Origin of the sequence: Coleofasciculus sp. E1-EBD-02 (assembly GCF_040218245.1) — a bacterium.
GTDB lineage: Bacteria > Cyanobacteriota > Cyanobacteriia > Cyanobacteriales > Coleofasciculaceae > Coleofasciculus.
In genome coordinates, this window is the sequence record NZ_JAVJQN010000109.1 from 57672 (window position 1) to 114391 (window position 56720).

General features: G+C 44.7%; 58 protein-coding genes and 1 pseudogene (1 of these 59 only partly in view). 21 read left to right on the top strand and 38 right to left on the bottom strand.

Going from position 1 to position 56720, the window contains the following annotated elements:
• Nucleotides 1-815 carry the 5' portion of a uroporphyrinogen-III C-methyltransferase gene (gene cobA, locus RIC07_RS17725; RefSeq protein WP_446395732.1) on the bottom strand. 715 nt of this gene lie to the left of the window's left edge, so 815 of the gene's 1530 nt are visible here — the first part of the coding sequence; the start codon lies at nucleotides 813-815; its stop codon lies beyond the left edge, outside the window.
• 294 nt (nucleotides 816-1109) lie between these two features.
• On the opposite strand from cobA, the gene RIC07_RS17730 reads away from it, so the two are divergent.
• A complete protein-coding gene (locus RIC07_RS17730) occupies nucleotides 1110-1463 on the top strand; it encodes a hypothetical protein (RefSeq protein WP_446395686.1) in 354 nt (117 codons plus the stop codon).
• A 331-nt stretch (nucleotides 1464-1794) separates the two neighbouring features.
• On the opposite strand, the gene thiL is transcribed toward RIC07_RS17730, so the two are convergent.
• The 3 genes from thiL to RIC07_RS17745 all read right to left on the bottom strand — a co-directional run bounded on the left by thiL (nucleotide 1795) and on the right by RIC07_RS17745 (nucleotide 4636).
• Entirely contained in the window at nucleotides 1795-2958 is a 1164-nt protein-coding gene (gene thiL / locus RIC07_RS17735) for a thiamine-phosphate kinase (protein WP_446395687.1), read from the bottom strand.
• Between the two features lie 79 nt (nucleotides 2959-3037).
• On the bottom strand, nucleotides 3038-3337 hold the full coding sequence (locus RIC07_RS17740; protein ID WP_446395688.1) for a hypothetical protein: 300 nt from the start codon (nucleotides 3335-3337) through the stop codon (nucleotides 3038-3040).
• Between the two features lie 150 nt (nucleotides 3338-3487).
• Complete coding sequence (locus tag RIC07_RS17745; protein ID WP_446395689.1) at nucleotides 3488-4636, bottom strand: peptidylprolyl isomerase; 1149 nt, start codon at nucleotides 4634-4636, stop codon at nucleotides 3488-3490.
• Between the two features lie 396 nt (nucleotides 4637-5032).
• Here RIC07_RS17745 and efp point away from each other — a divergent pair, with 396 nt between their 5' ends.
• From efp to RIC07_RS17760, 3 genes are all read left to right on the top strand, one after another.
• Nucleotides 5033-5590: an elongation factor P gene (gene efp / locus RIC07_RS17750; RefSeq protein WP_446384246.1), complete on the top strand. Its 558-nt coding sequence runs from the start codon at nucleotides 5033-5035 to the stop codon at nucleotides 5588-5590.
• Nucleotides 5591-5736: 146 nt separating this feature from the next.
• Nucleotides 5737-6276, top strand: a complete 540-nt coding sequence (accB, locus tag RIC07_RS17755) for an acetyl-CoA carboxylase biotin carboxyl carrier protein (RefSeq protein WP_446395690.1) — start codon at nucleotides 5737-5739, stop codon at nucleotides 6274-6276.
• 94 nt (nucleotides 6277-6370) lie between these two features.
• Nucleotides 6371-6724, top strand: a complete 354-nt coding sequence (locus RIC07_RS17760) for an ArsR/SmtB family transcription factor (protein ID WP_446384242.1) — start codon at nucleotides 6371-6373, stop codon at nucleotides 6722-6724.
• A 173-nt stretch (nucleotides 6725-6897) separates the two neighbouring features.
• Here RIC07_RS17760 and RIC07_RS17765 read toward each other — a convergent pair whose 3' ends face one another.
• Together RIC07_RS17765 and RIC07_RS17770 are read right to left on the bottom strand one after the other, a co-directional pair.
• Entirely contained in the window at nucleotides 6898-7506 is a 609-nt protein-coding gene (locus RIC07_RS17765) for a GerMN domain-containing protein (protein WP_446395691.1), read from the bottom strand.
• A 179-nt stretch (nucleotides 7507-7685) separates the two neighbouring features.
• Nucleotides 7686-8474, bottom strand: coding sequence for an LmeA family phospholipid-binding protein (locus RIC07_RS17770; protein ID WP_446395692.1), 789 nt, complete (start codon nucleotides 8472-8474; stop codon nucleotides 7686-7688).
• Nucleotides 8475-8627: 153 nt separating this feature from the next.
• Between RIC07_RS17770 and RIC07_RS17775 the strand changes: the two genes are divergently transcribed.
• Entirely contained in the window at nucleotides 8628-8828 is a 201-nt protein-coding gene (locus RIC07_RS17775) for a hypothetical protein (RefSeq protein ID WP_446395733.1), read from the top strand.
• Between the two features lie 53 nt (nucleotides 8829-8881).
• Here RIC07_RS17775 and RIC07_RS17780 read toward each other — a convergent pair whose 3' ends face one another.
• Together RIC07_RS17780 and RIC07_RS17785 are read right to left on the bottom strand one after the other, a co-directional pair.
• Nucleotides 8882-9895: a GDSL-type esterase/lipase family protein gene (locus RIC07_RS17780; RefSeq protein WP_446395693.1), complete on the bottom strand. Its 1014-nt coding sequence runs from the start codon at nucleotides 9893-9895 to the stop codon at nucleotides 8882-8884.
• A 252-nt stretch (nucleotides 9896-10147) separates the two neighbouring features.
• Nucleotides 10148-10471, bottom strand: coding sequence for a hypothetical protein (locus RIC07_RS17785; protein ID WP_446384230.1), 324 nt, complete (start codon nucleotides 10469-10471; stop codon nucleotides 10148-10150).
• 426 nt (nucleotides 10472-10897) lie between these two features.
• On the opposite strand from RIC07_RS17785, the gene RIC07_RS17790 reads away from it, so the two are divergent.
• Entirely contained in the window at nucleotides 10898-11086 is a 189-nt protein-coding gene (locus RIC07_RS17790; RefSeq protein WP_446395734.1) for a heavy-metal-associated domain-containing protein, read from the top strand.
• Between the two features lie 87 nt (nucleotides 11087-11173).
• On the opposite strand, the gene mnmG is transcribed toward RIC07_RS17790, so the two are convergent.
• Both mnmG and RIC07_RS17800 read right to left on the bottom strand, forming a co-directional pair.
• A complete protein-coding gene (mnmG, locus tag RIC07_RS17795) occupies nucleotides 11174-13120 on the bottom strand; it encodes a tRNA uridine-5-carboxymethylaminomethyl(34) synthesis enzyme MnmG (RefSeq protein ID WP_446395694.1) in 1947 nt (648 codons plus the stop codon).
• A 120-nt stretch (nucleotides 13121-13240) separates the two neighbouring features.
• Nucleotides 13241-14065: a hypothetical protein gene (locus RIC07_RS17800; protein WP_446395695.1), complete on the bottom strand. Its 825-nt coding sequence runs from the start codon at nucleotides 14063-14065 to the stop codon at nucleotides 13241-13243.
• A gap of 416 nt (nucleotides 14066-14481) precedes the next feature.
• On the opposite strand from RIC07_RS17800, the gene RIC07_RS17805 reads away from it, so the two are divergent.
• The 3 genes from RIC07_RS17805 to RIC07_RS17815 all read left to right on the top strand — a co-directional run bounded on the left by RIC07_RS17805 (nucleotide 14482) and on the right by RIC07_RS17815 (nucleotide 17232).
• Nucleotides 14482-15195 carry a DUF3800 domain-containing protein gene (locus RIC07_RS17805; protein ID WP_446395696.1) on the top strand — a complete coding sequence of 238 codons (714 nt, stop codon included), beginning with the start codon at nucleotides 14482-14484 and terminating at the stop codon, nucleotides 15193-15195.
• A 579-nt stretch (nucleotides 15196-15774) separates the two neighbouring features.
• A complete protein-coding gene (locus tag RIC07_RS17810; RefSeq protein ID WP_446395697.1) occupies nucleotides 15775-16788 on the top strand; it encodes a transposase in 1014 nt (337 codons plus the stop codon).
• Nucleotides 16789-16806: 18 nt separating this feature from the next.
• Complete coding sequence (locus tag RIC07_RS17815) at nucleotides 16807-17232, top strand: hypothetical protein (RefSeq protein WP_446395698.1); 426 nt, start codon at nucleotides 16807-16809, stop codon at nucleotides 17230-17232.
• 1 nt (nucleotide 17233) lies between these two features.
• On the opposite strand, the gene RIC07_RS17820 is transcribed toward RIC07_RS17815, so the two are convergent.
• Entirely contained in the window at nucleotides 17234-21442 is a 4209-nt protein-coding gene (locus tag RIC07_RS17820) for an AAA family ATPase (RefSeq protein WP_446395699.1), read from the bottom strand.
• Nucleotides 21443-21725: 283 nt separating this feature from the next.
• A complete protein-coding gene (locus RIC07_RS17825) occupies nucleotides 21726-22205 on the bottom strand; it encodes a hypothetical protein (RefSeq protein WP_446395700.1) in 480 nt (159 codons plus the stop codon).
• A gap of 334 nt (nucleotides 22206-22539) precedes the next feature.
• Here RIC07_RS17825 and RIC07_RS17830 point away from each other — a divergent pair, with 334 nt between their 5' ends.
• Nucleotides 22540-22782, top strand: a complete 243-nt coding sequence (locus RIC07_RS17830) for a helix-turn-helix domain-containing protein (RefSeq protein ID WP_446395701.1) — start codon at nucleotides 22540-22542, stop codon at nucleotides 22780-22782.
• Nucleotides 22783-22801: 19 nt separating this feature from the next.
• On the opposite strand, the pseudogene RIC07_RS17835 reads toward RIC07_RS17830, so the two are convergent.
• Nucleotides 22802-22948, bottom strand: a pseudogene (locus RIC07_RS17835) (RNA-guided endonuclease TnpB family protein); the annotation flags it as partial.
• Between the two features lie 166 nt (nucleotides 22949-23114).
• Between RIC07_RS17835 and RIC07_RS17840 the strand changes: the two are divergent.
• Complete coding sequence (locus tag RIC07_RS17840) at nucleotides 23115-23558, top strand: retroviral-like aspartic protease family protein (RefSeq protein ID WP_446395702.1); 444 nt, start codon at nucleotides 23115-23117, stop codon at nucleotides 23556-23558.
• Nucleotides 23559-23759: 201 nt separating this feature from the next.
• On the opposite strand, the gene psb34 is transcribed toward RIC07_RS17840, so the two are convergent.
• On the bottom strand, nucleotides 23760-23930 hold the full coding sequence (gene psb34, locus RIC07_RS17845; RefSeq protein WP_006103939.1) for a photosystem II assembly protein Psb34: 171 nt from the start codon (nucleotides 23928-23930) through the stop codon (nucleotides 23760-23762).
• Nucleotides 23931-24209: 279 nt separating this feature from the next.
• On the opposite strand from psb34, the gene RIC07_RS17850 reads away from it, so the two are divergent.
• Entirely contained in the window at nucleotides 24210-25070 is an 861-nt protein-coding gene (locus RIC07_RS17850) for a hypothetical protein (RefSeq protein WP_446395703.1), read from the top strand.
• 635 nt (nucleotides 25071-25705) lie between these two features.
• On the opposite strand, the gene RIC07_RS17855 is transcribed toward RIC07_RS17850, so the two are convergent.
• The 3 genes from RIC07_RS17855 to psbU form a co-directional block, all read right to left on the bottom strand.
• Nucleotides 25706-26572, bottom strand: coding sequence for an NAD(P)-dependent oxidoreductase (locus RIC07_RS17855; protein WP_446395704.1), 867 nt, complete (start codon nucleotides 26570-26572; stop codon nucleotides 25706-25708).
• A 251-nt stretch (nucleotides 26573-26823) separates the two neighbouring features.
• Nucleotides 26824-28500, bottom strand: coding sequence for an L-aspartate oxidase (gene nadB, locus RIC07_RS17860; protein WP_446395705.1), 1677 nt, complete (start codon nucleotides 28498-28500; stop codon nucleotides 26824-26826).
• Nucleotides 28501-28703: 203 nt separating this feature from the next.
• A complete protein-coding gene (psbU, locus tag RIC07_RS17865) occupies nucleotides 28704-29159 on the bottom strand; it encodes a photosystem II complex extrinsic protein PsbU (protein WP_446395706.1) in 456 nt (151 codons plus the stop codon).
• A gap of 236 nt (nucleotides 29160-29395) precedes the next feature.
• Here psbU and RIC07_RS17870 point away from each other — a divergent pair, with 236 nt between their 5' ends.
• Both RIC07_RS17870 and RIC07_RS17875 read left to right on the top strand, forming a co-directional pair.
• Nucleotides 29396-30034: a peroxiredoxin gene (locus RIC07_RS17870; protein ID WP_446395707.1), complete on the top strand. Its 639-nt coding sequence runs from the start codon at nucleotides 29396-29398 to the stop codon at nucleotides 30032-30034.
• Between the two features lie 206 nt (nucleotides 30035-30240).
• Nucleotides 30241-31218 carry a cysteine synthase A gene (locus tag RIC07_RS17875; protein WP_446395708.1) on the top strand — a complete coding sequence of 326 codons (978 nt, stop codon included), beginning with the start codon at nucleotides 30241-30243 and terminating at the stop codon, nucleotides 31216-31218.
• 101 nt (nucleotides 31219-31319) lie between these two features.
• On the opposite strand, the gene RIC07_RS17880 is transcribed toward RIC07_RS17875, so the two are convergent.
• The 3 genes from RIC07_RS17880 to RIC07_RS17890 form a co-directional block, all read right to left on the bottom strand.
• Nucleotides 31320-31637, bottom strand: coding sequence for a DUF3082 domain-containing protein (locus RIC07_RS17880; RefSeq protein WP_446384204.1), 318 nt, complete (start codon nucleotides 31635-31637; stop codon nucleotides 31320-31322).
• Nucleotides 31638-31879: 242 nt separating this feature from the next.
• Nucleotides 31880-32113 carry a hypothetical protein gene (locus RIC07_RS17885; protein WP_446395709.1) on the bottom strand — a complete coding sequence of 78 codons (234 nt, stop codon included), beginning with the start codon at nucleotides 32111-32113 and terminating at the stop codon, nucleotides 31880-31882.
• Nucleotides 32114-32115: 2 nt separating this feature from the next.
• On the bottom strand, nucleotides 32116-32352 hold the full coding sequence (locus RIC07_RS17890) for a hypothetical protein (protein WP_446395710.1): 237 nt from the start codon (nucleotides 32350-32352) through the stop codon (nucleotides 32116-32118).
• Nucleotides 32353-32411: 59 nt separating this feature from the next.
• Here RIC07_RS17890 and RIC07_RS17895 point away from each other — a divergent pair, with 59 nt between their 5' ends.
• Together RIC07_RS17895 and RIC07_RS17900 are read left to right on the top strand one after the other, a co-directional pair.
• Nucleotides 32412-33185 (top strand): N-acetyltransferase family protein, encoded by a 774-nt coding sequence (locus tag RIC07_RS17895; RefSeq protein ID WP_446395711.1) that lies wholly within the window; start codon nucleotides 32412-32414, stop codon nucleotides 33183-33185.
• 463 nt (nucleotides 33186-33648) lie between these two features.
• On the top strand, nucleotides 33649-34593 hold the full coding sequence (locus RIC07_RS17900) for an NAD(+) kinase (protein ID WP_446395735.1): 945 nt from the start codon (nucleotides 33649-33651) through the stop codon (nucleotides 34591-34593).
• A gap of 372 nt (nucleotides 34594-34965) precedes the next feature.
• Here RIC07_RS17900 and RIC07_RS17905 read toward each other — a convergent pair whose 3' ends face one another.
• On the bottom strand, nucleotides 34966-36309 hold the full coding sequence (locus RIC07_RS17905; RefSeq protein WP_446395712.1) for an adenylate/guanylate cyclase domain-containing protein: 1344 nt from the start codon (nucleotides 36307-36309) through the stop codon (nucleotides 34966-34968).
• 167 nt (nucleotides 36310-36476) lie between these two features.
• Nucleotides 36477-37019, bottom strand: coding sequence for a carboxymuconolactone decarboxylase family protein (locus RIC07_RS17910; RefSeq protein WP_446395713.1), 543 nt, complete (start codon nucleotides 37017-37019; stop codon nucleotides 36477-36479).
• 314 nt (nucleotides 37020-37333) lie between these two features.
• On the opposite strand from RIC07_RS17910, the gene RIC07_RS17915 reads away from it, so the two are divergent.
• Nucleotides 37334-38650 (top strand): aminopeptidase P N-terminal domain-containing protein, encoded by a 1317-nt coding sequence (locus tag RIC07_RS17915; RefSeq protein ID WP_446395736.1) that lies wholly within the window; start codon nucleotides 37334-37336, stop codon nucleotides 38648-38650.
• A 284-nt stretch (nucleotides 38651-38934) separates the two neighbouring features.
• On the opposite strand, the gene RIC07_RS17920 is transcribed toward RIC07_RS17915, so the two are convergent.
• The 15 genes from RIC07_RS17920 to crn3 all read right to left on the bottom strand — a co-directional run bounded on the left by RIC07_RS17920 (nucleotide 38935) and on the right by crn3 (nucleotide 52321).
• Nucleotides 38935-39105: a hypothetical protein gene (locus tag RIC07_RS17920; RefSeq protein WP_446395714.1), complete on the bottom strand. Its 171-nt coding sequence runs from the start codon at nucleotides 39103-39105 to the stop codon at nucleotides 38935-38937.
• A 449-nt stretch (nucleotides 39106-39554) separates the two neighbouring features.
• A complete protein-coding gene (locus tag RIC07_RS17925) occupies nucleotides 39555-39875 on the bottom strand; it encodes a hypothetical protein (RefSeq protein ID WP_446395715.1) in 321 nt (106 codons plus the stop codon).
• Between the two features lie 210 nt (nucleotides 39876-40085).
• Complete coding sequence (locus tag RIC07_RS17930; protein ID WP_446395716.1) at nucleotides 40086-40682, bottom strand: hypothetical protein; 597 nt, start codon at nucleotides 40680-40682, stop codon at nucleotides 40086-40088.
• A 131-nt stretch (nucleotides 40683-40813) separates the two neighbouring features.
• Nucleotides 40814-41839 carry an RAMP superfamily CRISPR-associated protein gene (locus RIC07_RS17935; protein WP_446395717.1) on the bottom strand — a complete coding sequence of 342 codons (1026 nt, stop codon included), beginning with the start codon at nucleotides 41837-41839 and terminating at the stop codon, nucleotides 40814-40816.
• 121 nt (nucleotides 41840-41960) lie between these two features.
• Nucleotides 41961-42509, bottom strand: a complete 549-nt coding sequence (locus RIC07_RS17940; RefSeq protein ID WP_446395718.1) for a hypothetical protein — start codon at nucleotides 42507-42509, stop codon at nucleotides 41961-41963.
• A complete protein-coding gene (locus tag RIC07_RS17945; protein WP_446395719.1) occupies nucleotides 42506-43456 on the bottom strand; it encodes an RAMP superfamily CRISPR-associated protein in 951 nt (316 codons plus the stop codon). Before RIC07_RS17945 ends, RIC07_RS17940 begins: the two co-directional genes overlap by 4 nt.
• Nucleotides 43457-43486: 30 nt before the next feature.
• Nucleotides 43487-44107: a hypothetical protein gene (locus RIC07_RS17950; RefSeq protein WP_446395720.1), complete on the bottom strand. Its 621-nt coding sequence runs from the start codon at nucleotides 44105-44107 to the stop codon at nucleotides 43487-43489.
• 76 nt (nucleotides 44108-44183) lie between these two features.
• Nucleotides 44184-44378 (bottom strand): hypothetical protein, encoded by a 195-nt coding sequence (locus RIC07_RS17955; protein WP_446395721.1) that lies wholly within the window; start codon nucleotides 44376-44378, stop codon nucleotides 44184-44186.
• Complete coding sequence (gene csx7 / locus RIC07_RS17960; protein ID WP_446395737.1) at nucleotides 44378-45253, bottom strand: type III CRISPR-associated RAMP protein Csx7; 876 nt, start codon at nucleotides 45251-45253, stop codon at nucleotides 44378-44380. Before csx7 ends, RIC07_RS17955 begins: the two co-directional genes overlap by 1 nt.
• A 346-nt stretch (nucleotides 45254-45599) precedes the next feature.
• Nucleotides 45600-46721: a putative CRISPR-associated protein gene (locus tag RIC07_RS17965; RefSeq protein WP_446395722.1), complete on the bottom strand. Its 1122-nt coding sequence runs from the start codon at nucleotides 46719-46721 to the stop codon at nucleotides 45600-45602.
• A gap of 153 nt (nucleotides 46722-46874) precedes the next feature.
• Nucleotides 46875-47282, bottom strand: coding sequence for a hypothetical protein (locus RIC07_RS17970; protein ID WP_446395723.1), 408 nt, complete (start codon nucleotides 47280-47282; stop codon nucleotides 46875-46877).
• Nucleotides 47279-48496, bottom strand: a complete 1218-nt coding sequence (gene csx10 / locus RIC07_RS17975) for a type III-D CRISPR-associated RAMP protein Csx10 (protein WP_446395724.1) — start codon at nucleotides 48494-48496, stop codon at nucleotides 47279-47281. Before csx10 ends, RIC07_RS17970 begins: the two co-directional genes overlap by 4 nt.
• A complete protein-coding gene (locus RIC07_RS17980) occupies nucleotides 48493-49224 on the bottom strand; it encodes an RAMP superfamily CRISPR-associated protein (RefSeq protein ID WP_446395725.1) in 732 nt (243 codons plus the stop codon). Before RIC07_RS17980 ends, csx10 begins: the two co-directional genes overlap by 4 nt.
• Nucleotides 49221-51680, bottom strand: coding sequence for a type III-B CRISPR-associated protein Cas10/Cmr2 (gene cas10 / locus RIC07_RS17985; protein WP_446395726.1), 2460 nt, complete (start codon nucleotides 51678-51680; stop codon nucleotides 49221-49223). The genes RIC07_RS17980 and cas10 overlap by 4 nt, the downstream gene beginning before the upstream one ends.
• Before the next feature lie 302 nt (nucleotides 51681-51982).
• Nucleotides 51983-52321, bottom strand: a complete 339-nt coding sequence (gene crn3, locus RIC07_RS17990; protein ID WP_446395727.1) for a CRISPR-associated ring nuclease Crn3/Csx3 — start codon at nucleotides 52319-52321, stop codon at nucleotides 51983-51985.
• Between the two features lie 684 nt (nucleotides 52322-53005).
• On the opposite strand from crn3, the gene RIC07_RS17995 reads away from it, so the two are divergent.
• From RIC07_RS17995 to cas6, 3 genes are all read left to right on the top strand, one after another.
• A complete protein-coding gene (locus tag RIC07_RS17995) occupies nucleotides 53006-53413 on the top strand; it encodes a hypothetical protein (RefSeq protein ID WP_446357464.1) in 408 nt (135 codons plus the stop codon).
• Entirely contained in the window at nucleotides 53413-53862 is a 450-nt protein-coding gene (locus tag RIC07_RS18000; protein WP_446395728.1) for an Imm30 family immunity protein, read from the top strand. The genes RIC07_RS17995 and RIC07_RS18000 overlap by 1 nt, the downstream gene beginning before the upstream one ends.
• A gap of 192 nt (nucleotides 53863-54054) precedes the next feature.
• Nucleotides 54055-55179 (top strand): CRISPR-associated endoribonuclease Cas6, encoded by a 1125-nt coding sequence (gene cas6 / locus RIC07_RS18005; protein ID WP_446395729.1) that lies wholly within the window; start codon nucleotides 54055-54057, stop codon nucleotides 55177-55179.
• Nucleotides 55180-55287: 108 nt separating this feature from the next.
• On the opposite strand, the gene RIC07_RS18010 is transcribed toward cas6, so the two are convergent.
• Nucleotides 55288-55497, bottom strand: coding sequence for a hypothetical protein (locus tag RIC07_RS18010; RefSeq protein WP_446395730.1), 210 nt, complete (start codon nucleotides 55495-55497; stop codon nucleotides 55288-55290).
• A 126-nt stretch (nucleotides 55498-55623) separates the two neighbouring features.
• On the opposite strand from RIC07_RS18010, the gene RIC07_RS18015 reads away from it, so the two are divergent.
• Nucleotides 55624-56085, top strand: coding sequence for a hypothetical protein (locus RIC07_RS18015; RefSeq protein WP_446395731.1), 462 nt, complete (start codon nucleotides 55624-55626; stop codon nucleotides 56083-56085).
• Nucleotides 56086-56720 lie beyond the last annotated feature (635 nt).

The window sequence follows — 56720 nt, forward strand, 5'->3', positions numbered from 1 at the left end:
AAGTCTCGAAATGTACTCGACTGTTGAGCCGAACGAGTGACTAAGATTGTTTGACCCTGAAGCATCTGCGGCAAACCACTTCTTTTGATGTCCTCGCCTATTGTCTCTTGTTTTGGGGTAAACTCAACGGGTAACTGTTGGTGCGATCGCAGATAGTCTCGTAATCCTACCACTTCTCCCACGACAATCACCACCGGAGACAGGGAGACACCCGCTGTTTGCTTAACAATACTAGACAGGGTTCCCACCCAAACCTGTTGCTGAGTCTGTCCACAAGCCCGAATCACCGCTACAGGGGTTTGATAGGATTTGCCATAACGCTGTAACTGCTGAACGATTGTGGCTAAATGACGCCCACCCATTAAAATAGCCAGAGTATCGATTCGCGCCAATGCTTCCCAGTCTAAGGCTTCGGGTTGATGCGCCGTCAGGACAGTAAAACAGCGACTCAAAACTGCATCAGTCAGGGGAATATTTGCCAGTAACGGTGCAGCTAGGGCAGAGGAAATCCCCGGTACGACTTCAAAGGCACAATCGGCATCGGTTAACGCTTGAATTTCAGATGTAGCCCGACCAAAGATAAAGGGATCACCACTTTTTAAACGGGCGACTTGCTTCCCTTGTTGGCATTGTTCAACCAACAATTGATTAATCTTTGCTTGCGGAGTTGAGGGGCGCCCCCCTCGCTTTCCCACATCAAACTGGCGGCAATTTGCGGGGACTAATTGTAAAAGTTGGGCGTCTACTAAAGCGTCATAGACTAATACCTCCGCTTGACAGAGAATCTGTTGCCCCCGTAGGGTGAGGTATGCCATACTTCCGGGTCCAGCACCGACGAGATACACTTTACCCAAAGGGCGTCGAGAACGCCCACGTCTAGAAGAATCAGGATAAAAGCTGTCCGCTGCCTGTTGATTGTTGATTCGGGATTCTTGATTGGGGTGAACCATTCTCCAATTTTAAACTGTTTTCGTAAACACATCCTTCTGAGGATATATTCTATTTTTAAGCTAGGTGATAAAAAATTAAAATAATTCTATATGAGCAGAGTGTCTTCCGGTGAATCTGAGTGGTAAAATAGACTGTCGAACGAAAAGGAAACCAATTTTATGCAATTTATTCGAGAAAAACTCTTTTCTGCACGTCCAGTGCGTTTTCTCATTGCCGCTTCGCTGTGTACAGTTTTGTTGTTGTCCAATGCTTTGCCAGCGGCGGCTGTAGGTGGCTCTGATAAAGGTGGCACCACCCTAGACGAAATTGTTGAGAAAGCTGAGCAAGTCGTGAAACAAGAACCGCGTTCGATGCAACAGGTGCAAGCGGAGGCGAATAACAGTACGAATACGGTTCAAGGCTCAGCGAATAAAGAAAAGATGGAGCAATCTCAAGATTCTAAGTCAGGACCTGCTATGGCAGAAGATGTTAACAAAGCGGTCAAAGACATGGAAGATGCTGATTACGATTAGAGCCTTTTGAGGAGGCGATTGAAATCGCTGCTACACAAATGTATGCGAAGCCTTCCCGAAGGGTAGTCCGCCTGCGCGGACTCGTGGACTGTCCATTTATAGCAATCCTATTTGAGTCGTGTCCAAAAATCTGATAATTTTCGGGAATGGGCAATGGGCAATGGGAAAGAGCACCATTGTAGAGACGTTGCATGCAACGTCTCTATTCGTCATTCGTCATTCGTCATTCGTCATTTGTAAGGGTTTGAGGCTTGTTAACATAACTTAACATGGTTGAGTTTATTTCCACCAACCTACTTATCAAAAACTAATCGAATTGTCTAGATTTTTTTCAAAAATGCTGAAATCCTCGACTTAGGGTTAATAATTCATCCGCATACCTTCCTGTACTATCCCGGAGACAAACCTCCGTACCGGATGTAATGGAACCAATAATTGCTGATCCGGCTGCAAATTTTTCGACAAATACCTGAGCCAATGGTTCAGACAAACATAACACCAGTTCAAAGTCTTCACCCCCATACAAAACCCAATCCCAAACTTGTTCTGGAGAAGCAAGCTGAGGTAATACGGAGGGGATAGGAATCGCATCCCATTCCACCACAGCCCCCATCCCACTCGCTCGACAGATTTGGGCGATCGCATCGGCAAGTCCATCGCTGCTATCCATTGCGGTTAGGGGGATTGGAGACGTGTTGAGTATTGAGCCAACGCTAGGCTGATCAGGAACCGGGTTTGTAGGGGCGGGTAATGGGACTTTTTTTTGGCTATCAATAGTAGCGTTTGTACAAAACCCGCCCTGATTATTAGGTTGATCAGGAACCGGGTTGTTATTAAGGATTGGAGATTGGGAGGCTAAACTTTCCCAGAGTTGAGGTAAGATATCTAGTCTTGGTTTAGGGCGTTGGTGAGCTTGGATGAGACGCGATCGCTCTTTTTCATTCAAGTCTTTGCCAAATTCTGGATTCAGCAACAATTCCAACCCAACTCGTGATGCACCATGAACTCCTGTCACCACGATCGCATCGCCAACTTTAGCATTAGAACGACGCATGACGCGCTGGGGTAAGACTTGACCAAATGCAGTAATCGATACCGTAATCACCGGAGACTGACAAACATCACCCCCGACAATGGGCGTATTATACGGCTGTAAACACTCAGACATACCTTGGTAGAGTCGTTCAACCCAACTCACCGCCACATCACCCGGAAGACTCAAGCCAACCGTAATCCCCAGAGGCGATGAACCCATTGCAGCTAAATCCGATAAATTTGCCGCCACCGCACGCCAACCCACATCTTCAGCCGACGTCGTGCGATCGCTAAAATGAATTCCATCCACCAAGACATCGGTTGTCACCACTAATAATTGCCCCGGTTCTGGATTTGGCATAATCGCCGCATCATCACCCACAATATCTGAGGGACAAAAGCGCTGTAATCGTTTTAAAACACCCTGTTCTCCAATATCTCTAATTACATCATTAGTCATTTGTCAATTAATCGCTTTTATCATTCATTCTTTATTTGCTGTTTGTCCAGCAATCCCTAACAGAGGAGCGATAGCTAGGTTAGGGTTGTTGAATGCGTCGATGTAATTTCGGAAAGCGATAATAGGTATCTCCATCCGCATCAACTTCTGGGATAGCGTTAAACACCTGAACTTGGTGTTCCAAATACTGCTGTGCGATTTCGGGTTCAACCCTAGCGGCTGCAGCCAACTGAATCAGAGAAATACAGCTATTCTCCGTTTCTAATAACTGATAAAACGTTTCCTCTAACTGCTTTTGTTGACTTCGGGTGGCTCTTTGCAAGAACAAGATGCCTAAAACACCTAAAGTGATGACCAATAGCAAGTCAATAATTGGCATATTCAGGGAACAGAGAATAGGGAACAGGAAACAAACATCCTTACCTTAACCTGAATGGCACGCTCAGATGAGGCTGGTGGGCATTGCCCACCCTAAGGGATATCAAGGGTTTTGGCAATTCCAAACGGCTTATTGAGCGTGCCATTGTACTTAAGCGGCAACGTCGGGTTCAACCAAATTATCAGCGCCCTGAACAACTGTAGCTGACTCAATGATATCGCCGAGTTCTAGCTTGTCCAATACGTCTTTCCCCTCAACAACATAACCAAAGACCGCATAACGCCCATCCATAACATTAAAACCAGGAGGGGTTAACTCACTATCAAACTTGAAGAAAAAGAACTGAGACGAACCCCCATTGGGATCATCTCCTGGACGCGCCATGGCGACAGCACCGTAAGCGGAGAAAGGAAGCACGGGTTCATCTAAATAAATCCCCGCCTGTTCTAAGGTCATACCATAGATGGGTTCCTCATCTCCCCTGACTAACACTTCAAAGGGAATCGCCCGATATTCACCTGTTTTGGGATCGATAAATCCTTCTTCAGGTCCAGGTGGATCACCAGTTTGCACGTAGAAGTCTTCAGTACGGGTAATTGCCAGATCATCATAAAAACCCCGTTGCACCAAATCAACAAAGTTACCCGCCGTAACCGGGGCGCTATAGCCATCAACGACTAAGGTCATATCCCCTTTATTCGTGGCTATCTCTATCGTGGCGCGACCTTTGAGTTGAGGTAAATTACTATACTCTGAGGGGACTTCAAAAGGAAATCCCTTGACCATCATTCGTTCTAGTTCGCCCACCTTGTCAAGGATTTTGCCTCGCTCAATCCAGACGGCTTCTTTATCCTTGGCTTCAACTGCTTCTCGGAGTGAAACGATATCATCTCTCATGGTGGTAATGATCGCTTCAGCTTGCGGTTTTTGCTCCTCTGGGATGTCAGCCAGCACTTTTTCCGGGCGATTGCTCAAAATTACATCCGCTTTGGTGATATCCCGGTTAATCGGACTCCAGCGCTTTCCCCGTAACTGAGTGGCAATATCTTCGAGACTTGCTTGCACGTTCCGCACCGCTTGATTCTCAATGGGCAGAGCATACCGCAGTAGGGCTTTGCCATCAGTAATCGCATTCCCCTGCGCCAAGCGACTTTCTCGGGCAGGTGGTTGTTGATCATTACCAAAATTCCACCAGGCACCGCTTAAACTTACGGAGAGTGTCACCAGTAGCAGCGCCACAAAACTGGTTTTGAGCAGACGTTGGCACCAATCGAGCTTGAGAATTTTTAAAGGTCGCATAAACATATCGCCTAAGGCTGAATACCATTAGGTTGAGGCTAACTTACAGCATTGAAACAGATATTCTTCATCTTGCCATACAGGGTGTCCGTGCCAAAACGTCCTCCGTGAATACCTCCCTTGCCCCCCGATCTATGGGATGTTCCTCAACAAGGGTACAATAAAGTGCCGATTGTTATGCCCAAAGTTATGCGGAAGCCGTCAGCCGTCGCGAATTAGGGGTTATCGACCAAAAGTTACACCGTGGACTTATACCAAGACAGAATTACTTGTGGGTAGGTTTGTCTAGGTTTTTAGAAGCGGTTTGACAAGTCTGATGTGGGCGTTACGTTTAATGCTGACATCAATGCCAGCTACAATATCTTGCGTACACTATTCCCCAACCCTTGAGGACTAATGATTTCAAGTAACGACTTTCGCACAGGTGTCACGATTGAATTGGAAGGATCGGTGTGGCGGGTGGTGGAGTTTCTCCACGTCAAGCCTGGAAAAGGCTCGGCATTTGTCCGCACCAAGCTGAAAAATGTTCAGACGGGTAATGTCATGGACAGAACCTTTCGGGCTGGGGAAACAGTACCCCAAGCCATCCTAGAAAAACGCACTATGCAACATACCTATAAAGATGCTGACCAATTGGTCTTCATGGATATGGAAACCTTTGAGGAAAATCGTCTCAATGAAGACCAAATTGGCGATCGCGTCAAGTATCTCACCGAAGGGATGGAAGTCAATGTGGTGACGTGGAATGACCAAGTCCTGGAAGTGGAGTTACCCAACTCCGTAGTGCTGGAAATTGTGGAGACTGATCCGGGTGTCAAAGGTGATACCGCCACAGGTGGCACTAAACCCGCTACGGTGTCTACCGGAGCGCAAGTCATGGTACCGCTGTTTATTTCCGTCGGTGAGCGAATTAAAATCGATACTCGTAACGATTCCTATCTCGGTCGCGAGTAAATGGATCTGAACCAATCAATCAACAGCTAAGGTGAATATCCAAACACGGCTTTTGCCCAGCTCAAATCGTGATCAATCCTGCCTGAGGTATCATGTAGAACTCTAACCTTGAATTTTTTCGGAATTCCTATCTCTCTAATTTAGTTGTGCCATTAGACTTCAACCAAATCCGTGAACTGCTAACCGCGATCGCTCAAACCGATATTGCGGAAGTGATATTGAAAAGTGATGACTTTGAACTGACGGTACGTAAAGGATTATCCGCCAGTCCTCCTAGCGACTCAACAGTGAGTCGAACAGATACCCCTGTGGCGTCCAGCTTGGGAACAGCGGTGGTTGGAATGGCTCCCCCGCCGCCTCCCACTTCCACACCCACACCTGAACCAGCACCATCGGCTCAAACGGGAACAGCTTCAGCTACACCGTCTCCAGGAGGGGAGTCAAAATGGGAAGAGGTGAAATCGCCGATGGTCGGTACATTTTATCGGGCACCATCGCCAGATGACGCCCCTTATGTGGAAGTTGGCGATCAGATTCGCGTCGGTCAAACTATCTGTATCATTGAAGCAATGAAGTTGATGAATGAACTTGAAGCCGAAATATCCGGACAAGTGATGGAAATTTTGGTCGAAAATGGCGAACCGATTGAATATGGTCAACCGTTGATGCGGATCAATACAGCGTAAATGAGCGATGTAAAGGATTGATGATTACTCTATTGTTATCAATTGACCAAAAATAGGCTAAAATTTGATGATCACCTAATTTCGGGTTAGACCGATGCCAAGCGTAAAAACAGTCCCTCAAGAGGTCGTCCAACAAGTTTCTGAGTATTTTAGTATCTTAAGCGAACCCATGCGCCTGCGCCTGCTCAATTTACTCCGAGAAGGTGAAAAATGTGTCCAAGAATTGGTAGAAGCTACAGAGACGAGTCAGGCAAATGTCTCTAAGCACCTGAAAGTGATGCTACAGGCGGGAATACTCAGTCGCCGCACTGAAGGCACATCTGCCTACTATAAGGTAGAAGATGAGCTGATTTTTGACCTATGTAATTTAGTATGCGATCGCCTCGCTACCCGCATCGAACAACAAGCCCGCCATTTTCGGAACTTTACTTTGACGAACAAAGGGTAGAAGGGGAATTTTTTTGTCCAAAAACTGAACTGAACAGGCGATCTAAGTACCTGGACATAAATTCTGTTCACTGTACTCAGAACTATTAACAAGCGTCAAAACCTTACTGTTCCCCGTTCCCCGTTCCCTGTTTCCTTGTCCTCATGCTCAACTTTAATCATGGTTGTTTGACCTTAAAGTTGAAAGTTTGTTTCAAAGTTTTGGCGAGTCATCGGTTGATCGACGATCAACCCTTCACCTCCTAAGACTTCGAGGGGTTTTCCTTCCACATCAATCCAGACTTGAGCATCCGGATCTAAGCTGGTGGCTGTATAGATAATTTGTCCGAGGCGGCTTTGCATCGAAGTACTGCCACCCCCTGTAGTAAAGTCTTCAGATAGATCTAGATGTACTCCGTCAGATTTGATCGAAAGATTCCGTAACTCAGTTCCTTCGGGAATTGCCGAGGCTACCGCTTGCTGCTCAGGTCCAGACAATAATTGCTGGAATGCCATCTCTAACACTTCCGAGGGATTATCACCATTTTCGACAGTGATGGAACTGGGAACCAGTTCAATTTGATTATTGACAGCATCAACCCAATACACTTGAACCTCTTGTTCAGTCGCTGGCGGCGTGTCTTGGGGCGATTGGGAGAGGGTAGGCACTTCCGATTGGGGGGGTGAGGCGGTAATCGTATTCCAAGCCCACCAAGCGCCTCCACCAGCGGCGGCTAACATCGCCACGGAAACACCAGCGATCAAACTTGTGGGAATACGACGTGTATCTTGTGGATTTTGCATAGTTATTACCTTTCCAATCGTTCAATGTTTATAGGATTAGAAAAAAATGTGATAATTTTTCTAGTCTTTGACTTTTGACCTAGTAGGACAGGTTTCGTTACGTGATCAGTTTTTGCCATAAGTTAGCGGTAAAACCCACCCCTACATAGACCACCAATTGCTCTGACTGAACCGACACCCTAGTCTCCTGGCGGTACATCAGCTCGAACAAATGCGGCTATCTGTAGATCCTGATTATCTATCTCTAATTGTAAGAGTCTGACCGTAATCCCAGCATCTTCCAAGCTACGGAGATTGGCGCGATCGCTTATTCCCTTGGCGAAGCCTTCAACCAGGCGAGACGGTAACGCTTGACCGTCAACGGTTATTCTGGGTTCAATCAGTTGCAAGCGATGTCCGGCTTCAATCCCCAATCCGGATTCCACCACAATGGCTAGGGATTGACGATTCCCTTCCACCGCATCCACTTGGAAACGCAGGCGATTATTTCCCAGCAACTCTAATCGAGGATTGAGAAACTGGTAACGCTGTGCGGTATCTCTGGAGAGACGACTACCGAGTTGTTGTAATTTTGCAGCAACTCTAGGAGACTGAAGCATCTGGTTGAGATCCGATTCAGTTAAAACCAGACGCACCCCTGCTTGTAACGGTTGACGTAACGAGGCTAAGGGCGACGTTTGACCCTCCTGTCTCAGACGGTTGATATCCAGATTAATCGGATCAGTTTCGACTTCTAGAACATCAATCCGAATGTCTGGCGTCAACCATAACCCTCGACCCGCAATCCGGACTTGTTCGAGTTTTCCTTGCAATGCTCGGTAGTTCGGGGTATTGTCAATCCGCACATCAAGCTGCTCAACTCTCTCCAATTGAGAACTCAGGACGTTTTCCACCACGCGATCGATGATTAAGCCCGGAGGGGAAACCAGCGTGAGTAACGCCGATAGGAGGATGCTCAAAAATTCCATATTTCCGTTGAGTTGTTTATATTACTTAACATTTAACCCCTAAATCTTTAAACTTTATTGCAGTTTTATTACAGAGTGAGAGCCGATTGCCATAGGCATGATACCTTCAATGAGGTGTTGACGAAAAGCACAGCCTTAGGAAAGGAGGACATTTTGGATTTGCGTTCTGCTCAAACCCCCAACGACTTTGTTCATGAAGATATTAGTGAGTACGTGGCTCAGCTTCAGCTACACATGGCGTTACAAGCCCGGAATTTAGTCCCGACTCTCACCAAGGCAGTAGATAGCCGAGAGCAGTTGTTACAGCAAACCCAAGCCACCGTGGAAAAGCTAGCGTCTCGACAGGCGGTTTAGTTGACAAATGACCAATGACAAATGACAAATGACCAATGACAAATGACCAATAATTAACGACTCGCCAAAATTAAAGCATCGGCATAGTTTAAAGCCTCTTGCCACACAGCATAGCCACGTCTGGCGAGATGAATCCCATCAGTGGTTAACTCCCGTTGCATTTGACCCTGATTATTCACAAACAAACGGTGCAGGTTAAGATAGCCTGCACCTTCTTGCTGGGCGATCGCGGCGATGTGTTGATTCAGGTTGCGGATGCGATCGCTGGGAATAGCGCTTAATCGTGTGGGTAAAATAGACTGAACAATAATTTGGGCTTGCGGGTGGTTTTGGCGTAAGCGTTGGATGATTTGACGAGTATTATCGAGAATAACGCGATCGCGAACGCCCTGACGCAAGTCGTTGGTGCCAGCCATGACATAGATTGTATCGGGTCGGGTTTGGGAAAAAGCCGAGAGTCGCTCCAGAATTTGGCTAGAGTTTTCCCCAGAAATCCCCTGATTCAGCCAAAATTGACTGCTAGGTAGGTTGGCTGTAGGAAACCAAAGACTCAAGGAATCGCCCACTAATATAGACAGACGATTATTCCCCTGTCCCCTCGCCATCGCTTTCGCTTCTTCTGCAAGTAGCTGTTTCCATTGAGTATGAGTGGGTTTAGCTAGTGTCGCTTTACTCCAAACCGACTGGAAACTATCAGCCGGGAGGCGGGTATAGGTTTGACCTCTATTTAATGCGGCTAATCGTTGGTAATAGAGTTGGGTTCCCGATTTAGGTGAGACAACCGGGGATTGAGGTTTAGGGGAAATAGAGTTAGTAGTCAGCGCTTGATTCGTGGTGGCACTAAAGTGCCGACTACTAACCGGTGGTGATGAGCTAAACTCAACACCAGGGATTTCCACCCCAGGGATAATCGGTTGAGTGACGACGGAGTGCGATTGATCAGCTTTAGCAGAAGCCAATAAAGCCGACAAATTCTCGAACAGGTTGGGAACCAGTGGCGGTGGCGGAGGTGCAGATACGGGACCTACGGTAAGCAGACTGGCTGCTAGTAAATACGGATCGCTCATGGTACATTCCATTACTCTCTCTTTTTCCTTTGACAGGAATTTGCCAGAGTATCAGGAATATATGCCAGAAGGCAGGAGGGTTCTTACTGTTCCCTGTTTCCCCATCTCAATTAAGTTTAATTTTGTCTATAGCGCTAGGCTCTAAGGTTAGGACATAGGAAAAGCAGGGGAAGCAATGTAGAGACGTGCCATGGCACGTCTGGAAGCAGGGGGAGGGAAAGTTATATCTTTAGAATGCAACTTGCTATGATATCACTTTTGCATATCTTGATCTCGCAAAAAAGCAATAATGACAGCTTTTCTCAGGGTTGCCTCGATGGAATTGATAAAGCCTATAGCAACGAATAGATTATTCATCGACAATTGTATAGTTTGTAAAGCATTGTTGACTTCTGTTTGATTGTCCTCGATCCATTTTTCCAGAAATTTATGCTCGGTTAACGCTTCGTCAATATCATTCTGGGAAAAAATTTTCTGCAATTTAGATGATTTTCTCAGGGAGTTAATTTTCTTTCCCAAATCCTCTCCAGATGAGTTCACTTGAGGACGGGTGAATAAGGCAGAAAGTTTTGGCATGATTGATGTGGGACGAACGGTTTCACTTAATATATTGACACAGTTTAAAGGTCTTTTGTTTAGAAATATATACGAGAATAAGCGTAAAAAATACTACGTCAATTATCGTAAATTTTGTCAGGTATTATTTTTTTAGAAAAGATATAAATCCTCAGAAAAGATGGCGTGAAAATAAACAAAATTTGACCCCTAAGCTTTTTAAAAAATTCATACTTTAGAATGAAAAACAAAAAGCAGCACTTCGCTAAGTAGGTCGGTGGAAATAAAGCGAGCTATGTTAAGTTCTGTGAATGTTCCTCAAACCCTTACTGTTCCCTGTTCCCTGTTCCCTGTTCCCTAATCTCAACCGTTAACTTTAATTGTCCCAACCTACTTATAATGATAGATTGAATAAAAACCTGGAGTGAAATCTACACGATGGCAGCAATGAAATTCAACGTTCCGAGTATTGCTTGTGATGCTTGCGCCAAAACCATCAGCGAAGGGATTCGTACCCACGAACCTGAAGCGAAAGTCGATGTTGATGTGGCAAATAAGACGGTTAGTGTGGAAACTGAGGCGTCTCACGAGTCAATTAAACAAGTCATTACCTCTGTGGGGCATCAGGTGGAATAATACAAATTCTGGCATTATAGAACTCTGTTTTTTATAAATTGTAGAGACGTTGCATGCAACGTCTCTACATTTGGGAATCTAGTTGAATTACCCAGAGATTCCTGATGCTGTTGGAATTTGGGACTTTGAAGGATGTGCTGATTGGCGCGATCGCACTTCTAAATACACCAGTAAGGCGTTAATATCGGCTGGATTCACCCCACCAATACGAGAGGCTTGACCAATTGTCAGGGGTTGAACCTGGGAGAGTTTCTCGCGAGATTCCTTGGATAAGGTTTCAATGGCATCATAATCCAGATCTATTGGCAATCGTCGCTGGCTTTGACGGGACACTTGATCAATCTGATTTTGCTGGCGTTGCAGATATCCCGCATATTTGATATCAATTTCCGCACCGTCTCGTTCAGCTTGATTGAGACTGGAGTTTCCTAATCCGTAGTGATCCAGATTGGTATAGTGGAATTTGGGACGACGTAGCAATTCAGCCAGGGTAATCGAACCCTTAATCCGTTGCTGAGTATCCGACGCGATCGCAACGCCTAATTCCTCATGTTCCTTGATCCGTACTGTCTGGAGTCGTTCCTTCTCCGCCGCAATATTCGCTTGTTTTTCAGTATAAAGTTGCCAACGGCGGTCATCAATTAAGCCAATGTCTCGTCCCAAGGGAGTCAGACGGCGATCGGCATTATCAGAACGCAGGAGTAAGCGATACTCGGAACGACTGGTTAGCATCCGGTAAGGTTCTCGCAAATCTTTCGTACACAAATCATCAATTAATGTACCGATATAGCTTTCCTCACGGGGGAACACCAACATCTCTTGATGTCGCACATAGCGTACTGCATTAATCCCCGCCACAATACCCTGGGCGGCGGCTTCTTCGTACCCCGTCGTTCCATTAATTTGTCCAGCGCAGAATAACCCCTCAATTTTTTTGGTCATCAACGTGGGAAAACACTGGGTTGCGGGTAGATAATCATACTCCACCGCATAAGCTGGGCGTAGCATGGTACAGTGTTCTAATCCAGGGAGCGATCGCAACATTTGCAACTGTAGCTTCTCTGGTAATCCTGTCGAGAATCCCTGGATATAGAGTTCGGGAATGTCTCGCCCTTCCGGTTCAATAAAGATCTGATGGCTTTGCTTATCTGCAAACCGGACAATTTTATCTTCAATACTGGGACAATAACGGGGTCCCTTTGCATCCACCCAACCCCCATAAACTGGGGACAGATGCAGATTGTCCCGAATCAACTGATGCGTTTGTGCCGTGGTACGGGTAATATAACAATTCATCTGTTCCCGTTCCACCCACACCTCTGGGTCAAAGCTGAACCAAGACACCACCTCATCCCCAGGCTGGGGTTCCATTTTACTGTAATCCACCGATCGCTTATCCACCCGCGCCGGGGTTCCCGTCTTCAGGCGTCCGGTTTCAAATCCCAGTCGGTTCAGGGTTTCCGTCAATCCCACCGCTGCAAATTCCCCAGCGCGTCCAGCGGGCATCGATTTATTCCCCACCCAGATACATCCACCCAGGAACGTTCCTGTGGTTAATACTACTGCAGGGGCGGCAAATGCGACACCAAAATAAGTCTGAACACCGATAACCTCATCGTTCGCACCCAGAACTAAATCCGTCGCCATCCCTTCCCGGATAACCAAATTCTCCTGGTTCTCGACAATCCGTTTCATCACCGCCGCATATTCCCGCTTATCGGTTTGCGCCCGTAACGCCCAAACCGCAGGTCCGCGCGACTGATTCAGTACCCGCTTCTGGAGATAAGTTCGGTCTGCCATCTTACCAATTTCTCCCCCCAAGGCGTCTACCTCGTGGGCGAGTTGGGATTTAGCTGGGGCACCCACGGCGGGGTTACAAGGTTGCCAAGCAATTTTATCCAGGTTCAGGGTAAGTAGCATAGTGCGACATCCCAAGCGGGCGGCGGCTAGTGCAGCTTCGCAGCCAGAATGTCCAGCACCGACAACGATGACATCAAAAGCGTCTTGGAAATCTACAGGGGAATGTGTGGTCATGGTTAGCATTTGAGTGACAAGGACTCATGCTTCATTCTACCGAATCCCAATTCAGATAAGGTGGTAGAGACGCGCCATGGCGCGTCTTGACATTCTGCTTACACTTCAGGTAAGCGAACCTTATCCAGCAGCTAACAGCACTCCCACAATGGAACCTAAAGCATTTGCCCCTGCATCTCTGAGAAACAAACCGAGTTGTTTAGCATAAGCATTAATTCTTGCCTTCCGTGGATTTGGAGATTGGGCTTCTTCTTCCAAGGCGTTAACCAGTTCAGTTGCTTCTTCTTGTTGCTCAGTTGGCAGGGTATCAATGCTTTCACGTAACTCCGCAAAAAGTTCTTTTAAATCGGCGGCACTTACACCCATCTCTTGCTGAATTTTATTTTGATTATGATTGTGACTCCCTACATTCATTGCGCCTACCTGGGAATCTTTTGGGCTTACACTAAAATAATCACCCATAATTCTTACTCCTGCTGTGTCTAAACGTTCAAAGAGGGGTTCTTCGTCAATCATCTGAATTCCCTTACTCGTAATTTTGACATACCTGAAGCAGAAATCGCCTACGCAACGAAACGTTTCAACCTCTCCCTCGTCTTCCATGGGGGAAACCACTCGGATAACATCGGTAACGCTGATTACCAGACTCTTGGCTATAAACTCAGGCGTTACATCAAAATGGTTATATCGTTCGGGATGTCGAGCATGATACTTGTACAGAATTGCCAGCACTGCCTGTCTGAGTTTACGATCATTAGCTTGAGTCGCATCGAAGTCTGGGACTGAAATCGTTTCTTCTGTTGATAAGTCTCTATGAACAGCTTGGTAGCCAAAACAGTTAGATGAGCATTTAGATTTATAATCTTCCCGATTATCAAAGGCAACAATTGCACAATGCACTTGCCAATCTTTTTCACGGATTGATTCTAACTTACTCTCACCCAAACATTGTCTTTTATCATGCTCTTTGCTGGTTATTAAATTTATACAATTAACTTGGTTTTTTGTGTCAGGTATTTGACATTTATTACAAATTCCAGCTTTGGTTAAATTAGTAGAATATTTACTACTGGTTTCAGTAATAGTGCAGATGAGGTTAACACGTCTATACTCTAGATAGGGACAAGGTTTGAACAACTCCGTGTCAGACATTTTACATCATCCAATAGATACATATTTTCAATCATACTCATTTCCACCGCCTTTAATACCCCGGCTCCTGATCAGGGGGATAACACTGTCTGAGTCAAGAGCATATATGCGAAGCTTACCACGAGTCTTATCTTTAGCTCTATCTAAACAAAAGGGTCAATAACCGCTAAGATTTAGCGTTGATGTTCCCATAACTACTATAACGCCAAATGATTTTGTTTTACATTGATGAGGGTGGTACTGGCTGGAAAGATACACAAACGAATTTTTTCTTTTTGGTGAGCTTCGCTATTCCTGCCCAGAACTGGTTTCAAATGGATAGCATCATTTTATCTTTCAAGAAAGGTATACTCAGCGGCGGTCAGTTAGAAAACTGGGAGCTAAAGGGTCGTGATATTTGGCAAGGGTTAGGTAAGTTCAAGAAAGTTAAACGCGAATACCGTATGCAGGTGTTCTTGCAAATCTCAGAAATCCTAAATCAGTTACCTTGCCATATTTTGGCTATTCAGGTTGACAAGAAAGGACTCCGCGACAGTGGTGAATCTATCAAAGATGACACAGAGTTATATCAGTTTGCTTTCAGGGAATTGCTAGAAAAAATAGATGCTTTTCTAAAGCAATATAACGAAACAGGAATACTTTTTATGGATTCGCGTTCAACTCAGCACACGGCTGTTCAAGATGGGCGATTGATCAGGGCATATAGAGATTGGGTCAATGCTCGAAAAGAACCTTCTAGTTTTGTGGAACTTCCTGTATTTGGGTTTTCAGAATTTTATACAGGGTTACAGCTAGCTGATTATGTAACTTACTTGATTGACCGTACATCCAAAGAGTCTGCAGCCAGTGGTCGTTCAGAATTGCAAGTAGCATTCAATCTATTAAAACCTAAACTTGATCTATCTAAAATGCCCTGTAAATAAATACAGTTTGATAATCGCTCCAATGAGTTGTGATTCTAAATGCGAATCCACGACTGTGATAGTCGTGGATTTTGCCCTAGCAGAGTCTTAATCAATAAAACTCTACCTTAAAGTATTTGACTTTGACAGGCGCACGGTATCTCAACCGAGCTATACATCCCCGTGCAGTTCGGGACACCTTGCCATCTAATTCCCATCTTATCGTATAGTCGAGTATTTTTCAAAAGCCGCAGCACTAATTTAAGAATAGCACTGAATTTAGAGTTTGTAGTCAGCACCGTCTTCGCTTCTGGCACGCTTCATGCCTACTATGAAACCGCTTAAGTCAGCGACATTCTCCTTAAGCTGTCAAATTGAGCTAATGCCAAGAGCCGGAATGTCTGCTGATGATTTCCCTGAGGACGTGGATTAAGGTTGGTGGGTTTCGACTTCGCTCAACCCACCCTACGGTATATCAAAGGTTTCGGCGATTGTTCTATGCAAATTTTTAGTGCTATTCTGGTCATAAAAATCAGTCAAATTGTATTACAATAAATTCACTTAAATCAGGTCAAGGATGAGAATTGAGGAGCGACTAAGATGAGCGAATATGATTCGCCATGGAAGGAAAGCATTTCACTATATTTTCGGGAGTTTTTGAGTTTTTTCTATCCACACATAGAAGAGGACATCGATTGGAAACGAGGATTTGAATTTTTAGACACTGAGTTACAACAGATCAAGCGAGAGACAGAAACGGGTAGGAGAGATGCGGATAAGTTGGTGAAAGTTTGGCGTCGTAGCGGGGAGGAGGAATGGGTTCTTGTCCATGTGGAGGTGCAATCACAGCGTCAAAGCGAGTTTAGTGAGCGGATGTATCTGTATCACAGCCGGATTTTCGATAGGTATCGTCGCAGTGTGGTGAGTTTGGGAATACTCGGCGATGAGCAACCGGGTTGGCGCCCCAGTCGGTATGAGCGTGAATTGTGGGGTTGTCGAGCAATACTGGAATTTCCAGTGGTGAAACTGCTAGATTACAGTATGGATGAGCTTGCGAGTAGTCGAAACCCATTGGCGGCGATAGTACAGGCGCACCTTTCTGCCCAAGTTGCCGGGAAAGATGTTGGGGTTGGATATGAAAGTAAGCTGTCTCTGATTAAGAGTTTATATGAGCGGGGGTATGGGCGAGAGGATATCGTTCAATTATTTCGATTAATCGATTGGTTTATTGCCTTACCGAAGAGAGAAGAGGATCGATTGTGGCAAGAGATACAAACGTTAGAAGAGGAGAGAAAAATGCCTTACATTACCAGCGTTGAACGAATCGGAATCAGGAAGGGCTTGGAGCAGGGATTGGAGAAAGGCTTACAACAAGGACGACAAGAAGATATTGTCCGTATTCTTGAACTTCGGTTTGAAGATATTCCGCAGGAATTGAGGGAATTAATTGGAAAAATCGAAGCTCTTGAGGTGCTAGGTACTCTTCTGGTTCAGGCGGTGACAACTCAATCCTTAGAGGCATTTGAATCTGTGGCGAATCAATATGTTACGGAGGAGGGGGCGGAATTGAAAAACACAGAGCCGAGTGCGGGTGAAGAGGCGAATGAGACGTAAACAAAGAGTTAGGTTGGATTGAGCAATAATTTGTGCGATCGCGGGTATAGGCGAGAGGATCTCGTTCTATTATTTCGATTAATCGATTGGTTTATTGCCCTACCGAAGAGAGAGGAGGATCGATTGTGGCAAGAGATACAAACGTTAGAAAAGGAGAGAAAAATGCCTTACATTACCAGCGTTGAACGAATCGGAATCAGGAAAACCCAACAAGAAAATATTATTCGTATTCTTGGAGTTCGGTTTGAACGCATTCCACATGAATTGAGGGAATTAATTAGGAGAATAGAGGATTATGATATGCTAGATACTTTTCTGGTTCAGGCAGTGAAAACAAAATCCTTAGAAGCATTTGAATCTGTGGCGAATCAATTGGTTACAGAGGCGGGATCGGGATTGGAGAACACAGAGCCGAGTTTGGGTGAAGGGGCAAAAGGAAAATAAATTACACCCTCTCTAATTGTAGAAAATGTACGTGACCCAAACAATCACCTGCAACAATAGTAACTCCATCTTCAGCTACAGCACAGGCTGAAAAAATTCTATCCCCTTTAAAATAGCAAACCATTTGTCCGCTGGTTAAATCCCAAACTTTTAGAGTCTTGTCGCGAGAAACAGAAATAGCTAGCTTGTTATCTGTTGTTACTGCTACGGCAAGAACAGAGTCAGTATGTCCTTTTAATGTTTGTAGTTCTTTGCCATTAACTAAATCCCAAACTTTTAATGTGTGATCGACAGAAGCAGAAACTACTTTTTTCTCATCTACCGTTACTGCTACTGCCATAACTGCTTCTGAGTGACCTTTTAGGGTACATACCTCCCTTATGTTCCAGAAATCTAAGACTTTCAATGTTTTATCAGCAGAAGCAGAAATTGCCCATCGTTTATCTGCTGTAACCGCTACTCCATAAACCCAGTCCGTATGAGTTAACAGTAGTGGTAGAAGTGTTAAGCCGTTATCTAAATTCCAGACTCTTAAGGTGCAGTCGTCAGAAACTGAAACTGCCCATTTACTATCTGCTGTAACAGCCACTCCATTAACCCGGTCAAAATGACCTCTCAGAGTTCTAACTTCTTGACCCGTGGTTAAATCCCAAACTTTCACAGTAAAGTCTCTAGAGCTAGAAATTGCGAACTTTCCATTTGCTGTAACTGATACTGATTGCACTGCATCCCTATGACACCCTAAGATGTACAGTTGACTGCTACAAACTACATCCCATACCTTCAAATTACAATCATTAGAAGCAGAAACAGCTTTCTTCCCATCTGCTGTAATAGCTATTGACCTTACCCAATCAGTATGAGCGGCTAACGTAGACAGTTTTTCATCAATATGTAAATCCCACACTTTCAATGTTTTATCAGCAGAAGCAGAAACCAGCCATCGCGTATCTTCTGTAATTGCCACTGATGTAACTGACCAACTATGACCAGTCAAGGGACGTATTTTACGACCACTCGCTAAATCCCAGACTTTAATTGTACTGTCAGTAGAACCAGAAACAACCAATTTTTCATCTGCTGTCACTGCCACTGCGCGGACTTCACGTTTATGCCCTTCCAAAGTATGCAATGTACGACCACTCGCTAAATCCCAGACCTTTAATGTATGATCATCAGATGCAGAAACTATCCATTGCTTATGTGGTGCAATTGCTACCGCCCAGACTTCGCGACTGTGACCTCTAAAGGTGTTTAGTTCACCACCACTAGCTAGATCCCAGACCTTAATTGTGCCGTCAGTAGAAGCAGAAATAGCCTGCTTGCCATCTGCTGTCACTGCTACCGCGCTGACCAAATCGGTATGTCCTACCAAGGTGCGTATTTCATGACCATTAGCTAAATCCCAAACTTTCAGAGTGCAATCACGGGAACCAGAAACTATCCACTGTCCCTCTGTTGTTACTGTAACCGCAACTGCCCTCACTATATCATCGTGTCCTCTTAGAGTTTTCAGGTTCTCACCGCTAGTTAAATCCCAAACTTTCAAAGTACAGTCGTCAGAGGCAGAAACAGCCATCTTTCCATCTGCTGTAATCGCCACTGCCCAAACCGATTCGGTATGACCTGTCAATGTGCTTAGTTCATCACCACTAGCTATATCCCAGACTTTCAATGTATGGTCATAGGAAGCAGAAACAACGAGATTTCTATCGGCTCCATCTGCTGTAACTGCTACTGCACTAATCCAGTTAGTATGTCCTTCTAATGTACGCTGCAAAGAATTGCTAGATGTTGTAAAGCTAGAACTCAAGGGGCGTAGCCAAGGGGTAGACTTGCACTGCCTAGCATATTCTAGCATTTCCTGAATTTCTGGAGCTTTACAGCTAGACAAGTGACCCCAGAGTTGTTCGATTAGTTGCGTCTTATCCTCAGCTAAAATATGTGCCGATAGCCGAAGCGCACCTTGAATTAATTTTATATTATCTACATTAAAATTCACTTTTTTATCAGTGGTTGTGTACTCAGGATTGAAATCAAAATCGTAATCTTCTATTAAGTGCTGTACTCCCAAGGCAGAAATCTTAGTATCAATATACTCAAAGTTAGTTAGTAACTTGTATAAATCATCCCACCGTTTTTCATCCCGTAAATGTTCTGGATAATACCGCAAAGCGTAATCACTTTGATGTTCTTGCCAATGGCTACAATAGTTAATCAAATTTTTTAAAGCATCTTTAGCATCTTCATCGTCATCTAACTTTGCAGCAAACGTTGTTGCCAGTAACGGGTGGGCAAAAGCATAAAGATTGTCTGCTGTAATTCTCATCCAGCGCGTTACCTGCCAACACAAATGCATCTGCCGTAATTGGCGATCGCGCATTTTTGTCACGGCTTTAATATCCTCTTTAGTTAGTGCGCCTTTCGCCACTGCCAATAGTGCAAAAAACTGCCACCGTTCGTCTGGTAAGTCGAGTTCGTCTAAGCGTTTTATCTGTTGCTGAACATACTTCTCAAAACCCTGGGGTGTATGTTCCAACAATTCCTGAATATTCTGTATATGCTTTGGCGCATGATGACATAAGTCATCAATCAGACAGCTTAGGTAAAGTGGAAAACCGTCAGTGATTTTATCGAGTTGAGCAACTAAGCTTGTATCGTCTGCCAATCCTGCCAATTCTCCATTACCCGCTTCTCTTAACCATTGCGCGATCGCACTCTTAGACAAACGCTCAAGATGTAAGGGTTCGCAGTTATCTGTCCAGCCTTCCAAATATTGTTGTTCTTGTCCTTTTTCGGCTCTTGCTGAAGCGATTACAAATACATTTTCCGGCAAAGGATTTGGAAAAGGAGGAAGAAAAGTTTCTCCGGCTTCATCTAAGCCATCGATCACAATAATCAAAGGCTTTTCTGTTTGTCTCCCTGCTCTTAAGACGTTATAGAGTATTTTGCGTAAGTCATCTTTATTGTTAGATGATAGATCATAAGCCAACTCGTTATCAGCATCAAGTTGTCGGATTAGATTCCGATAAGCAGTTTCGACAGAGCGAGTTCTCTCATTGAAAAAATGGTAAGCCATATCACAATCTTTGTGCTGCCATTCTTTAACCCAGTTAGCCAGCAGTGCTGTTTTCCCAAAACCTGCGGGAGCCGTTACCAGGAATAAACCGCTGGAGTTTTCCTGCAAAAATATGTCTAATTTCTGGCGTTCTTCCTCGCGCCCCACGAATAACTGGGTACAGCGCTTTAACAGTTCTTCATTTAGATCTGCTATTTCTTGCCAAATATAGAGTTTAGCCTCTTTTCTATATTGCTGTTCTAGTATTCCTAAACGATTCCCATGATCTTCTAAACGATTCTCATTATCTTGAACACGCTCCTCCAGTTTCAAAACCCGCAATTCCACATTCTTCAGCAGTTTACGATCATTTTCACTCAGGGTGGGTAGAGAAAGCTGCTCCCTTAGCTCTTGTACAGTAAGCCGCTTTATATCAGGTTGACAGAGCAGCTTAATTACATATAAAAAAAGTCTTTGGTATTGTTCGTTAGCCTCTTTATCATTTCGTGCGTGCTGTTGTTCGATGAGAATTTTTTCCAGGTTTTGACTTAATAATTGAGCCTTAGCTTCCTTTGTACTCCACTCGAATCGGCTAATCAGATCCAGGAGTTGCTCGTCAGTTGTTTTGGTTATGAACTTACGGAAAATATGCCAAGTTTCAGAATGAAGCTTATCCGGCTTTTTCTTATTGCCCAGAATTTTACGAATGCCTTGTAATGCCTCTGTTTTCTCTTTTCCTTGCAGACTCCCTTCGCGGATCTGCTCCCAAACTGCGATCACAGGCGTTTTATTGGGTATAGGCGACTGTTGTTCTCGACCCGCCTTAGTGTTAGTTGTGAAGCGAAACAATAGGTTAGTTTCGGGATTTGCCTGATAATGTTCAAGAAAACAGGCAATAGCGGTTACGGCTTCATCAGTTTTTAGGGTAATAGATTTATCTCTGTGTTTGACTTGTTCAAGTTGTCGCTGCCATTCCTCTGGAGTGGCTGTCAGCGAATGAGAAATAATATCTATATCTTCACCACATTCAAGTTCAAGAGTTTGCCCAGGTTGCAAGTTTAACCAACGCTGAATCGTCAGGTCAACTTGGTAGACATACCCCCGAATAGTGTTCCAGGCATCTCTATCACGAACTGTGGTGAAGTCAGGCATAGTTCAAATATACTTCTTTTTAAAGAAGCAGCAATAACTCTATAATACCAAAGCTCCCTTGACAAAACCATCCTGTCTGTCAATTTATGACGAAGAGCGGGTTTTGCCTTTGAGGTTATCGGTAGATACCCACCTTAAACGGCTAAACCCGCCCCTACAATTAACGTATTAATTCTTTGGGTTGTTTCATACAGGTTGGATTATGCCAGATGTGAGATATATCCCATTTTTGAACTGTAGGGGCGCACCGACGTGCGCCCTGTGCCTGTACCACTTTATACCGCTACTTGCTGTCTAAGTCACCGCAATCAGCATCAAATATGACCTCAAACTCAGCTCCAGGCATCCACTTACCCAGAAATCGCTGGTGATTTTCTGCTTCCGTGCGGCTGTAGAAACGAGCAACGGTATAATGTTGAGCATTTGGTAACAGCCTAACCAGCATCCAGGGATAATGGGTTTGATTCCAAAAGCATTGATTCGGGATTAGGGATGACTCTGCTGTTCGACCGCCCCCCCGATGCAGTAGTATAGAATAAATTTGAGCTAAAAGTTGCTCTCGCGCTGGTGTTCCATCATTGGGTAGTAAACTCCACTCACAGACTGGTGCTGGTAACCACGTTAACCTGTAACACACAGAACTTTTGCTGATGTGCCAAGATAAGCGACGTGGGTATTTATAGCAGTTGAACCCATCTGCTCGTAGAGACACAACAACTCTATCGCCTTCTGCTTGGAGGCGAAGCCATTGAGAATGCTTCATTGCTATAATTTAAGTAATTATTGGTTGAGAAGGGCAATCGCTAAACTGATAAAATAGCGATTCGCCTTTTATTTGTGAAAGGTTTAAATCCTTACGAGCCAGTAATTTCCTGAGAATTTCCTAAGCGTTACCTCCTTACTCTATTCAGATGTTAGGGAGTAAATACTGAATTGTATGCCACTTAAGCGATTAGCCGAGTGTTAAAACTCCCAGTATGCTTGCTGTGTGAGAAACTAGCCGTAGAGAAGCAGGGAAACTGGAAGTAAAGGGACTTCCAAAATGTTTCCCCATCATTTTTGTTCTCTACAACCGGAACAAGTGTCCTGTAACTAGAATGGTAGACGATAAAAACTCAAATAGCAACCCCGAATGGGCAACTCTCAAACAGTTACGCCAACGTCTGAGTATGACTCAAGAAGAGTTAGCTCAGGAATTAGGAACAACTAGCAGAACAATCCGACGCCACGAGACGGGGGAAAGGCAAATTAGGTTTTCGCTTCCTCAAATCAAGCGACTGATTGAGCTAATGCAAAGAGCCGGAATGTCTGCTGATGATCTTCCTGATGACGTGAAGTGAACTACTCAGGCTTACTTCGGTTGTCCCCTTCTACCTCAGTTAAGACAGATGCAAAATACTTACCCGATGGGGTCATGCTAACCGTTACCGTCTTGATTGTTCCTTCAATTAATCGGTGTATTTTAGCTTTAACTACGCCAACGCGACCCGGAAACTTAATGCAACCATTGACCCTGAGCGAAGCCGAAGGGCTAGCGCTGAGGGTGAGGACTTTCGCGACTACGTTAACATGGGTGACAAAGCTGATTCAGTAAGTCTTAACTTACCTTAGCCTAGCTGGAATAAAATTTATTTACTACCTATTCTGCCAAAAGAAATGGAAAAACAACATTATGCTATCCACGATCAATAACTCAATGGGCAAAATTACAACCATCTTAACCCTTACCAACCGCATAGACCAAGGTTTAGCGGCACGAGGTTCTATTTCTACTGACCAAGTTCGCTCCGTCACACTAGATAATGTGTTAGTGGACACAGGTGCAACAACACTTTGCTTGCCCACAGAGATAATCACGCAATTGGGTTTAGATCTCCTCAAAGAAGTCGATGTCGAAACGGCTAACGGAATCGGCAAAGCCCGAATCTTTCAGGATGCTAAAATTTCCCTCCTTGGACGGGAAGGTACGTTTGAATGTTTAGAACTTCCAGGTGGCAGAAATCCTTTACTCGGAGTTATCCCACTGGAAGCTTTAGGGATTGAATTAGATCTAAAAAATCAACGCCTGAAGCTATTGCCTATCAGTCCAACTGAAACCTATTTAACGATTCTTTAAATAAACAGTAAAAATCCACGACTATTATCGTCGTGGATTTTGCAACTGAGGCTCTCTTCTAGTCCTGCCGAAGCAAGGCTTTGAGTTATCCCAAATCCCAAGGGTTAGGAGGACTTAAAAAACGTTATTCGCTGGCGCTACCCGTAATAGTTTTGGGATACAATCATCTTGGGTTAACGACAGGTGGATGAGGCGTAAATCTTAGCTTACAGCTAGTGCTGTCAGAAGTAATACATTGACGAATAGAATAGCGCACGCCCCTTGAAAAGCATAGCGACGCTGTTGCTCACTATTGGGATATTCAGCATAATATACAGGGGTTTCGATCGCGTAGTTGTTCAGTTGTCCATCTTGGTTGATTGTGGTGTACATCTGAATCTTTCTCCTCTGTGTTTGTTCTCTCTGTTGTTTATAACTTTAACGAAGGTATTTACAGAAAAGCAATAGATATGCTATCGGATCTTGTTCTGCTTTTTATAAGATGAGCTTATCAAAAGTTACCCGGTTTATATGCCTAGGCAATAATACCGACTTAACTCCATCACAGACAGTTTTCCCCTAGAACGTCTCCATTGCCATTCATCAAAAGACTGGACTTTGCGTCTGCTAAGATAGATCAGCCACAGTTAGATTCACCGTTCTACTGCAAAGATGGACAACACACTGAACAGGCTTCGCCGCCTGAAACGAATTATGGGTTACCGTGTCGAGGATACAATCAGACACTTATCCAACAACGTGAGTCCGTCAGAAATAGTTAATCAAAAGGAAATTAGAGTAGTTGGCTTAAAACGGAGTGGAAATCATGCCATTATCAACTGGATCAGAAAACAACACCACGGTGAAGTATGGCATTTGAATAAGATTCCCGTAAAAAGGAATCCATACCGTTTCTTGTATGAACATTATCCCAAAGAAACATTAAAACAGGAAGCCAAAGGTAATTTCACAAAAAAAGACTGTTTAATCTATAGCTATGAAGATCATGCGCTTGAGCAAATCACTGACAAGGAGTTTGACAAAAAAAGTGAACTGTACTTGGGCGAAAGTGCAATCAAATACGACGTGATTATCTTAAGAGATCCCTTCAATATGCTGGCAAGCCGATTTAAAAAGGGATATATGAAGGTAAAATGTCCTGATAGAACATTAGTTGAACTGTGGATATCATACGCTCAAGAATTATTGGAAGAAACACAGTTATTGAAAAATAATAAAATCGTGATTAATTATAACCAATGGTTTATCGATGTGGACTATCGCCAGCAATTAGCCAAGCAACTTAATATCAAGTTTTCTGATGCAGGTTTTAATGATGTAAAAGGTCAAGGTGGTGGGAGTTCTTTCGACGGAATTGCATTTCGGGGGAAAGCGGCTGAAATGGATATTCTTAACCGATGGAAAGTCTTTGCTGATCAACCACAATACCAAAAACTCATCGATAATACAGTGCTTCGAGACTATTCCGAACGAATCTTTGGTCATATTCCAGGAACAGAACGCTATTTCTAATAGATTTCCTTATTGGAGCATCTTACCGGACAGGTGTTCTAGAGTTACCTGCGCCGAAAATTCATGCCAACCATTATCCGCCAAGGGTTTAAGCGGCTTTTTATCTAGTCAGGGAGTAAAGATTAACTCAAACTTTACGAATACCTTGCCAAAGGTTAACCCTTTCACCCCGATAAAGGGAGTAAGATTAATGAAGATTTCTTAGGGGTGGATTATGAATAGATTTCCTGGCTACTCGCATCCATTACAACGGCACATTCGCAATCATACCCTTCATTGGGTTTCGCCAAAATCCGGTCAAACGCACAACAGCAAAAATCAACTCCCAGACTTAAACGTTTCCCCAGAAATCCCAAAATCGCTTGAGTAGGGGAGATAAGAGAAATAGGGTCGGCTGAATAAGTGCTGTGGTAAGGGGGAGCGGGGGAAGCTGGGGGAGCTGGGGGAGCAAGGGTACATTTTCCTGATACATTCCTAGAAACCGGGTTTCTCGTTAGGATGACAACGCCATATCAACCTTTGAGCCAAAGGAACCCGGTTTCTTGACCGATGTCCTAGATACAAAATTCCCTAAACCCGCCCCGACAAACCCGGTTTCACTCTTCAGCGCGTTGGCTCAAAAAATCTGTAACTATTCAACCCAATGTCTGGTTGATTCCCGAATATAAGGAAGAGTAATCTTCATCCGCTAACCCAGCGTCTTTCGCCTTTTCGACAACCTGGCACACACCCGCCAAACTACTCGCATCTAACCCTTCGGCTTTGGCTTCACTAAGGAATAAATTAATATCTTTAAGTAAATGTTTTAGGGGAAAGTTGGGATCAGCAAAATTACTGTCTTGCATCCGATTTAACTTCTTATCAAATGTCGGTGCATACAGCGCACTGTCTCGCAGCAGTTCCATAAACTTGTCTACATCCACCCCCTGACGCCGCACAAATCCCAAACTGAGGGCAAACCCGGCGGTTAAGGCGGCAATTAATTGATTTAACGCTAACTTTGTGGCGGCGGCGGTTCCCACGGGACCCATTAATAGGGGTTCTCCAAAATTTTTGAGTAACTCTTGCCATTTTTGAAACTGATCTTTAGACGCCCCTACCATAACTTGCAGCTTGCCATCTTTGACTTGAGGAATACTCCCTAATACAGGTGCTTCTAGATACTCACCCCCGACGGCTACGATTTGATTTTGAATATCTTGGCTTTGTCTGGGGGAAATGGTTCCCATTTGAATCACGGTGCGTCCTTTTAATGCTTCTTGGCAACTATCAGATAGGGCTACCTGTCGAATTGCATCAGCATCTGCCAACATTAAAATAACGCAATCGGCAGCCGCGATCGCATCCGCCGCCGAATCAGTCGTTTCGGCACCTGAATCCTTTAGAGGGTCTAGCTTAGACAATGTGCGATTGTACGCCACGACGGGTATTTTCGCATCTAGCAACCGTTGCGCCATGGGTTGTCCCATTAATCCTGTACCGAGAAATCCTACCTTAACCATGTATTTGTTTTGGGGTTGACTACATCAAAACACTCCCTTGCAATCTTGCACCCATTTTTTAATTCTGACACCTATCTGTTGAGGGATTTCTTTATTTCTGAACATAAGACAGGTCGAAGGGTAGGAGGGTAGGAGGCAGAAGGTAAAAATTATATCTGTAGGGGCGGGTTTAGCCATTTAATTGACGGGTATACCGATAACTTATCAACAAAACCCGCCCTCTTGTCGTTTAGATTTAAGACATAAAACATTTACCCTTTCCACCAACGCTCCTCTTGCACGAGTGTATGCATTTGCCAATTCGGATCAGGTTGAGGATAATCTAAGCGGTAATGTCCGCCACGACTTTCTGTCCGAAACAGAGCGCTTTTAAAAATTAAGTAAGCTATATCTAATAAGTTAGAGGTTTCTCCCCACGTTCGCACCAGGTAATCGGCATTTGGAACATTAAGTTGAACGGTCTGCTGTGGCGTTAAATTTCGTAACTGTTGGCTTAAAGGCAATGCAGCCAATTCGGACTGCCAGACTTCCACCTGCGCGATCGCACGTTCTAGCTTTTGTGCAGATCGACAAATCCCAGCACTTTGCCAGACTAAACGTTTTAACTGATCTTGCATCGCCAGCATTTTATCCGTTTTCGTGGCTTCATCGGATAAGGTTAAGGGAGAAATAGAACCCGATTCCTGATTCAAGACCGATTGATCGGGTGTTAATTCCCCCAACTGAGCGCCAAATACAATACATTCCAATAGCGAATTACTGGCTAGACGATTCGCACCATGAACACCCGTACTCGCGGTTTCACCCACGGCATATAAATTAGGAATAGAGGTACACGTCATTAAATCTGTAGCAATTCCCCCCATCCAATAATGGGCGGCGGGGGTGACAGGAATCATATCCCGAAATACATCAACTCCCCATTGCTGACAAACTTGGATAATATTCGGAAATCGGTGGCGAATCCGATCATCAGGAATGGGGCGCAAATCTAAATAGACATGACTCGTGGCTGGATCAGGTTTAGTTTTCTGTAAATGACTAAAAATCGCTCGACTCACCACATCTCTAGGCGCAAGTTCACCATCAGGATGATACTCAAAGGCAAAACGGTGTCCCTGATCATCCACCAGATGCGCCCCTTCTCCCCGCACCGCTTCGCTGATCAGAAAATGAGGCGCTCCCGGTTTAGTTAAAGCTGTGGGATGAAATTGGACAAATTCCAAATCTCTGAGAATCGCACCCGCCCGCCATGCGATCGCAACTCCATCTCCGGTACTGACATCGGGATTCGTCGTCTGGGCAAAAACTTGACCGCCGCCTCCTGTAGCCAGGACAACCGCCCCCGCCCGTATCCAACTGATGTGACCTTGATACATGAGTTGGACACCCTGACAATGACCTGTTTCAGGATTCAGCCAGACAGATAAAGCAAATGCCTGCTGAAGCACTGTAATATTAGATTGGCGCAAGACTAAGGCAGTAAGCGTACTAACTACAGCCCGCCCCGTGGTATCCGCCGCATGGAGAACCCGGGGGCGAGAATGAGCCGCCTCTAAGGTTAACGCTAACTGCTCCCCCCGTCGATCAAACGTCACCCCCATCTCCACTAACGAGCGAATGCGATCGGGTGCTTGTTGAGCCAGAAACTCCACAGCATCAGCATCACAAAGACCTGCCCCTGCCCGAAGTGTATCCTCAACATGCAACACTGGGGAATCTCCGGGGGCAATAGCTGCCGCAATACCGCCCTGCGCCCAGTCACTGGCACCGATGGATAGAGTATCTTTGGTTATCAGTGCAACATTTAACGTATCCGGTAGACAGAGGGCGGCATAAAGTCCAGCCGCGCCAGCACCTACAACGACGACATCAAACTGGGTTGGCTGATGGAGTGGCGATTGAGAATTGTCAGGAACAGAAATCATAGTGAGTCGAAATATAGTCAAATACTTTAGCAGACATGGGAATCTACATCTAAGGGTGATGTAGAGACGTTGCATGCAACGTCTCTACACGCTGTTTCATCCCTGGAGCCATCTGCCTTCTGCCTTAATAACACCCTTGTGTAAAAAACAACCCACCCCCAACAGGAGTGGGTTGAACTAGGAATTTCCGAAATTATTCGAGTTTAGTAGACGCCGGGATTAAAGCGGTCGTCACCTTCGTTGTAAACGTCCGCTGTCTCAGTCACCGTAAAATTATCCAGGTTATCTTGCAGGATCTGTTTTTGGCGATCAGTCAATCCGGGAATCTCCAGCACTTCCTCTACATCGTCGTAGGGAGCATTCTGGATGATCAATGATGCTAATGTCGGGAACATCCCCCGATACTTGCGAAACGCTCGGATATGAGTATTGTTCAAATCCAGCTTTTGACCATACTCTGTTTCCAGCTTGGCATCGGCTGGATTGCGTAGAGTCGTCTCAGCCAGTAACATCGGTGACCCATTCGCGATCGCGTTACTCAAAGACACGCCTGGAGTCCAGGACATTGGTGCTGCGATCGCGCTTTGGGAGAAACCCAACCATCCTAAGCAGCTCACTAACAGTCCCCATACCACTAACACATGAACCAATCGTTTCATTAACTCTCCTCCTTACTCAGACACATTGAAGACCAAGACAGAACTGCCCCTCTTCGATTACCTTAACTTTTGTTTTCTATCCTCTCATCTTATCTATCCCTACCTCAAGAGTTTAGGCGCTTATCCGCCCAGAATTATGAAAAATGCTAAATAGTTCTAAAAGTCTACCGGAAAACCGGGGTTTTGTGGGAAGATTAAAAATTGTCTCTGTTGACGAAAGAATCAGGAAATTAGCTATGGCTCTGCGATTAGGCGATACTGTCCCAAACTTCACGCAATCCTCTAGTGAAGGCGAGATCAACTTCTATGACTGGGCAGGGGATAGCTGGGTCGTGTTATTCTCCCACCCGGCTGACTATACACCCGTTTGCACCACCGAGTTAGGTGAGGTTGCCAAGCTCAAACCCGAATTTGACAAGCGCAATGCTAAAGTCATCGCTCTGAGTGTGGACGATGCGGATTCTCATCAGGGTTGGATTCAGGACATTAACGAAACCCAGAATACGACCGTCAACTACCCGGTTTTGGCAGATGCGGATAAAAAGGTGTCTGATCTGTATGACATGATTCATCCCAACGCCAATGCTAGTGTTACGGTACGCACTGTCTTTGTGATTGACCCCCAGAAAAAACTGCGCCTGACCATCACCTATCCTCCCAGCACCGGTCGCAACTTTGACGAAATTTTGCGGGTGATTGACTCCCTACAGCTTACGGATCACCATCAGGTTGCCACTCCCGTGAATTGGAAAGAAGGAGATGACTGTGTAATTGTCCCCTCTCTGAAAGACCCAGAGGTTTTAAAAGAAAAATTCCCCAAAGGTTACACCGAAGTCAAGCCTTACCTGCGGATGACCCCTCAACCCAACAAGTAGAGACGTAAGGTGGGGAACGTCTGGGAGATGGGCTGTGTAGAGACGTAGCATGCTACGTCTCTACGTTGGCGGGTTTAGTTACATCGGGGTAAGGTAAGAAACGATAACGGTGAAACCCGCCCCTACATAAAACTTTACATTCCCCCGTGTTTCCAACCGGGAGAGGATGTAAACCTAAAAATTAGAGCAGAATACTCCTAGAGCAAATGGATATTAAAGAAGGCTTTGTCGGCACAGTAGGGAATACCCCTCTAATTCGATTAAATAGCTTCAGCGAAGAAACAGGCTGTGAAATCCTGGGAAAAGCTGAGTTTCTTAATCCTGGCGGTTCTGTCAAAGACCGCGCCGCCCTCTATATTATTCAAGATGCTGAAGACAAAGGGTTACTCAAGCCTGGTGGTACAGTTGTCGAGGGAACGGCTGGTAATACGGGTATTGGTTTAGCGCATATTTGCAACGCGAAGGGATATAAGTGCCTAATTATCATTCCCGAAACTCAATCCCAAGAGAAAATGGATGCATTAAGGACGCTAGGTGCCGAAGTGCGTCCGGTTCCGGCTGTACCGTATAAAGACCCAAATAATTACGTTAAGCTATCGGGACGAACTGCCGAAGAGATGGAGAATGCAATTTGGGCAAATCAGTTTGATAATTTAGCCAATCGACAGGCACATTATGAAACCACGGGACCCGAAATTTGGCAACAAACCGATGGTAAAGTGGATGCTTGGGTGGCGGCGACAGGGACAGGGGGAACATTTGCTGGGGTGTCTATGTTTCTGAAAGAAAAGAATCCCCAGGTTAAATCGATTGTGGCTGACCCGATGGGGAGTGGGTTGTACAGTTACGTGAAGACGGGCGAAATTAACACAGAAGGGAATTCTATTACTGAAGGGATTGGTAACAGCCGAATTACTGCCAATATGCAAGGGGTTCCCATTGATGATGCCATTCAAATTGATGATAAAGAAGCCGTGCGGGTGATTTACCAACTGTTGGAAAAAGATGGTTTATTCATGGGCGGTTCTGTGGGAATTAATGTTGGTGCAGCCGTCGCCTTAGCCAAAGAAATGGGACCCGGACACACGATTGTGACGGTGCTTTGTGATAGTGGTTCGCGTTATCAATCGCGGCTTTATAATCGGGAGTGGTTGGCGCAAAAGGGTCTGTTACCGGGAAGTTAGCGGTACATCATCACATCTGTAGAGACGTTGCATGCAACGTCTCTACAATGCATATTTTTTTAAATTTGTCAACCTATAGACAGGAGTTGATCAGTAAGCAATCATTTTGTCCCTTGGGTGAAGCGTTGCACTGTCAATTGGATGGCTAAAGCCACCAAGCCAACAGCCACGAGACTAAAGACAGCCGTGGCGAGAGTACTGATACCAACGACTAAAGTACGAACCGCGATCGCAATATTAATCGCCGTCACATTCCCAGAGGGTAGAGGCTTATTTGCTAAGGATTGTGCAATAGCGGTTGTCAGCCAGTATCCCGCGATCGCCAGAGAACCCGATATCAAGGCTGAAGCCAAGCAGTTTAAGGGACTCGGCGGTGTTTGTTCGGTAGTCGTGGGTTGGTTATCGGGATTAGTTGTCATAAGTCGGATGTCCTTTTGTCATTGATCTTAGTGTGAATGTCACCGAATTAACACAGGTTCCTCGTTGCGCTGTCTTCGCCAGCCGAGGCTTTAGCCATTGCTTTCTGTGGCTAAGTCATCCGAAAGCTCAATCAAAAGTGCATCAACATCTTTGCTGTATCTAATTTTTTTCATAGCGGCTTCTCCAAGTACTTGTCTTGGCTTCATCGGTTTCAATTGTCTTTAGCAATTAATCACCCGCTTTAACTGGCTATAGAAAAAGCTGACTTAGCCGCTTTTGGTAACTGGATCGGCACAAAATAACTACTGGGATACAGATAATCTTCCCCTGATTCGTCAATCACTCGAATCATTTGATTTTGGGTCGCATTAGCATCAGGAATAACCTGATAAATTTTACGGACTTCTAGTGAAGCTGGGTAATCTTGATTGCTAATGCAAACAACAAATTGATTTTCTTTATTAGCAGACTGCATAACTACTCCGATAAGATGAATTTAATTTTTATTTCTTTTTTACCGATGCCGTGTGCTTCATACCAGTGTAATTCAGCTTCACAAATAGTTCCGTCATCTAACTGAATAGTTCCAGTACCTTTAAGTTTTCTCCATCGTCCAGAACCATAGGTTTTACGCAAGCGTTCGACTTCTCGAATAGAACTACCCACCGCTATAGTTTCTATATTAATGATGTTGCCGATAATCTCAAATCGCATTACTGTAAGAGCGTAACTGATCTTTTATATAATCTGGCGGCACTGTCCAAATGACTTGATTGCGTTTTCTTAATCCTATCCCACAACAGCGATCGCCTACATCGACAGCACCGGAAAACTTAGGTTTACTGGGTCGCATGGCAACAACGGCTTGTCTGTTGGAGCCTTTCCGCAATGCACCGAGTCCATCAGAGGTACTCGACTGCCAAAGTAAGTTAAATTCTGTTCGTAGTGTTAGACGACACCGGAAACGTTCTAGCAATTTAGTCCCAGACGCCTTTGGCAATAAGATAATTGGTGTAGTCGTAAAAAAAACTCTGGCGATGAGATATATTATCCGCCCCGTAGAGGTAACTGATGAACCTTTTTTGTGGGACATGCTATATCTGGCACTCTATGTTCCACCCGACGCTACACCTTTACCGCGAGAGGTGATTTATCAGCCCGAATTAGCCAAGTATGTTCAAGATTGGGGACAACAGGATGATATCGGGTTTATGGCTATGCTTAAGGACAGTCAACTGCCTGTTGGTGCGGCGTGGTTACGACTATTTAAGAGTAGCAATAAAGGATTTGGATATGTCAACGATGAAACACCAGAACTAACCATCGCTGTTTTGCCGGACTATCGCGGTCAAGGTATTGGCTCTCAACTCCTTACTCAGTTAGTTGAAACAGCGCAACCGTGCTACTCTGCCGTTTCTTTAAGTGTATCCCCCGATAATCCCGCCTTGCGATTGTATCGCCGCTTTGGGTTTGAAGTTATGGGTCAAGGGGGAAATTCGTTGACCCTGACTAAAAATTTTATTTCCCCTAAAAATTCTATAAATTAAAATTAGACTATTTTAGTGAAATTAAGAATGGTTTTCTGCCCATTCTGTTCTTAAAATTCCATACCAATACTCGCTTGCCCATTCACCTTTAAACCAAACATTTTCAATGAACTGAGCCTCACAGCGCATACCGATTCACTTCATTAATTTAGCGGCGGCGATATTGTCTCTATGGCAAATAGCAATAATTCGAGGACGTGCAACTAACGTTATTCTGTAAAATATTCAGTATATAAAGTTACATTTTTGACATCTTGGAGTCAGGGCAAGACACCTAAAAAACAGTATGTAAGCGTTATTTCCACCGCGCTGTACTCCCTTGGCTGCGCTAGGCTGATTAAAGTTATTTCGATTCCCCGGTTCTGATAACTGGACGACAAGGATCGATAATTGAGATGGATAAACACCAGTGCGATCGCTTTCCCATCGAGGACATCTCTCAAACGTCAGTAACGAGGTTACCGTGCAGCTAAAACAAGTGATTATCGCCCACAAAGCCAGAGACTCCCAAGGTCAAGCTTGGGCGGAAAAATGCGCTCGGCAATTGGAAAAACGCGGTTGTCATGTCCTGATTGGACCGAGTAGTGCCAAGGATAATCCCTATCCTGTGTTTTTGGCATCCGTGATGCACAACATTGATCTGGCAGTGGTGCTGGGAGGAGATGGCGCTGCATTAGCCGCCGCACGACACCTCGCCCCCGCCGGTATCCCGATTTTGGCGATTAATATTGGCGGACATCTAGGATTTCTGACAGAACCCTTTGAGGCGTTCAAGGATACCGAACGGATATGGGATCGGATTATCGAAGATCGCTATGCTGTGCAGCGACGCATGATGATCGAAGCCTTTTTGTTTGAAGGGGATTCCCGCCAGGATAGCTTTGCCACACGTACTAATCTCGAACCGATCAGCGATCGCTATTTGGCGCTGAATGAAATGTGCATCAAACCCGCCTCAGCCGATCGGATGATTACCTCGATTCTGGAAATGGAAATTGACGGAGAAGTGGTTGATCAGTATCAAGGGGATGGATTGATTGTCTCCACACCAACGGGTTCCACCTGTTATACCTTATCTGCTAATGGTCCAATTCTCCATGATGGCATGGAAGCGATCGCGGTGACACCGATTTGTCCCTTAAGTCTATCCAGTCGTCCCTTAGTCTTACCTGCAGGTTCCATCGTCAGCATTTGGCCCCTCGGCGATTATGAACTCAACACCAAGCTGTGGATGGATGGGGTAATGGCAACCCCGATTTGGCCCGGACAACGGGTGGATGTGCGTAAGGCAGATTGCTATGCTAAGTTTATTGTTCTCCGCGAAAATAGTTCTTACTATAAAACTTTACGGGAAAAACTCCAGTGGGCGGGGGCGAGATTTCATTACAGTAATAATCACCGACATTGATTGATGGAGGTTTGCTGAATAAGGATTGTGGTAAGAGGAGGGAACAGGGAATAGGGAATAGGGAACGGGTTTCATGACTTTAACCCCTAAATTATACTGTTTCAGTTGGATGTAGGGGCGGGTTTTACTACTATCGTTTCTGACCTAACCCAGATGTGACTAAACCCGCCCCGATTGAATTTTGAGACTAATACCAAATCCGCCTTTATTACCCCCTCTTGAGGAGGCGATTGAAATCGCTGCTACACAAATGTATGCGAAGCCTTCCCGAAGGGTAGTCCGCCTGCGCGGACTAGGTTATAACAAAGGTAGCTAACCCAAATTTTGTATAACGTTTGGGCAAGAATGCGCGAGTCCCTACACTTATGATTATTAAACCGCCCGACTAGAAATTTTAGAATAAATCCGATTAAATTTTTCATTTGGAACCAGACCGAGGGGATCGGTTGCCAATTCGGGTTTGAGTCGTTTAACTTGATACATATCAATTTCGCCTTTATTTTTAGCCGCAATTTTACCCCGATAGTCACACTCGAAAAAATCCTTAACTTGATCAAACGTCGCTTGGGAAATATTAATCGTTCCCGGAATCGCAGATGATTCCATCCGGGATGCTATATTCACCGTATCCCCCCATACATCATAAGTAAACTTCTTTCGTCCAATCACACCCGCAAGTAAGGAACCTGAGTGAATACCAATCCGAATCTGCCAATAGGGTTCATGTTTCTGCCTCTTTTCAATTTGTCGCCAGTGAATAAAAGTCTGGATTTGTAAAGCTGCTAGAACCGTGTCAATCGCATGAGTTGATTTGGTTACGGGAATACCAGAGACTGCCATATAACTATCACCAATTGTTTTTAATTTTTCCAGGTTATACACTTCACTGACTAAATCAAAAAATGAAAAACAATAATCTAATTCCTGAACTAGCGCTTCCGGTGAGAGTTGTTCAGCAATTTGAGTGAAGTCTTTAAAATCAGTAAATAAAACCGTGGCACAGTCATAATGAACAGGTTTTACTTTTCCCGTTTCCTTTAACTCATGGGCAATCGGTTCAGGGAGAATATTTAACAAGAGTTGATCAGATTTACGTCGTTCTCGTTCCAGACTTGAGTAAAGCAGATTCATTTCTGCCAATAGCGCGTTCATTTCCTGGAAACATCTGGCATTGCGAATTGCACTGGCTAATTGCACCGCTAGTAAATAACCAATGCGTAAATCTTCTTGGGAATAGCCAGAAGGGTGGCTGGTGGCAAAATTTAGCGAACCGATAACTTGATCATCTCTAGCTAGGGGCAGAATAATTTTTGAGGGGTAGGCAGATAAAAAGGTATCGCTGGAATCCTGGGGATTAAGTTGAGATTGTCCAGTTTTGAGAGCGCGACTAATCGGATTATTCCCGGCGATGGGGCAAGTCTGGCAGGAACTTGGCGAACCAAACAAGGTGACTAAGCGAAACGAGCCATCGTTGTTTTTGAGACAAATGCTGCAATGCTGAAAATCTAATAACCATTTGGCTTGTTTACTGACAATTTGTAAAATTTCTTCTAAATTTAAGGAACGGTTAATCGCATTGGAAATTTCATTAACGGCGGCAATCCGGGAGGAAAGCGCCTGAATTTGAGTCAGTAATTGTCGGGTGGTTTGCAGAAGTTCTTCCCGATCCTGAGCTTCGATTTGATGATTACTACTGGTAAATAAAGAAAAACTCATCTGACTCATCCCTCATCTGATCATGGGGGAAGCCTCTACTTGTCTACATGTCTTACTTCTCCATTATTATTCATAATCGAGAATTGGGGGAGTTGAAGGATCATTTGTCGAGAATTCTTGATCAAGCGTCCCCTACCCTAAGCCGAGTCTGGGTGGAAGTCAGATGTTTATAGGGTATCAATTTCCAGAGCGATCGCGTCGGTATATTGATTAATAGCGGTAAATACGTTAGCCGTGGCAATCAGTTCAAAGATTTCTGATTGATCCAATCCCAACTCATGCAGATGTTTATAGTCAGTATCACTGAGTTGCTGGGGTTTCGTCGCGGCTAGCAAGCCAAAGCGAATCACGGCTTTTTCACGTTCCGGTAAGGGACAGTTATCGAAGTCACTGACTAGCATTTGCAGTACCTGTTCGCTAATTCCCAATGCGGATAAGCTGTGCAGATGAACCTTTAGCGCATAATCGCTACCATTCGCCTGGGAGATCGCCACACCAATCATTTCCTTAATCGTGCGAGGAATCGTTCCTTTTAAAATAGTGCCGCGAAATTGATGCCAGGTGGCGGCTAAAAATTCGGGGCGAATCGCCATGGATTTAAATAAATTGGGAACCATCCCAAATCCCAATTCGGTGCTAATTTCATCGTAAATATCTTGGACGAGGGGCTGGGTGATCTGATGGGTGTCTTGCAGGGGAAACTGTGCCATAATTGCCTCGAAAATGATTGCGTTTTGGTAATACGATGTATTACGATAGATTGAGTTCTCCTTGCACCGACTTTTAAGGTGGCGAGAGAGGAGATACGCCGGGATAAAATCCAAGCAGCAGAGTTCATGGCGATAACCAATTAACCCTGAACGATGAACAATAACGTCTAGTAGAATGCCCCCAAAGTGGTCGTCAAATTCCAGCGGTTCTCTCGTGCATTGCCGGAATTGACTAAAGTAAGAATAATAAAACCCTAACCATACATATCAGTTCTGGGGTTAATTGTCTACCCAAAAGCTAGCATTGCATAATGATGATTTCACAAACCGAGTATCGCCAACGCCGCGAACAGTTGATGAGTCAGATGGGTCAGGGGACGGCTATCTTCCGCAGCGCCCCGGTTGCGGTGATGCATAATGATGTGGAATATAATTTTCGTCAGGATAGTGATTTCTTTTATCTGACGGGGTTTAATGAAGCTGAAGCCGTGGCGGTGTTAGCGCCGCACCATGCTGAACATCGCTTTGTGCTATTTGTCCAACCCAAAGATCCAGAGAAGGAAGTTTGGACAGGGTATCGGACGGGGGTTGATGGGGCGAAGGAACGCTATGGTGCGGATGAAGCGTATCCGATTACGGAACTGGATGAGAAGTTACCTCAGTATTTAGAGAAGGCAGATCGGATTTATTATCAGTTAGGGCGCGATCGCGATTTTAATCAAACCGTTCTCACCCATTGGCAAAGGTTGATGCGGACGTATCCGAAGCGGGGAACGGGTCCGATGGCGATTGAGTCCACAAATCCGCTTCTCCAGAAAATGCGCTTGGTGAAGAGTTCAACGGAATTGGAGATGATGCGTCAAGCCGTGGCGATTTCCGTAGACGCCCATAATCATGCCCGAAAATTTGCCCAACCGGGATGTTATGAGTACCAAATTCAGGCGGAAATCGAACATATTTTTCGCCAACGGGGGGCGTTGGGTCCAGCCTATCCGTCAATTGTGGCGTCGGGGGTGAATAGTTGTATTTTGCATTATGTGGAAAATACCCGCCAGATGGAAACTGGGGATTTGTTGTTGATTGATGCGGGCTGTGCTTATGAGTATTACAATGCCGATATTACCCGCACGTTTCCGATTGGGGGTAAATTTAGCGGAGATCAACGGATCATCTATGAGTTGGTATTGAAGGCGCAGCAAGACGCGATCGCACAAGTGCAACCGGGAAAGCCGTATAATCTATTTCACGATACAGCCGTGCGGGTATTGGTGGAAGGATTAATGGATTTGGGATTACTGGCGGGAGATATCGAGGAAATTATCAAGGAGGAGAAATATAAACCCTTCTATATGCATCGGACTGGACATTGGTTAGGGTTAGATGTGCATGATTCTGGGGTATATAAGAATGGGGAAGAATCCTGGCAAACCTTTGAACCGGGTCAAGTGGTGACAGTGGAACCGGGATTGTATATTGGCTTAGATATTAAACCGGTGGAAGGTCAACCTGAGATTCCCAATCGCTGGCGCGGGATTGGTGTCAGAATTGAGGATGATGTTTTGGTTACCGAATCAGGGAATGAGGTGTTAACGGCTGGGGTTCCCAAGTTGGTGGATGAGATGGAAAGCTAGAAGGATAATAATTTGACCCAAATCCGGGGTGTAGGGGCGGGTTTAGGGGCTTCGATCGCGGTGTTACCAATAACGTTTGTTGCAAAACCCACCCTTTTCTAAAATCAAAGCAATCAATTCCAAAGTAGCCCTGAACTAAAGTACTCTAAGAGAAGCCGCTCCGCGTCTACGGGCTAAAAGCTTAAACCCGTTAAAACGGGTTCAAAGACTTAGCTAGTAAGCTAAAGCTTACTTGAGCTTTAAGTTCCGGAAATTTATTTCCTGGCTTTCAAGTTGGCAACATGCTATTTTAGGTAGGATTTGGTCGTTTCAATCCCCTTGCGGGGATTTAGTCGGTGGAAGCGTCGGGATTCAGTGAAGCTGATAGGGTCGATATTTTTGGTTTCAGTCCCCTTGCGGGGATTTAGTTGATAGAGCGATCGCAGTGTCTTGGCGAGGTTTATTTTGATCCCCATTGCGGTTACTCGCTCACCTTTTCTGGGCGCACGTCGGTGCGCCCCTACAATTTTAATCCATCAAATTGGGTGTGTCACACTGCCATCGTGGGTTGGGAGGGTACTTCATCAGGAAGATAACCCTTTGATCCGGTGTTCGCTGCAACCCACAGATAAACGAGCTTGCAAAATCTTATTAGATCCCCTTGCGGGGAAGAGGTGAAAATTGAAACAATTGTTCAATCACCATACTAGAGGCGTGTTTCCATCCCCTTGCGGGGTAAGTTAATTAAGCGGTTAAAGCTTTCAGAAACTGAACTCCTCTAGCACATAGAAATATAACAATAGGTTGCCTAAAAGTCAAGTTAGTATTAACTCCAAAACAGCATTAGGAACTTGGGGAGAGTTGTAGGATGCTAGCAACTCCCCCCGTTCTGTAGGATGATTACCCTACGACTATCCAATCCTGTCTAGTCTGTGTTGCTAGACTCTGATTTAACTTCCTCTACGCTGGGTAGGTAGTTGTTCAATTCCAGGTTCTGCCAAAGCTGGACAGAATGATTCGCAAATCCAGACAGTGATGAGGCGAGTGATAACATTATACCAAGTTTCTTAAGTTGCTCCCAATGAGAGATCGATTTTTGGCAGGACTGAGTATTTTTGCTGTTTGCCATTTCCGGCATTTCTCCTAAAGACATCGTGCTGTGTGCTGCTTGAAAAATTGCTTCAGTTGCTCTAGATGAGGCTTGAATAGTTGATTCAGGTACGTATGAACGTTTACACCTGTTCATGAATTTATCCTCCAAAAAAGGTATTGAAATTTACAACCTTACCCGTTTAGGGATAAGGCTTGCTTCCATCTTATAGCACTTTTCAGTAAGGTACACAGACAGATCCCCGACTTCTTGAAGAAGTCGGGGATTTTGCTTAAGGCTATACCTCATTAACCTGAAATCTGCTGTAATTTCAGGACAAAGTGAATGACCAGGCATAAAATAAGTTCATAGGTTACACTTAACCTTTTTGAGACTTCCATCCTCCTTAAGATCCACAATCTCAACCTTGACATTTTGCCCTTCAGAGAGCAATTTCGCCTTTTTTGGCTCTTTTTCCGTTAATTTAATCGTTTCCAGAATCGTATATGTTACTTTATTTCCCTTAATCGCTGTAACCGTGGCGTCCAATATTTGACCCACTTTAAAATCATGAGTGCTAACCACCTCAGCAATTTCGGCTTGACGCGCTGACTCGACAACGGGTTCAGCATTTTTGTAATAACGCATTAGCCGATAAGACCAGCCTAAAATATGTAACATGACTGGGGGATTATCTTGATAGGCTTTTAAGTATTGATTACAAGCATTGTCAATACTTTGGTAATAGTCAGACGTTCGCTTACTATGTCCAATTTGTCTGCCATTTCTGACCAATGTTTTGAGATAATCAAACAACTTAGTTCCGTCTTGGTTGGCGTAATTGCGAAGATAGGCGATCGCTTTTCCTAGTTCATTGGCGTCTGTATCCGCTTGAACCAGAGTTTTCGCGATCGCGCGGGCAATTTCCCACTCATTTTCGGTTAATTCTTCAGTTACTACCATACAGAAGGGATTGATAAAGTTAAGTTAAAAGGCTAAACTGCACTGAGGTAATAATCTGGAAAGAACCTCTCCCCCAGCCCCTCTCCTGCGAGGAGAGGGGAGTTGTTTTGGGGGTTGGGGGGTTAGGTTTTCTAATACATTCCCTCCGGCGGTTCTCTCTCAGTAGGATATCCCAATACCTTGACTAACTCCTGCAATGGCTGGGATTGCACCAATTCTCGATGCGCCGTCTGAATCGCCTGTTGGATCAACTGTTGCAAGGGTTTTCCAGTAAGGGGTTGGGATTGAGTTTGATAGGATAAATAGCGATCGCGTAAATTATCCACAGGTTCTACACTTGTTACCTCAACTGTCATTGTCCCCATCCCAATCGGTTTACCGCCACCCACTTTAAGCGCGATCGCATTCAGTTTATCTTGTCCGAGTACAATCAGTAGGGTTCCCAGTTCCCCTTTGGTTAAGTTTCGATAGGGTAATGATGTGCTAAATACAACGGTTTTCGCCGCTTGTTGTACTGATATTCCCTGCTGTTGTCCTTTATCCACAGCCCGAATGGTGTGATAATAAAACTTACGTCCAGCAACTTTTCCCTGGTTAAAATAACCTGGGTATTCATCAGGATGAGGACGATAGAGAGATGGCATAAATCCGGGACGAAATTCAGTTGATTCACAATCAGCATCACTAAACTGAATTAACCCTTGCCAATTTAGCGCCCCAAATACGCGACAAGCGGGACAGAGTTTGGTTTTGTTGCGACATTCCTGATAGCCTGGGGGGATTTGATTGGATTTTGCCTTCGTTTTACACAAACAGCTACGGGTAATCGCTTCATAGGTGGAACGTACCACACCCTTGAGGGAACTACCGGAAATCATTAACTGTCCTTCGCTTCCCTGAATCATGGTTTTAATCAAGGGAATCGACTTTTGTCCCACATCCGTTCCCAGGGCGACAACTCCCGTAGAAACGTGTAATCCGGTTTGAACGGTTAATCTTAGGTGTAACGTTCCATGGACGCGATCGCGATAATATTGATCTTGCCCTTTGGGATGTTGTAATTGCGGCTTTTCTTTGGGTAAAGGGATCAGGTGATAGGGTTTTGGGGCAATACTTTGGGATAGCTGAGGACGGGGACGGGGTTTATTATAACTCATCGGCTTGCTGAATAAGTATTATGGTGAGGGAATGACTGATTTAATCAGCCCGGAACTAAAGCCCTGAACTAAAGCCCTGAACTAAAGTTCGGGCTAAAAGCTAAAACCCGTTAAAACGGGTTCAAAGATTTCCCCTTCTACCCTTTGATTCTATTATTGGCATATCCACAGTTAAGGCAACAAAATGCACCGTTGCGGTAGGTTGAGCGATAAAATAACGTTGGGCTAGTTTGGGCTGATTTTTCTGGGAGGGCTGATTATTTCTGACATCTAGACTCTTAGGATAAATTCGCGATCGCGGGAATCGGGTTTCATTTGTAGAATACCCATAAGCTGGACGTTGTTCGGTTTTCCAATAGGATTCTTTCTCAGACTCTCTCAGATCATCTCTGTCTTTTATAATCGATTTAAAGCCGGGAACGTCACCCGTATTCGATAACAAAAGTACGCTATAACGGTCATATTGGCGTTTCCAGCGCAACTCGCGATCGCAATTAAACATCTGTCCTTCAGGAGAGGGAAAATCATCCGGTAATTTTTCCACAATTCCACTCACTTGATGACTCCAACGCAGAAAATAATAACTCGGCGCTGTAGCTAGCTGTTGCACTAATTCGCTTAACTCCGTTTCCGTGAGTAACTGTTCATAAACACCAACAAAAGGACTCATGCTGCACCTGCTTCCACTCTCTCACACCAAGCCCGAACCGCCCGGATAAATAAATCCTCAACTTGTTCCTTTCCTTGCCATTTTAACTCTACCCCAAACCCCAGCGCCATTGATTCCGCCCGCACAGGAGTATCTTGTTGATCATTAGCCGGAAAACCATACCGTTCTCGTTCCGCCTCCGCCAAAAACACCCCAGCCCCCAAAAGTTGATTATCTTGCCATTCACCGCCACCTCCCAGACTACGAATCCGTTGATCTTCAACAACACAACCCGGATATTGAACAACCGCCTGGTTTAATTTTACCTCCACAATTCCCAAGCCGCGAGACTTAGCAAACCCCAAACCAAACCAGCCCTCATCCAAATCCCGCAACACCAAACCAATTAATCCCAATTGGGCTAATGAGAAGTTTTTCAGATGGAGTTTAGTGCGAAATTCACCAGCCGTACAAACTTGATAATTAAATGGTCCCACCGCCACCGAACCAAACACGCGGTCAATCGCCACACCATTCCGTTCTTCCAGTTTCACAGGTTGAGACTCAACTGGATAAGCATCCTCAATTCTAATCCGACTCGCAATTAACGTATTACCAAACATCTGATCCGTAAACGAGGATAATTTATAGATATCAGAGGCTGACTCATCTTTCAGATAGTGATATGTATCATTTAACGGATCATTTGCCCAGAGGCTATTCAGATTATCGGAATTCCGATTATCGCGTCCCACCGTTCTAACAATTCGTTCCGCATGGGCGCGAATTGCCCCTTTTAAAGAACTTCCTGGTAAATAAACCGAACGCCCTCCCTGATGATAAGTTTCCACAAATTCCATATCCGGCTTCGTGGGATCAGCACCTTCCCGCCCTGACTTAATCAGAATCGGGCCACAGGGGATTAAACTAAAATCAATCGTACATTGATTAACCAATCGTTTGTGCATAATCTAACGTTATCTGAAATAACCTATCCTTTAAGCCGCAACTAAAGTATCGAGTTGGGCTTCACAGTGTTGAAAAATAGAGTGAACGACTGCAAATAGTTGATCGAGATTTTCAATAATGTATGGAGTCGTATGTTTGGTAAAAACATTACCTTCTAGTTTACCAATCTGCCAGACTTGCCCATTAGACACAATCCCAAAGACAGTAATCTGAGGATGTTGATTCAGACGTTGAGCCGCCACCATTTCGGCTGCACACTGACCCCACCCTTCCTTAAACTTATCTTGTTTTGCCTCAACTAGCAAAAAATAGGGTTGGTCAAAAACCACCTTTCCTAGGGGAGAGCGTTTGGCTAAAATATACTCCGGAAATCCCGAAAGGTTTTCATCGTAATTAAGCGATTCATGACTCCATAAAATAAACTTGCTCGAATAACATTTCCAGACTTGTTTCAGCACCGGATAAATAAGATTCTCACAAATAGCAAACTCTGAATTATTCACCACCCCTTCCCGCATCACCATCTGGAGATCTTCGCGAAAATAGTCCGGAATATCAAAAGGAGATTCAACAATAAAATTCGCCTCAGTATAACTAATCTGAAACTCCTGGATAACATCCGCAATACTTTTGTACTGACTAAATGACATAATCACCTCACATCATTGCGTTCGTAGTTGCGCTTTAGCGCCCTAAACGTCACATCACCCACCCCAATTGTAATTCCTACGTAGGGTGCCGTTCGTAGTTGCGCTTTAGCGCCCTAAACGTCACATCACCCACCCCAATTGTAATTCCTACGTAGGGTGCGTTAGCGGAGCGTAACGCACCGTTGAACAAGGGCGGGTTTTGTTGTTCAATTATCGGTAACCAGCCAGATGGAATCCCTAAACCCGCCCCTACAATGAATTGATACATCATCACCTCGTATTCACCTCAGCATTCTGATTCTCCCGATTCTCCAAATAACCAATCAAAGATTGTACCCACTGGTCTTTATACCCTTTACCATCCTCATAAGCTGAACCCTCATTATTAACCATTTTCTTAAGATAATTCAGCAACTTATCCGCATCAACCTCATCCCGATTACTTTCATCCCTAGCATCAAACCAATCCATCCGCTCAACCTCCAATTTAACCACACCCAAACCCCGTGAACGCCCTCCCCCTAGTGGAATTTGTTCCGTCTCAAATTGATGTAAACCAATCATTAATAATCCCAACTCCCAATCCTCAGCATTTTCCACCACCGCCTTAAACGCAAAAGGAGTTCCGGCTGGAACCACTTGAAAATCATACAATTTCCCATCAGCCGCCGTTTCCGTATCCCTATCAATCGCCACCCCATCCCGTTCTTGATATTGACCAAACCAATACTCTGACAGTACCATCAAATCTCGAACTTGGAATTTACTTGCTAGCCAAGGCGAACCAAATAGAAGAGAAATTAAATCAGTCTGGTTTAAAATAGCCTCAGTCAGCGCCGTATCCGTGGTATATTGATCTTTCAATTGCCTCATTTCCTGAGCCGTAATCGCCCACTCCTCCTCCACCGCCGGATTAGCCACCAAAGTCCGCTCCCCGCCCAGGATACCACGGAGGAAGCTTTCCAAGCGCGATCGCAACGCCCCCTTAAAACTAGCACCCGGTATCAACGGTTTACCCAACGCATCTTTAATCACGGGTAAATCCGAACCAATTGGTTCTGTGGAACGCCCTGCACTAATTCGTAGTGCAGTTATCGTCATCAACTTCCCGCTAATTTCCAAACGATTCTTAAAACAATCAAACACAACATTATCTCCCAGTTTGTAGTTGCGCTTTAGCGCCATAAACCTCCGCCTCCCCACCACCAACCCTGACTCTAACTTTTCACAGGAAATCTATAAACCAGCATCGGGGCGGGTTTAGTCACATCCGGATGCAACCGAAAAGATAATAGTGAAACCCGCCCCTACACAATCGTTGCGCCACATACCGTAAAAACTCAAACCCTGACTAACTCAGACTCAACCAACTAAACACATCTTGAACCGATAACCGTACCTCCTTCAAAAAACTAAGAACAGACAAACTCTCTTAATTTTGCTTAATTTCCGGCTTAAACTTAATAAGCTTGGTGGGCAATGACCACCCTACTTAATCTACGAAATCCATACGCATGAAAGGAGAATAAGAACGTCGTTGCGTCACAGGATTAACTGTAATTTTACTAGCATAATTTGCACCTTCTTGATCCTCACGGATTGCCCTCCACACCAACAGACGCCAACCTTCCACAGAGACCAAATAACGGTCGGTGGTTCTCCCAGGTTTGAGCCAGCGTAATCCATTCCCAACATTAATATGTTCTTTTTGATCAAAAGTCTCCTTAGAAGCCGCTACTCGCAACAGAAAGCGAAATAGATCACAGTTATCAAGTTGTCTAATATTCTCAAAATAATCTTTAATCGCTTTTTGAGAAAGAAAGGGAACCAAAACAGAAGGTCTACGTATCTCATCAAGGAATAAGATACCGATAGCAGACAGACTAACTTGTCCATCAATAAATTCAAAGAGCGACTTCAACCTTTCTCTTTCATCATAAGAGATATTCTTTTCCCATTCGGCTTGAGTAATAGCTGTTTTGTCTTCAATTTTTTCAAATAAACCTTTATGAGCTTCAAATGACGAACGGATGAATTCTACCGGAAGTGGCGGTAATTCTAGAAATTTAGTGGACTGCTCAAAAATGTAATCACACTTAACTCCTTTTAACATCCCGACTAAAACAGTGTAAGGAACCAGTGCCTTATATCCTCCAGTTGGATTCAGGATAATATTACTTGCCCCATAGTCATCAATTTCCTTGATAATATGTCCGACAAATTCAACAACCCCCGTTGTCCGGAATAGTTCAGCATCTAAAACTTGCAAGCCTTGAACTTGTTTTATTTGTACCTCTAAATTATTCCAGTAATGATGCAAATATTTTTTAACTGCAATAGCACAACAATACCCATCCTCTGTACTTGAAGCCAGCAGAATTATTCTATCCCTATCCGTGATACCAATCCGAACCAGAGAATGAATTTCAGCAGATAATTCATTTTTTAAGCTTTCTCCCTCTGGACGGATATCACGGAAAGTCGAAAATATGCTTTCAGCAGCATCTTCTATACTAGATTGCTGTTTAACCCAATTTGTCAAATCTCGTGGTTTAACTCCTGAAACTTTTCTTGCAGCGCTAATCCCCACAGAACATATAACTGTTTTAACCATTTGTCTCAAATCATCCAATTCAATCGATGCACAACTAGAGTAGTTTGTCTTGTCTTTGAGTTACTTCCAGACTATTTCCTATATAAGCATAACTGTATACCTCCTGATTATTGGTTCAGTAAAACATACTTGAAGCTGAGTGGCATCCAATTATCAATCTAAACCCTCTTTTAAATACTTGAGATGACGAGAACCATACCCCAAATAACGACGAATTAATTCTAACCAAATTTTCTTTACCTCACCTTGAGAGGCTTCAGCAATACTCTGAGCAATTTTTTTAATATTGCCATCGATATCTTGAATAATTTTCTCAGCTAGCGAACCTTTCCCTCTCCCCCATTTTTTATCTCGACCGACTTGATAGCGAATAAAATTCTTGATCACTTCCGCACTATCCGTTGTATCAGCAACACGGACTAAATTACGAAATTGAGACTCTTCTAAATTGCCATACTTAGTTGTATCTAACGCCGCTTGAATCCAGAGGACTAAATCATCCTCAGCTTGGCGAATTCCTTTTTGTACCTGAAGTTCAACTTGTTGTTCTTGTAGATTCATACAGCCTCCTCCCAAACTATAGTATGAAAATCATTACACACTTGCACTTGACCAAACCCTTCGCAGGTGCGATCGCCTACTCCGTTCAACTCTAACCTTTCTAACGCCGCCATCCAATCTTTCTCCTTCTCTTTGATTGTACTAAATAAATAAACGCTACCTTTATTCGTAATTAACTCCACATCCTTCATCAATCCCCAAGCCGAATTCCAGCCCGAACTATAGTCATAACTGCTATAAGCAACATGCAAATCGACTGGACAGTCTCTTAACTGAACAAACTCTTTTAGCATATCTTCGGAAATCACCATAGTGCGTTGCCAGTTTTCGGTTAAAATTGCATCAGATTGCAAATCTAATGTAAAGTAAGTCCGATTCTCTAGTGGACGATTGCCAAAGAGATTTCCCCACTCAAGCCAACGATTCTGGATAGCATGATTAAACCGATAAATACGGGACTCCACGGTTTGCTTAACTGAACTCACCGTTCCCTGAATCTCCACTTTACCTAAGCCTCGCGACATGGCACCACCTAGGCGGAAATTTCTGGAGTTGAGATTGATAAATTGAGTCAGTTGATCAGCCAGGTTATCATCTTCAACTAGAATCGAACTGCGGTAAACAACGGGTTGCTGATTCTGAGTTTCATTCAGAACCTCAATGCTATATAAAACTTGTTCTTCTGCTGTTGCCCGACGCCGATTAATGCCCACACGAGTTAGCAGGCGCTTAGAGACGGAATGAGTTTGATAGTGTTGCTCATTCTTTTGGCTGTAAAACCCACTATAGGGTTCAACTCGTCCACCATCTTTGGGACATATTGGATCATAAGGATACCCATAGCTTTCCGCACAGAAACGATCAATTAGAGTATCAAAAACGCCGTATCCTTTCGGCTTAAATCCAGGATCGGTTTTAGAACTTAAGGCAGTGGCAGGTAACACCTTAACTTCTTCATCGCTATTTGTAGGGGCGGGATAGGCATTATGGAAAATTGTCGCATTTTCCCGCAAAAATACGTCCTTAAAATCATTATCAGTTTTCGTTAAATCAGGATTATCTAGATGAGACAGTTGAATCATCTGGGAAGCAATCGCCCCCCGAATTACCGAACCGGGAATATAGTCTCCCGCTTCACTCACTGAACCCCCTGGTTTTTTCCGCCCAATGGCTAGAGGTGACAAGGCGGTAATGGTTAGTTGAATCTGTTTCATTGTCCACCTCCTGGTAACAGGGTTTGCCAATCCTTTTCCTCTACTGACACCCCCTTAATTTCCCACGTCAGCCATCCCAATCCTGTGGATTTAGAACCCCCCAAGGCGTTGATATGGTGTAATCCGGCTAAAATTAAGGCTTTGGTATAAGAAGGATAATTAGGCTGCAGGTGAATGTCGCCAGTAAACTTAAGCTGAACATTAGCGGGTGAGGTTTCTAGGAAGTAGAGTTTTTTCTCTTCGGCGGTATGACGACGGCGGTTAATCGTCACGCCCGGGCGGAGAACCTCTGGCGGGAGATTGTCCGGTTTTTCTGGGCAAATTAAGTCATCAAAGATGACTCGTGACGGTAAGGCGGGATTGCCAAATATCTGACAAATTAAACAATGATATCGGTTATCTCCTGGTACTCGATAATCCTCGTCTCGTTGAAAACGCCTCGCCTCCTCTTCAGGAAAACCCGCACGTTGGGGACACATCGTTTGAGGATTAGGGGCTTGACAAATTGCCCACCCTAATCCCCGTGCTAATTTCTCACATTCATGGCGCAAACGCCCTTTAAGTTGAGATGCAGGAATCAAAAGTTTGTTGTCCGCAGTACGCACAATTGGCTTATCGGCGAGAGAACCCGAAGAACCTCCTGCACCCACACATAAAGCGGTATGAATGACAGCCGTTAGGGAGATTGTTTCGACTGGATTAGATAGTAATTCTTGTAGGTAAATCATGAGTTACTAATCATTGTTGTTGTCTGAGAGACTGATTCGGGTTGCACTTCAATGAAGGGATAGAGTTCTATGAGTTCTCGCCAAATAGTATAATAAGTTGATTTTTTGAGTAAATTTAAGAGACTATACTGTAACCGAAACAGTTCCGGTGTAAACGTTTCCAATAAAATTAGCACGATAAGATTGGCAATCATGCTATCGCGATCAAACATCCACGGGGCTAAGTTGCCATCGTTGGTTATCGCTTTACACCACGCTTCTTCAAAGTAGTCTTTCAAGAGTTTTTGTTGTTCCGGTTGTAATCGCACCCGGAAATATCGATAATTTAGCATCGTTGTAGATTTACCTCGCTCTAACAAACTGCGGATTTGATAAAGTTGCGATCGCGGAAATTCTGACTGCTTTAGTTTCTCCCCAGTTTTTATCAATCCGCCGAGTTCATGTAGAGTGTAGGGGGCGCCATAGAGTTTCAGGGTTGGTTTACTTTTGTCTTGTTCCTGCTTGGTTAAACCCTCTTGGCGAAAGGATTCAATATTTGAGGAAATCATGGTGACTGATTTTAGAGTGAGAAAGTCAACGGTTCCGCCATGATAGCCATAGTCTTTTTTTAACTGCTTTGCCTTCTTCTTGGCTGACTTAAGTAATTGATTGGTCAAATTCTCGGCATAATAAATGGGCGTTTGATAAGCCGTAATGAGAACCCCCGTTGACATACTCAGTTTACATCGTGAAGGGGTGACAGATATCTTCCCTTGGTATCTGTGACAGTCTTGAGAACGTGAGATTATGTCTGAATCAGTAATTCCATAGTCGTCTCGCCCTTGTATCTTTTCGCCTTCCAGAAGAATTCGCTCAAACTCCTCGCCAATGGTTTTAGCAATTGCCAGTGCTTTATCGGCTGGCACAATTAACATGACATCATCCCCACCAATTGTGAGGATTTCAAACGGATAAATAATCGCGCCATTCCGATGTCGGTTTTCTCCAGTTAAACCATTTAATTGATGAGGGTTAAGATGCTGTCCCAGGGCGTGGTACACTGATTCTTCTGTGGCGGTAAAGATATCTCGGCTAAATCGGCGACAATCTTGGGGGGTTTTGAGTTCTTTCTGAATATAACCTCCTATGTTATTGCCATCAGCATAAATATAGCCGACAAAGCCATTTCCTGCATTGCCAATTTCGGTGAGCGATCGCGCTTCGCCAATTTTCTGTTTTGAGATGTCTTGATAATAGCGATATCGATAGTGACTTTTTTCGATAAAACGCCTAAATTTAACCACCCAGCTTTCCAGATACCCTGAATTCCATAATGTTTTAACTTGACCAAATTGCCATTTCCAATCCGAATTTTTTGTCCACCATTTCTGACTGCGACTCCCTTCCCCTTTCGTTCGTTGCCCAACAATACGCTTACGGGCTAAAGCATCAGAAAACCAAGGTTCATCCGGAAGACGACTCCCAGGAGCAATAGCTAGGCGATGTTCGACGTCATCCCGCAATAAATAAGGATGGGTTTCAAACATAGGCGGATAGCGACGGCTGGGGCGTTGGCTATCAGGTATGTTATTCCCGTTGCGTCGCTGCTGAAATAAAGCCGCCAGTTTCCCGGTTATTTCGTTAAAGTTCTTGCGATTTTTAAATAACTCTTTCCAGTTTTTACCATTTTTTAGTTGACCAAAGTAGGCGGTTGTAATCGGACTGGTTTGCCGTTTCTTATCCTGTAAATACCAGTCTAACCATTTGGTTTGTTCAATCGGATGGTCAAGTAATCCAAATCGCAGTTCCAGCAATCTGAAACTTTCTCCTACCGCACAAGAATTAGCGGTCAAGGTTTCTTCTGTATAGCGTTTTTCAATTAAATTAACTAAATCCGGGACAAAGGCGGTCGGGCAAAAGGCTAAAATGTTAGCCCCGGTTGAGTAAATCACTAACTCAGGAATCAGTGCGTCCCATAACGGGTGTAGTGTTTTATCTTTGTGTTTTAACTCTCGCCTAACCTTTTGGCAATATTGTCTGGCTCGGTAACATTCGGGGAAGTCCTCTGGCAATTCTTCACATTTGAAAAACGCAGGTAAATCTATTAAATTAATTCGATCTAGTAATGCCGATGCGCCCCGAATTTCGGGAAGTTTGGCTGATTCAAATACATAGCCTTTAATCTTTGTTGCACCGCCATAGACTAACCCGATTCGGGTGGTTTGCTCCCACAAATTGGCATAGTTATCCTGAAGATCAGTAATTTTATCGGGAAAATAGTCTTGGGAAATCTCTTGTAGTTGCCGCACCGTTTGTAGTAAGCACTTTAGTGCTTCTGTATCTGGAACATCTTTCCCTTGACGCAGCGCTTCTCGCATTTGCTGCAAGATACTCAAATCAAACTGCGGTTCACGCCCCTCGCCCCAAGCGAGACACCAAGCGATTCCAATGGTTAGGGGGTGTAGAGAATGGGTCATAATTCAGCCTGCGTTTAAGAACTATAGCCCTGAACTAAAGTTCAGGCTCAAAGCTAAAACCCGTTAAAACGGGTTCAAAGCCTTGTATCTAGTAATCTTTAGTTTACTTGAGCTTAAAGATAAGAAATTGATGTCCTGGCGTCCAAATCAACAGCATTCCGCCTAAGCCCTAAGTCAGCAACATTCGGCTTAAGTCAGTGACATTCAGTTTGAAGTCTATTTTAATGGACAGCCAGTCCTTTGAACTTGGGGCGGATGTTTGAGCCTCAATACCGGATGATCTCCCTCGCTAGATGGCTGGATTACCGAGACAGTGCGGCGGGTAATTCCACGGGAAATACTTCACCCACGGAAACATCGTGAGTGTGAGTCGCGACGACGACAACGCCTAAACGGGGGTCATAACATCCCACCCAGGCGGCGGGATGACATTCGTGAACTAGGTAACTGTACAGCCAAATCGGACCTTTTCCTTCGATGACGATACCTTGGTTGAAGGGTATTCCTTCTGGTAGTTTGATTCCTTTAATGTCTGGGGGGGAAATAATGCCGTCATCTGTTGTAATCTGGAAATGCAGGTGTTGATAGGGTAAACCGGTTTGGGTTTGATTGGGAAGCAGTTGAAGTTGAATCGCGTTCATGGTTTTTGCCGTTCTGTGAGTACGAGGCTAATGTAGCACCCCCTGGGAAAGACCCTTTTCCAGCACAAGTAAGGGACTATAGAGACAAGGGGGTTGGCGTCGGGGAGAGTTGAGTTGGTGTCGGGATTCCCTTGGGCAAGTGAGTCAGATATCTTGCTATGATTCAGAGCATCGGGTTATAGTATATAAGAATTCATTTTTGACGGCTAAAAGCGGGGTCGATTTTCCGGGACTCCCGTCAAAAACTCCAGAACCTTGACAATTAAATAGTTTCAGCGTTTGAGAATGTGCCGTAATTGCGAATTGGTTTCAATAAGCGGGGCTGAAATGAGGCTAAAAAAGAGTCCCGTCAAAATCCTCTGTAGAATCCTCTCTCTGTAAGCGTTTTAGATGGCGGGGTTTCCGCTAACTTACTCCCCGCAAGGGGATTGAAACAATTTCACCCTACAGCAAGACCTAGACATCCGCAGGCTTAGCGGAGTTAGTAGCTTGACAAACTCACTTCCCCCAAAGGGGATGAAAACTCTGGTATCAGTAAGGTGGGCAATGCCCACCCTACAACTTGAAAAATTTACCCGGTATGCTGGATAAGCGGAGGAATAGAGGAAGGCGATCGCACGGATTCGGTAAAAAGATGATAACCTTTTTATTTTCGGGGATTACAGGGAGAATAGGGGTGTAACCTTGTCAAATAGAGAGGGATTACTACCAGGAGAAGGTGCGGTTGGACGCTATGCTGACTTACTTAAAACTGGACGTAGAGGGGATAATCTAACACCTCACCACATTCCTTCTAATGCTTTTATGGCAGCAAAGGTTCCTGGCTACACTAGAGGAATGGGCATTGCTATGATGATGGAACATCCTTTGCCCGGTCAAGGAGGTCGTCATCGTCAAACTATCTCTTATGGACAATCTCCTGATTTAAGTCTTTCGCCTAGGCAGGCTCTGGCTAGAGAGATTAGAGATGCGCGATCAATTTATTGGCGTCAGGGACTTTATACGCCAGAAATTAGACGCAGCTTACAGGATATTATCCAGTTCAATAAGTTAGCTTGGCAGGGTATTTTTGAGCAGGGAGAAAATAGCTGATGTCACAAACCAATTGGATTCGTGTCTTAGAGGCTAATAAATTGATGCGATCGCGCCAAGAGGTGATCGCCTTTGAAACGGCGTTAGCTGAACTGGCAAAGCATCCTCAAACCGAGGATTTACCCATCTTACATCTCATGTTCGATGATCGCTGTGAACAGCCAGAGGTCATGTTTAGTCTGCTTCATTTTCTAGAATCCTTTGATTTACAGCAACAGCTTCAAGCATTTATTACTGTGGCGCCTCAGTTAATCGGGTTGGCTCAAGATTGGGCGAGAATCATCCATACTCGGATTTTGAATGATGATTCGGCTTGTCGGTTGTATCGAGAGTTGTTACATTCGGTTAACTCACAACATCCAAATTTTATCCGTCAATTGCTTGAAGACAGCGCTACTCGTCATTTAACCGATCTGAATTCGCCAGGGGAGTTAATGAAACAGGTTTGAGATAACTAAGTCTACCCTATATAAGTAGGTTGGTGGAAATAAACTCAATCATGTTAACTTATGTAAACAACCATCAAACCCTTACAAATGACGAATGACAAATGACGAATGACGATCTCCACCGTTAACTTTAATTGTCCCCACCTACTTATATTAGGAGCAACCCCTTAAAAATCCGGCATTCACCCCATCATGGCACCCCGCAAACGCCGCCAAACCCAACCCCCTCCATCCCGCCATCCCTGGGCGCCGGATACAGAATTAGTCGGACTTGTCTTAGAATTAACTCCCAACGCCCCAGACTCCCTCTATACTCAATACACCGTCGGACTTCACGCCTGGTTCTTAGATCAAGTTCGCCAAACTAACCCCGAACTCTCCGCCTATCTCCATGATGGTCAATCCGAGAAACCCTTCACCCTCTCCCGCTTAGACGGAGACTTCCTCACCTCTGGAAAAACCCTCAAACTCAAACCCGATACAACCTACCGTTGGTACATCACCGCCCTTTACCAACCCCTAACCCAATGGCTAGCCGAATGGGTTCATCACCTGCCAGATATGATTAAGTTACGCGGTGCTGTCCTCAAGATTAGCCGTTGGCACATTGCTTTAGCACCAACCACTTATCCTAACTTATTCACCCCAATCCCTACGCCATCCCCATCCCTAACCCTCAGCTTCCTCACCCCCACCAGCTTTCGCCGCAAGGGACACCATTTCCCTTTACCGGTTCCCAGGAATCTCTTCCACAGCTATTTGCGGCGCTGGAATGATTTTTCTGATCAACCCTTTGATCAAACCGCCTTTTTAGACTGGGTAGACGAAAATGTGGTGATTCAGCGTCACCGTTTAGAATCGATGAAAGTCGCAGCGGGAAAGAAAGGAGTCGTCACCGGATTCACAGGTGCGATCGCGTTAGGACTGGACTCAGGTGCAACCCAACACCCAGAATTTAGCCAATTATTCCATACCTTAGCCCAATTTGCGCCCTACTGCGGCACCGGACACAAAACCCCCTTTGGTTTGGGACAAACTCGCCTAGGCTGGTTATCCCCCGAAACCACCGCCCTCCCGTCGATGGAAACCCTATTAGCCGAACGCATCAGCGAATTAACCCAACAATTTCTCGCCCAACGCCAGCGCCAAGGGGGAAATCGGGCGCAAGACATCGCCGAAACCTGGGCAACCATCTTAGCACGACGAGAAATGGGCGAATCCTTACAGGCGATCGCAGATGATCTAGAGATGCGTTACCAAACCGTCAAAACTTACGCCAAATTAGCCCGTCGTGCCATCTTGAACAATGACAGATAACAAGTATTTGTGTAGGGGCGGATTTAGGCACAATTGTAGGGGCGGGTTTAGGCACAATTGTAGGGGCGGGTTTAGCCATAATTGTAGGGGCGGGTTTAGGGAATCAATTCAGCTAGTCACCACTAACGGAACAACAAAACCCGCCCTCCCCATGGATAACGGAACAACAAAACCCGCCCTCCCCACCGATAAATGAACTCTGCACTTCCGCCCCCCACACCCGACACCCGACACCCCACACCCCACACCCGACACCCGACACCCGACACCCGACACCCCACACCCCACACCCGACACCCGACACCCGACACCCCACACCCTGCCTACCTTTGACTTAGCTTGTCACCCCTTCAGCCCCAAACCTTTCCGATGTTGTGAGTTTCGCCAAAAAAACGGGAATCCTGAATCTAAGAAGGACAAAAGACAAAGCATGAGATTCCCCGAATGATGCAAAAACTGTCTACACCAAGAATCGAATACGGACAATCCCTACTGGGGCTACATCTAATCAGTCTCCTCATCGGATACACCGTAGCCGGTTGGTTATTATCCCTTTATCAAGCCCCGGCGCTAATTTGGCTAGGAACCCAAGCCGTCACCGTACACTTAGCTTGGCGAGGCAAAAGCGCGATCGCATTAGCCATAACTTGGGTAGTTGGCGTTGTCTGGATCGGCACCCTAGCCAGGGCGTACCCCCCCAGCCTACGTTTCAATTTTCAACTGTTAGTCATTGCCTTATTTTTTATCTGGCTTTTAGGCATAATTCTAGCCTTTGGTGTAGCCTTTGCCAAACAACCGATCCAAGCCACCGGATTGAAAAACACTCAAGCCTTTTGGTTTTTAGTCACCCTAGCTTTTAGTGGCTTAGCCGTCGGTCGAATTTTGGACATGATGGTTATACGTTAATCGTTGATCGAGCAACAAGCAGAAAACCAAATGATTATTACGGCTACCTTTTCGTATCAGTGATTCAATGTATCCTAACCTGAATGATACTGACTGAAGAGAAATGTCACTGACTGGTATGCTGGTGGGCAGTGCCCACCCTACAGGATATCCGGCTTGTAGTAAAACTTTTAGCCCTCTATTCTGTTGGGTTGAGCGAAGTCGAAACCCAACCTACAACCTCAAACGCCAAGACATAACCTTCCGAAACCTCAAGCTAAAAAACCGGGTAATCGTTTTAACCCGTTTTAACGGGTTTAAGCTTTAAGCCAGAACTTTAGTTCTTGGCTCAATTATCACATTAATCAAGGAGACAATAACGTAAAAACTTCAACCTTACCAGGACAATCTCAGCCAAAAATTCCCAACTATTCCGATAACCTCAAGCTAAAAAAACGAGTAATCGTTTTAACCCGTTTTAACGGGTTTAAGCTTTAAGCCAGAACTTTAGTTCTTGGCTCAATTATCAAATTTATCAAGGAGACAATAACGTAAAAACTTCAACCTTACCGGGACAATCTCAGCCAAAAATTCCCAACTATGCCGATAACCTCAAGCTAAAAAACCGGGTAATCGTTTTAACCCGTTTTAACGGG

Excerpts from the sequence above, each read along its gene's own strand:
- RIC07_RS17740 (WP_446395688.1), bottom strand. The coding sequence starts at position 3,337 with ATGCCAATTATTGACTTGCTATTGGTCATCACTTTAGGTGTTTTAGGC.
- RIC07_RS17875 (WP_446395708.1), top strand. The coding sequence starts at position 30,241 with ATGGATATTAAAGAAGGCTTTGTCGGCACAGTAGGGAATACCCCTCTA.
- RIC07_RS17910 (WP_446395713.1), bottom strand. The coding sequence starts at position 37,019 with ATGGCACAGTTTCCCCTGCAAGACACCCATCAGATCACCCAGCCCCTC.
- RIC07_RS17945 (WP_446395719.1), bottom strand. The coding sequence starts at position 43,456 with ATGCACAAACGATTGGTTAATCAATGTACGATTGATTTTAGTTTAATC.
- RIC07_RS17770 (WP_446395692.1), bottom strand. The coding sequence starts at position 8,474 with ATGGAATTTTTGAGCATCCTCCTATCGGCGTTACTCACGCTGGTTTCC.
- RIC07_RS17905 (WP_446395712.1), bottom strand. The coding sequence starts at position 36,309 with ATGAGTTTTTCTTTATTTACCAGTAGTAATCATCAAATCGAAGCTCAG.
- RIC07_RS17885 (WP_446395709.1), bottom strand. The coding sequence starts at position 32,113 with ATGCAGTCTGCTAATAAAGAAAATCAATTTGTTGTTTGCATTAGCAAT.
- RIC07_RS17745 (WP_446395689.1), bottom strand. The coding sequence starts at position 4,636 with ATGCGACCTTTAAAAATTCTCAAGCTCGATTGGTGCCAACGTCTGCTC.
- efp (WP_446384246.1), top strand. The coding sequence starts at position 5,033 with ATGATTTCAAGTAACGACTTTCGCACAGGTGTCACGATTGAATTGGAA.
- RIC07_RS17950 (WP_446395720.1), bottom strand. The coding sequence starts at position 44,107 with ATGTCATTTAGTCAGTACAAAAGTATTGCGGATGTTATCCAGGAGTTT.
- RIC07_RS17970 (WP_446395723.1), bottom strand. The coding sequence starts at position 47,282 with ATGAATCTACAAGAACAACAAGTTGAACTTCAGGTACAAAAAGGAATT.
- nadB (WP_446395705.1), bottom strand. The coding sequence starts at position 28,500 with ATGATTTCTGTTCCTGACAATTCTCAATCGCCACTCCATCAGCCAACC.
- RIC07_RS17920 (WP_446395714.1), bottom strand. The coding sequence starts at position 39,105 with ATGGGGATCAAAATAAACCTCGCCAAGACACTGCGATCGCTCTATCAA.
- RIC07_RS17940 (WP_446395718.1), bottom strand. The coding sequence starts at position 42,509 with ATGAGTCCTTTTGTTGGTGTTTATGAACAGTTACTCACGGAAACGGAG.
- RIC07_RS17785 (WP_446384230.1), bottom strand. The coding sequence starts at position 10,471 with ATGCCAAAACTTTCTGCCTTATTCACCCGTCCTCAAGTGAACTCATCT.
- psbU (WP_446395706.1), bottom strand. The coding sequence starts at position 29,159 with ATGAAACGATTGGTTCATGTGTTAGTGGTATGGGGACTGTTAGTGAGC.
- mnmG (WP_446395694.1), bottom strand. The coding sequence starts at position 13,120 with ATGACCACACATTCCCCTGTAGATTTCCAAGACGCTTTTGATGTCATC.
- psb34 (WP_006103939.1), bottom strand. The coding sequence starts at position 23,930 with ATGTACACCACAATCAACCAAGATGGACAACTGAACAACTACGCGATC.
- cas6 (WP_446395729.1), top strand. The coding sequence starts at position 54,055 with ATGGCACCCCGCAAACGCCGCCAAACCCAACCCCCTCCATCCCGCCAT.
- RIC07_RS17980 (WP_446395725.1), bottom strand. The coding sequence starts at position 49,224 with ATGATTTACCTACAAGAATTACTATCTAATCCAGTCGAAACAATCTCC.
- RIC07_RS17925 (WP_446395715.1), bottom strand. The coding sequence starts at position 39,875 with ATGAACAGGTGTAAACGTTCATACGTACCTGAATCAACTATTCAAGCC.
- thiL (WP_446395687.1), bottom strand. The coding sequence starts at position 2,958 with ATGACTAATGATGTAATTAGAGATATTGGAGAACAGGGTGTTTTAAAA.
- RIC07_RS17880 (WP_446384204.1), bottom strand. The coding sequence starts at position 31,637 with ATGACAACTAATCCCGATAACCAACCCACGACTACCGAACAAACACCG.
- crn3 (WP_446395727.1), bottom strand. The coding sequence starts at position 52,321 with ATGAACGCGATTCAACTTCAACTGCTTCCCAATCAAACCCAAACCGGT.
- RIC07_RS18015 (WP_446395731.1), top strand. The coding sequence starts at position 55,624 with ATGATGCAAAAACTGTCTACACCAAGAATCGAATACGGACAATCCCTA.
- RIC07_RS17955 (WP_446395721.1), bottom strand. The coding sequence starts at position 44,378 with ATGATGTATCAATTCATTGTAGGGGCGGGTTTAGGGATTCCATCTGGC.
- RIC07_RS17965 (WP_446395722.1), bottom strand. The coding sequence starts at position 46,721 with ATGGTTAAAACAGTTATATGTTCTGTGGGGATTAGCGCTGCAAGAAAA.
- csx10 (WP_446395724.1), bottom strand. The coding sequence starts at position 48,496 with ATGAAACAGATTCAACTAACCATTACCGCCTTGTCACCTCTAGCCATT.
- RIC07_RS17730 (WP_446395686.1), top strand. The coding sequence starts at position 1,110 with ATGCAATTTATTCGAGAAAAACTCTTTTCTGCACGTCCAGTGCGTTTT.
- RIC07_RS18000 (WP_446395728.1), top strand. The coding sequence starts at position 53,413 with ATGTCACAAACCAATTGGATTCGTGTCTTAGAGGCTAATAAATTGATG.
- RIC07_RS17820 (WP_446395699.1), bottom strand. The coding sequence starts at position 21,442 with ATGCCTGACTTCACCACAGTTCGTGATAGAGATGCCTGGAACACTATT.
- RIC07_RS17760 (WP_446384242.1), top strand. The coding sequence starts at position 6,371 with ATGCCAAGCGTAAAAACAGTCCCTCAAGAGGTCGTCCAACAAGTTTCT.
- RIC07_RS17935 (WP_446395717.1), bottom strand. The coding sequence starts at position 41,839 with ATGAGTTATAATAAACCCCGTCCCCGTCCTCAGCTATCCCAAAGTATT.
- RIC07_RS17805 (WP_446395696.1), top strand. The coding sequence starts at position 14,482 with ATGATTTTGTTTTACATTGATGAGGGTGGTACTGGCTGGAAAGATACA.
- RIC07_RS17780 (WP_446395693.1), bottom strand. The coding sequence starts at position 9,895 with ATGAGCGATCCGTATTTACTAGCAGCCAGTCTGCTTACCGTAGGTCCC.
- cas10 (WP_446395726.1), bottom strand. The coding sequence starts at position 51,680 with ATGACCCATTCTCTACACCCCCTAACCATTGGAATCGCTTGGTGTCTC.
- RIC07_RS17915 (WP_446395736.1), top strand. The coding sequence starts at position 37,334 with ATGATTTCACAAACCGAGTATCGCCAACGCCGCGAACAGTTGATGAGT.
- RIC07_RS17765 (WP_446395691.1), bottom strand. The coding sequence starts at position 7,506 with ATGCAAAATCCACAAGATACACGTCGTATTCCCACAAGTTTGATCGCT.
- RIC07_RS17825 (WP_446395700.1), bottom strand. The coding sequence starts at position 22,205 with ATGAAGCATTCTCAATGGCTTCGCCTCCAAGCAGAAGGCGATAGAGTT.
- RIC07_RS17855 (WP_446395704.1), bottom strand. The coding sequence starts at position 26,572 with ATGGTTAAGGTAGGATTTCTCGGTACAGGATTAATGGGACAACCCATG.
- RIC07_RS17870 (WP_446395707.1), top strand. The coding sequence starts at position 29,396 with ATGGCTCTGCGATTAGGCGATACTGTCCCAAACTTCACGCAATCCTCT.
- RIC07_RS17810 (WP_446395697.1), top strand. The coding sequence starts at position 15,775 with ATGAGCGAATATGATTCGCCATGGAAGGAAAGCATTTCACTATATTTT.
- RIC07_RS17830 (WP_446395701.1), top strand. The coding sequence starts at position 22,540 with ATGGTAGACGATAAAAACTCAAATAGCAACCCCGAATGGGCAACTCTC.
- RIC07_RS17890 (WP_446395710.1), bottom strand. The coding sequence starts at position 32,352 with ATGCGATTTGAGATTATCGGCAACATCATTAATATAGAAACTATAGCG.
- RIC07_RS17790 (WP_446395734.1), top strand. The coding sequence starts at position 10,898 with ATGAAATTCAACGTTCCGAGTATTGCTTGTGATGCTTGCGCCAAAACC.
- RIC07_RS17840 (WP_446395702.1), top strand. The coding sequence starts at position 23,115 with ATGCTATCCACGATCAATAACTCAATGGGCAAAATTACAACCATCTTA.
- RIC07_RS17850 (WP_446395703.1), top strand. The coding sequence starts at position 24,210 with ATGGACAACACACTGAACAGGCTTCGCCGCCTGAAACGAATTATGGGT.
- RIC07_RS17930 (WP_446395716.1), bottom strand. The coding sequence starts at position 40,682 with ATGGTAGTAACTGAAGAATTAACCGAAAATGAGTGGGAAATTGCCCGC.